Origin of the sequence: Sphingobacterium sp. UME9, from assembly GCF_014170215.1 — a bacterium.
GTDB lineage: Bacteria > Bacteroidota > Bacteroidia > Sphingobacteriales > Sphingobacteriaceae > Sphingobacterium > Sphingobacterium paramultivorum.
This window is the reverse complement of sequence record NZ_LZZP01000003.1, coordinates 865073-922743: the sequence shown is the minus strand read 5'-3', so window position 1 is coordinate 922743 and position 57671 is coordinate 865073. Positions and strand designations below refer to the sequence as shown.

Here is a 57671-nt window from a genome sequence, read left to right as displayed (position 1 = left end):
TGGAAACTTTTGATCAGGACAATATTCCTCAGGAGGCCTACCGCCCTCGATTGGTACTGCAATTTGTACAAGACTATTATATCAAACCTGATGTTGTCATTGATATAACAGATTATTATCACATTAAAGAAAAATCTGTACTAGCTTACAAAACTCAATTCTATACCGGAGAAAATGTAAATCCGGATGAACCACAGACGTATATTTCTAATCCGGATTTCATGGAATCGACTGCTGCTAGAGCGCGAGAATTTGGACGGTACATTCAAGCGAAATATGCCGAAGGATTTACTTCCAAGAAGATACTTGGCGTTGATGATTTATTTCATCTGAAGTAGGAAGTAGAATCTATCTGATATTATGGTAAAATAAAATGCGGGATTATTCATATTTTAACTAGAATGGTCCCGCATAATTCTTTAAACGAGGATTATAAACTGATTTTATGGAAACGATATCGGTGGCATGCAGATTTTACTGATGTTTATCCCAACAAAGCAATCGTCTTGACAATTATCGGGAACATAGCCCGCAGAAGAAATTAGACCATTGTTTTTGGCTTCAAAATAGATCTTTGAGTCTTTTCTTTTTATCAGCCAATCCTTCTTTGCTCTCTCATAAACTTGATCCAGCGTAGAAGCTTCATAGCCTTCGTCGTGCGTATTTAATTCAGTCTTGTTTTCTGTCCATTTAGCATAAGTCTGCACTTTGCCATCTTCGAGGTATGTTTTGGCTTCATATGATCTATGTTCTACCTGACCGTTAAAAACTGTTATTGTGGTCGTACTATTACTTCCTGTCCAGGAAGAGCTGGTAACAGTATATTGATAAGAATTAGCATTCTCCTTTTTATATTTTTGATAAGCTTCATAACTCTTATCAAATTCAGAAGAATAAGCGACATCTTTACTACAGGAAATAAAAAAACTTGACAGGACCAATGGTATGGCAATAAAACAGCTACTTTTCATAATTAAGTTATTTAAATCTTAATTAGAAGGATCCCGCCTGCACATTGGCTACACCTAGGAAATAAACCCTTTTACATATTGTTTTGTTATTTCATTTTGAGGATTTAACAGAACCTGCTCTGTTGGGCCAAACTCAAGGATCTCGCCCCCGTAAACAAAAAGGACATAATCAGACACGCGTCTTGCCTGTCGCAAGATGTGCGTCACCAATACAATGGTATAATCTTTCTTCAATTCAATTAATAATTCCTCAATTTTAGCAGTAGAAAGTGGATCTAATGCAGATGTCGATTCATCCCCAAGGATAATCTCAGGTTCTACAGCCAACCCTCTTGCAAGACAAAGCCTTTGTTGCTGACCAATGGACAATCCGCTAGCCGAATGTCCGAGGCGATCCTTGACTTCGTCCCATAGAGCCACATTTCGCAATTGTGTTTCCACAATTATGTCCAACTCCTTTTTGCTTCGAGTACCATGTATACGAGGACCATAAGCCACATTATCATAGATCGACATTGGTAGCGGATAAGGTTTTTGGGACAAAAGTCCCATTTTCTTACGAATATGCGTTACTTCAGCATTTCTACCATAAATATCCTCACCATTAACGAGAACCGAACCCGTTATTTCAACACCTTTAGTATCGTCTACCAATCTATTAAGCGTCTTCAAAAGCGTTGTTTTCCCACAACCTGAAGGACCAATAATAGATGTGACACTATTGTTTGGTAGCGCGAGGTTGATATTTTTGAGTATATGTCGCCCGTCAATATAAACGTTAAGATCCTTGATTTCAATATGTGGATTGATCAAGGGATTTGTTATCGACGATTTTTTTGTTTCGATTGAAGGATATGAGTGCATACTACAATAATTAAAATAATGATTGTTAAAACTAAAGCTGAAGCATAAGCGCGCCCCTGAACTTCAGGAATAGGACTACTTAACTGAAAAAATATGGCCAATGGCAACGTTGCTGCCGGTTCATCAATATATTTTGGAAGATTATCACTAAAACCTGTTGTCAATAAAACGCCTGCAACATCACCAATAGCACGCCCAAAAGCCAACAAAATTGCAGTAAGAAGCCCTGTTCGGACACTCCTTAGCATGACCTTAGCCAATTCCCAGCGTGTTGTCCCTAGGGAAAGAGTAACATTCTTTAGGTCTTCAGGAATGGTTTTGATCAATTCGTCCACAGTACGAACCACAATTGGAATGGTTAGCAGTGTTACTGTAATGATACCCCCCAATAGCGATGCTCGAATACCTAAATAAACCATAATTCCAAAACCAACAGCCCCATAAACAATAGAAGGAACACCATACAATACATCAAACAACAATTTAGAAAGTTGAGTCACTTTTGATTTCGCTCCCAAATAAACATTAAGGTACAACGAAATCGGAATTCCTATAATTGCAGACAGGGCTGTTGCCACACCTGCTAAATAAAGAGAACCCAAAATCGCATTCAAAATCCCACCTTCCTTTCCAATATAAAATCCACCTTTTGGCAACTGACTAACCATCGCCCAACTGAGATAAGGAAGCCCCTTATACAAGATAGTTCCTACGATAAAAAATAGGGAAGCAGTGACAGTTATCCCAGAGAGATGCATAAAACCTTTGGCTACCTTTTCACTCAATAGCCGTCTTTTCGTATTATCCATGCTGAGCTCCTTCCAGTCGTCTCAATATAAGACGAGATATTAAATTAAAAACAAATATGATCACGAACAGCAGCAACGCTGAGAACATTAATGCAGATTCATAAAGCGGAATTGACATCATTTCCCCAAAATTATTGGCTATTAATGCTGGAATTGGATATCCCGCATCAAATACCGAAGTCGGCACCTTTGCAACATTGCCACAGACCATCAATACCGCTATTGTTTCACCAAAGGCTCTAGATGTTGACAAAACAATGGCAGCAACAATACCCGGCCTAGCTTTTTTCAGAATAACATGTTTGATGGTATCCCATTTTGTCGCACCTAAAGATAGCGAGGCCGCCTTTAAGTCATAGGGAATGGTCTGAAGTACCTCAACCATGATGGAGATCATGATGGGAAAGATCATCACCGCTAATACAATACCGCCAGCAAGCACAGAATATCCAGAGGTTACAACACCAAAGATCGGCGCTATATACAACTGAATCAAGGGTACAATAAACAAGACACCCCAGACTCCATAAAGTACAGGTGGTATTGCAGCCAAGATATTGACCAAAGGAAGCATCATATTCTTTAAAGCATCCGAAGCATATTCAGTTAAGTAAACAGCAGTCAGTATACAAAGTGGAATCGCAATAGCAAGAGAAATCAAGGTAACGGCGAGCGTGCCTGCAATAAAAGGCAAAAAGCCAAACGACCCTTTCATTGGTGACCAAACCTTATCGGTTAACAGTTGAAAGATATTACTGTATTCAAATAACGGAATCGATTTTATGGTTAAACCAACCGCAATAATCACCACAACTGAAAGTGAAATCAGTAAGAGGAGCAAAGTGGATCGCTTGACCAGTATATCTTTAACGAGACGAGTATTTAGCATGCTATAACTTATTAAGTTCTTCTTTTATCAGTGTTTCATTTAGTGGGACATAACCATTTTCAAGGAGCTGCGATTGCGCCTGTTTCTGGAGCACAAAAGAAATAAACTCCTTCAACAGAAGGGATTCGGTCTTATTACGCGTTACAAAGGTTAACTCTCTTGAAGGTGGAGCAGGGTATTTCCCTGTAGCAACGGCCTCTGTCAAATTAGATAGTGTACCATAAAACTGCTCATTATCTTCAACATGTCCATTTTTATTCAGATCCAAAGGAACAACAGCAATACGGTCAAAGACCTTGTTAGTTTTTAGATTATAAACGTAGTTAATGTTATTGAATCCAATCCCATGAATATCATCCTTAATAGCCTGGGCAATCCCGGGATCACCAAAAATGCCAATACCTTGCAGATCTTCCTGCTTATGACCAAAAAATTTGGCCCATGTTTCAGCTGCTCCAGCAGCATCCGAACGCACATACACGTTGATAGGATCCGCCGTAAACTGAGAATCAATTTCTTTCCAGGTCTTAAACTTTCGATTCACAAAAATATTCAGCAATTCTTCGCGACTCAAACCACGCTTCAAAATAGCAGGATAATTAGGGTTGTCAGGATTGATCGTACAGATAACGGCGTCTTTTGCAACAATAATTGGAACAGCCCCTTTTTTTATTTCCTGCTCATGTAGATCTCTAGATACCATCCCAATATCAACCATCCCTGTAAGAACATCTGCAATTCCTTTTCCAGCACCTCCAGCTGAAATATTGAAGCGAACATTGGGGTGTATTTTTTTAAAATCTTCACTCCAAACTACTGCCAAAGGATAAAGGGCAAATGCACCGGACAAAGAAATATTACCTTCAAAACCATGTTCCTTGCTGTAACCATTTTTAACTTTCGGCGCACAGGAAGTCATTTTAAATACGATTACACAGCTTAAAATCAGAACTATAAAACACTTTCTTATCATTGCACCTAAAAGTCTACAGGTTTTGTATATTAAATTTTATAGGGCAAATATATATTAATTTGGTAGATATTATAGAATATTAAAAAAATATTTTTACATTTGACCCTGAGAAAAGAATACTAAATCAATAGATTTTATTTGTTATATGCAAAGCTTCCGCACAGAATTAGAAAACCCAATCGTGGAAAAGGAAATTATCGAACTTGAAAAAAAGATTCGATTGTTCCATGAGGGCAAAATTGCCGACGAGAAATTTAGATCGTTGCGTTTGGCTAGGGGGGTATATGGACAAAGACAACCTGGAGTTCAAATGGTTCGTATAAAACTTCCATTTGGAAAGGTTACGTTTAAGCAATTGAACAAAATTGCAGCGATATCAGACGAATACGCAAGCCGCAACCTGCACCTGACCACACGTCAAGATATACAGATTCATTACGTTAGCCTTGACCGTACACCGGAACTTTGGTCCAAATTGGCTGAAGACGATATTACATTACGTGAAGCTTGTGGGAATACAGTCCGTAATGTCACCGCTTCTCCAAGTTCAGGAATCGATCCAAAGGAACCTTTTGATGTTTCGCCATATGCTCAGGCTACCTTTGAATATTTTTTGCGTAATCCAGTATGTGCGGAAATGGGACGAAAATTCAAAATGTCATTTTCCGCCAGTGATGAAGACACTGCGTTTTCCTATATTCATGACCTTGGTTTTATTCCAAAAATAAAAGTTGTCAATGGTGTGGAAACTAGGGGTTTTAAAGTGCTATTGGGTGGGGGATTGGGATCTCAGCCTTTCTTAGCATCAGTAACAAGCGAGTTTCTACCAGAGGATGAACTGATCCCCTATATAGAAGCTACACTTCGTGTCTTTGATCGTTATGGCGAAAGAAATAACCGCAATAAAGCTCGATTCAAATACCTTATTCAGAAATTAGGGTTAGAAGAAGTGCTAAATTTAATTGAAGTCGAAAAAATTGCGACGAAGGTGAAAAGCTATCCGATCGACCGAACCAAAATCGAACAGCCATTACCACCAGACGACAGCCAGTTATCAGCTATTGATCTAGATAGCGATCTAAACTATCAGGTTTGGAAGGGCACCAATACATTCGGACAAAAACAAGACGGATATTATGGTGTCTATGTACGGGTATCCACGGGTGATATTGGTACAGATAAAGCACGTGCGTTGGTTGCTGGTCTGAATAATTTGGTCGCTGACGATATCCGTATCACGCAAAACCAAAGCTTACTGCTAAAATACGCAACAGAAAAGTCACTGCCACATATTTATCAATTACTTAAATCTTTGGATCTAGCTCAGGTCGGTTTTGATAGTACAGCAGATGTAACAACTTGCCCTGGTACGGACACCTGCAATCTAGGCATCTCAAACAGCACCGAAATGGCCCGGGTTATTGAATCTTATATCGCTGAATTTCATCAAGATTTTGTCTTTAATCGTGATTTAAAAATCAAAATTTCGGGCTGTATGAATTCTTGCGGCCAACATGGTCTGGCACATATTGGCTTTCATGGTAGTTCAGTCAAAGCGGAGGGCAAAGTGGTTCCTGCGGCACAAGTTATGCTTGGCGGTGGAACAATTGGCAATGGTGAAGGGCGTGTTGCAGAGCGTATTATCAAAGTACCAACAAAAAGAGTCTTACATGTTGTAGAATGGGTGCTAAATGATTATAAAAAAAATGCGGAAGCAATTGAAAATTTCCATGCTTACTACGACAGACAAAGTAAGAATTACTTTTATAATCTTTTAAAACCGCTATCGGATCTGACCAATCTTGCTGAAGACGAATTTGTCGACTGGGGGCATGAAGGAACTTTCCAAACGGCAATCGGGGTTGGCGAGTGTGCGGGTGTCGTTATTGACTTGGTTGCCACATTGATTTATGAGGCGGAAGAAAAGTTACAATGGGCAAATGAAACATTTCAAGAATCCAAATTCTCGGATGCAATTTATCATGCCTATAATGCCTTTGTACAAGCAGCAAAAGCCTTATTATTGGATAAAGGAGTTAGCGCAAGCACACAAAATATCGTAATAAACGAATTCCAAACACATTTCGTGGAAACAGGTGAATATAATTTTGACCAAACGTTTCCGGAATTAGTCTTACAGATTAGTAAAAATGAACCAACGGAGCATTTTGCAATTAACTACCTTCAGGAAGCGACGAAGTTTATCAATGAAGTCTATCAACGTAAAAATTTAAAACCAGTATTGGTATAGGAGGGAATAGGTATGTCAATAAAAGCAAAAGTAACATTAGTCGGAGCAGGTCCGGGTGACCCGGATCTGATCAGCCTAAAGGGCATCAAAGCAATAGAAAAAGCAGATGTGATTTTATACGATGCCTTGGTGAATGAAGAATTACTGGATTATGCACAGGCTGAATGCATCAAGATATATGTTGGAAAACGAGCAGAACAACTCTCTACTTCACAGGATGAAATTAATCGCCTTTTGGTGGATTATGCCTTAAACTATGGCCATGTTGTCCGTCTAAAAGGTGGTGATCCATTTGTTTTTGGCCGTGGTGGAGAAGAAATTGATTACGTACAACAATATGGTATTGAAACGGCAGTTGTGCCGGGTATTTCCTCCGCAATTGGGCTTACCGGACTACAACAACTTCCATTAACTTACCGGGGAATCAGTGAGAGCTTTTGGGTCATTACAGGTTCCAAATCGGACGGCTCACTGTCAACAGATCTTTATCTGGCGGCAGAATCCAAGGCCACTGTCGTTGTCTTGATGGGCTATGGAAAATTGGCAGAGATCGTGGAAATTTACCGTCAAAGAAATCTGCACAATTTACCAATAGCCTTAATTCAAAATGGTTCATTGCCTAATGAAAAGGTTGTACTGGGTACTATCGATAATATTCTTGATGAATCAACTGAGAAAAGGGTAGGTGTACCAGCGATTATTGTAATTGGCGAGGTTGTTGCCAAGCATCGTTCATTCCAACACATTAAAGAAAAAGCTTTAGCTTTATAGATATGAACCAGCTATTTCCAATATTCGTCAAACTAAATCAAATTGACACCTTACTTGTTGGAGGCGGGAAAGTTGCATTGGAAAAATTTCAGGCTTTAATATCCAATGATGAAAGCTTAAAACTGACCATTGTGACTAGGGAAATCATCCCAGAATTTGAGGAACTATTGCAAAATTACGCACAAATTCAGCTCAACATTCGTCCTTTTGCACCAGATGACCTTACCGACAAACAACTTGTCATTGCAGCAACCAATAACATTGAGCTTAACGAGCAGTTGCGTAATTTAACAAGGCAAAATAACATACTATTTAATGCCGCGGACAAACCCGAATTATGCGACTTCTATCTCGGATCCATTGTAAAAAAAGGCAACCTGAAAATAGCCATTTCCACCAATGGTAAATCACCAACGATTGCCAAAAGGGTGAAGGAACTATTAAATGACCTGCTACCGGAGGAAATTGACGAAACACTGTCGCTCATGAGTACTTATCGAGAGCAGCTTAGAGGAGATTTCGAATACAAAGTAAAGCAGTTGAACGAGCATACCAAAAATATATTACGTTATGAACGTTAAGGAAATTAAAGAAATTATTGGCAAAAAAAAAGGAGTGGAGCTCTTACAAACAATAGCCTCCTTATTTCCTAATGAGGTAGTTTTTTCGACCTCTTTCGGTATTGAAGATCAAGTAATCACGGAATGGGTCGGTAAAAATAATATCAATATCGAAATATTCACGCTGGATACTGGACGACTGTTCAAAGAAACCTATTCCCTGTGGAGCCGTACCTTGGAGCGCTATCATTTGCACATCAAAACCTATACTGCTAATACAACATTGTTGGAAGATTTTATCAGCAGAAAAGGCCCAAACTCCTTCTATGAGTCGGTTGAGAATCGTAAGGAATGTTGCAGGATAAGGAAAATTGAACCTTTACAACGTGCGATTAAAGGAAAGAAAATTTGGGTAACGGGCATCCGATCAGATCAATCCATCAATCGCCACGATATGGACTTTATCGAATACGATGAAGCAAACCAAATCATCAAAATCCATCCTTTATTTGACTGGACTTTTGAGGAAGTAAAAAAATATTGTAAAGAACAATATATCCCTTACAATGTACTGCACGACAAGGGTTTCCCAAGTATCGGTTGTCAACCTTGTACAAGAGCGGTACAAGAAGGAGAGGACTTCCGCGCTGGTAGATGGTGGTGGGAAGATCAAAGTAAAAAAGAATGTGGTTTGCACGGTGTTAAATCATAAAATAGCGAAGCAGAAACCCAAATTCATTAAATCAAATTTTATTATTTCAGAGAATGGACTATTTAGATCATTTAGAAGCGGAAGCAATATATATTTTAAGAGAGGTAGCCGGACAATTTGAAAAACCAGCCCTATTATTCTCTGGTGGTAAGGACTCGATTACACTTGTTCACTTGGCAAAAAAAGCATTTAGACCGGGTAAATTTCCTTTCCCATTAGTTCACATTGACACTGGTCACAATTTTCCCGAAACAATCACTTTCAGGGATTCTCTGATTGAAGATATAGGAGAAAAACTTATTGTTGGTTATGTTCAAGACAGCATTGATCAAGGGAAAGTTGTTGAACAAAAGGGAAAAAATGCAAGTCGAAATGCCTTGCAGACAGTTACCTTACTCGATACAATCTCAAAACATGGTTTTGACGCTTGTATCGGTGGCGCACGTAGGGACGAAGAAAAAGCCCGTGCCAAGGAAAGAATCTTCTCAGTGCGTGACGAATTTGGACAATGGGATCCCAAACGCCAAAGACCTGAGCTTTGGAGCATCTTTAATGGCAAAATAAATAAGGGTGAAAATGTGCGCGTGTTTCCCATTTCAAATTGGACCGAGCTCGATGTTTGGAATTATATTAAACGCGAACAGATCGCATTGCCATCTATCTATTTCAGCCATGAACGGGAGGTTATTACCCGCAATGGGCAATTGATGGCTGCCGCCTCATTCTTAAATATCGATGCAGAGGATAATATAGAACGTAAATCTGTACGTTTCAGAACTGTGGGTGACATGACTTGTACAGCAGCGGTAGATTCAACGGCAACTGAGCTAGATGATATTATCGCTGAAATCAAGGCCTCAACGGTAAGTGAACGTGGTGCCAGGATGGACGACAAAGTATCTGAAGCAGCTATGGAAGAACGTAAAAAACAAGGATACTTTTAATTCAAATCAAACACCTGATATTGACAACAATGAATATATTGAAATTTATAACGGCCGGTTCTGTAGATGATGGTAAAAGTACCTTGATTGGCCGATTACTATACGACACAAACTCCATTTTGGATGACCAATTGGAAGCTATACAACGTGCCAACCGGAAAAATGATGACGGGACAGTAGACTTGGCCATATTGACTGATGGACTTAAAGCTGAACGCGAACAAGGGATAACAATCGATGTAGCATATAAATATTTCCAGACTGAACACCGAAAATATATTATAGCCGATGCTCCAGGACATATCCAATACACCAGAAACATGGTAACTGGCGCTTCCAATTCCGATCTTATAATCATTTTGGTTGACGCTAGAAAAGGCGTAATAGAGCAAACAAAACGCCATTCTTTCATTGCTAAATTATTGGCCATGAAACAAGTTTTGGTCTGCATAAACAAGATGGATATGGTCGATTATAGCGCTTCTGTTTTCGAACAGATCAAAGCCGATTATTTAACTTTAGCAACTAATCTCGGACTTAAGGATATTGATTTCATACCTGTTTCAGCCTTAAAAGGAGACAATATTGTCCATAAGTCCGAAAGAATGAGCTGGTATGCAGGCGAATCTTTATTGGATTACCTGGAAAATGTAGAAATTCACGAACAGGAAGCAGCCAGTTGGCGGTTTCCCGTCCAATGGGTTGTAAGACCACAAACAGAAGATTTGCACGATTATAGAGGTTATGCAGGCCGCGTACTAGGAGAGGGCTTAACGGTTGGTGACCAGGTCATTGTTTATCCAGCAGAAACATATAGCACAATTCAAGCGATTGAATTAAACGGACAACAACTTCAACGGGCTGAAAACGGACAATCTGTCATTGTACACCTCAGTGATGATGTTGATATTAGTCGTGGCGATACCATTGCGAGTGTAGAACATCCACCGAAGTTTGAGCGTAATATTCAAGCAAATTTATGTTGGTTCGACAATAAACCTTTGGATACAGAGCAAGTTTATCTTGTCCAAAGCCACAGTAAATTAACCAAAGTTAAGATAGTAAATGTGTTGTATAAATTTGATATCAATACACAGGAAAAAATATATAGCGACCCGATCAAACTCAATGATATTGGTCGAATAGCCATTAAATCCGCTGAGAATCTAGTATTTGATTTGCAGCAGGAAAATGCTGCAAATTCTCAAGCCATTGTTATTGATCCACGGACAAATCTAACCGTTGGAGCTTTAATGATTCAAGCAGTCGATTAATTTTTTTTTTAACGTAAATATTCAACCTAAATATTTTTCAAGGAACTCAGACAATGTCTGAGTTCCTTTTTTTACGAAGTTTAACTAACAGGGCAGGTCCCGATTTACACTATTTAACATAATATAAATTATAAACAAATGATTTACAAAGAGGGTGTAGGCATCCGGATTAAAACTAAGCTGAATAGTTGCCAAATAATCAGTAAAAAGCATTAGATGTTAGATATTTTATAATTATAGGCCTCATTTTAAAGTATTTTATCAAAACAGAATTATTTTCGTTTTTCAATAATAAAAATCGAACAAAATACAGTTAACACATCAATACACACACATTTCACCAACGAATCATCGATTTTAAACGAAAAATATAAAATATGAAATTTCATTAAAACAGATTAATATTTGTAAATAATTAACAAATATTGGTTTTTCATTAAAAAATACATAAATTAGTGCCAGCCAAAGGGAAATTTTACTAATTAAAACATGTCAAAAAATTTTAACGAGTTCATCTCAATCGTTGAGAAACGCAATCCAAATGAACCAGAATTCTTACAAGCTGTAAAAGAAGTTACCGAGGATTTATTTCCTTATATTACCGAAAACCATCCTGAATTTTTCGACCAAAAGATTCTTGAAAGACTGACTGAACCAGAGCGGATTATATCCTTCCGTGTAACTTGGTTGGACGATAACCACCAGGTACAGGTAAACCGTGGTTATCGTGTTCAAATGAACAGTTCAATCGGTCCATATAAAGGCGGTCTCCGCTTCGCTCCTTCTGTTAACCAAAGTATTTTAAAATTCCTCGCTTTTGAGCAAGTATTTAAAAACAGCTTAACAGGACTGCCAATTGGTGGTGGTAAAGGGGGCTCTGATTTTGATCCTAAAGGTAAAACAGATAATGAAATTATGCGTTTTTGTCAAAGCTTTATGACTGAACTTTATCGTCATATTGGCGCAGATACAGATGTTCCTGCGGGAGATATTGGCGTTGGTGGACGTGAAATAGGCTTCTTATTCGGTCAATTTAAACGACTTCAAAACAATTTTACAGGGGTTCTAACGGGTAAAGGTGAATTATGGGGTGGATCATATATTCGTCCTGAAGCTACTGGTTATGGGCTTCTATATTTTGTTGACTGTATATTCAAATATCAAGGAAAATCTTTACAAGGTAAAGTAGCGACAGTATCTGGTGCTGGCAACGTAGCCTTTTACGCTGTTGAAAAAGCCGTTCAACTTGGCGCCAAAGTAATTACAGTTTCAAATAGTTTGGGTACACTTTATGATCCTGATGGTTTTGATGCTGAAAAAATGGCATTTGGGGCTACTTTGGGAAGAAACCTCGATCAATATCCCGCACGTTATCCGAATGCCCAGTTCTTACCTGGTCAAAAGCCTTGGCAATTTAAATGTGATATCGCATTACCATGTGCAACACAAAATGAATTAGAAGAATCGGATGCTAAAGCGCTTGTAGCAAATGGTTGTATCTGCGTAGCTGAAGGTGCTAATATGCCTTCTACTGCAGAAGCTATTAAAGTTTTTCTAGACGCAAAAATCAGTTTTGCTCCTGGTAAAGCTGCGAATGCTGGTGGTGTTGCTGTCAGTGGCCTGGAAATGTCTCAAAACTCAATCCGTACACAATGGTGTACAGAAGAAGTTGACAACCGCTTAAAAACTATTATGGAAAGCATTCACGAAACTTGTTTGAAATATGGCCAAGACAGTGGATTCGTTAATTATTTGAAAGGTGCCAATATTGGTGGTTTTATAAAAGTCGCTAACGCGATGAAAGCACAAGGTATCGTATAACACGCCTTTTTCTAATCATATCATAATCCTGAGCGCTCAAATGCATTGCATTTGGGCGTTTTTTTATATTTTTATGCTAATTTTAAAAAACACGAAATTTACATGAGATTAATAGCTGAACTCCCCCATCCCGATTGCAAGATTTCAATTTTTGGTATGAATCAAAAATTCATTATTAAATTCGAGCAAGGAAACTTAGAACAATCCTATAAAATTGCAGAAATGGATATAATTGGCGGTGTAAATGGGGTCTTTGATTTACTCGACGAAGAATTTCTAAAAAGTGTGATCGATCAATTCGCATCGATGCGCCAATCTTTTAACAGTGCTTACAGTAGATACGAATAAAAAATCCATGCTGAACTATATCTATTTTGTGGCATTTTGGGCCTGCCAAATAATTTCATCGATCCTGTTTAAACTTGGCGGGATACATCCAAAGTATAAATGGACAACTTTAATTATTGGAAACATTATTCTTTTATCGGCAAGTTGGTTTCTTGTACAGTTATTTAAAAATGTCTCTCAACCTATCGTAATTGCCTTATGTTCTGGCGGTACATTTTTGACCGTCCAGTTAGCGATGGCGCTATATTTTAAAAGTTCATTGAGCTGGCAGCAAGTATTGGGTATGTTTGTCATTATTTCAGGTATGGTTTTGATTACTTTTGGAGGTAAAGAAACGACCTAAGCTATACTGAGATTAGTTATAGATGTGTTTATTTGTTATAGTAAAACTCATCTATAACTAATGAACCTGCCAATTGTTGGTTAAAACGATCTAGATCGTTCATTTTGCCAGAAATATCATACATTACCTCCAACTTACCATTGATCTTTTCAATAACACGCCTGGTAGCTTTAATCTTAAAATCCAATGCCAACTGTTCAAACTCATGTAAGTGATAAAACTCATTGGAACTAAATTTCACGTGTAGAGAACGGATTAGGTAATAACGAGCCAGAAGAATTTCGATCCGCTGAAAAAGTGCGAGTATTACCACCATAAAGACAGCAAAGGAAATGGCATAAACCAGTTGCCCCAATTCGTCAAACATGCCAATACCAGCTGTCGCCCAAATAACGGCCGCCGTTGTGAGACCACTGACCGATAGCTTGCCTTTAAAGATCACACCAGCGCCAATAAAACCTATACCAGTCACAATATTTGCAGCGACGCGATCCGTACTATTTCCAATAAACAAACAGGAGACAATAGTAAACATTGCCGAACCGAAACAAATAAGCACTACCGTTCGAAATCCAGCAGATTTATTCCTATACTCACGTTCAAAACCAATTAAACTGCCACACAAAATTGAAGTGATAGCGTTTAACAAAGGCTCACTAGTCAAAAAGTTAATAATATTCTCCATACTAAACTTTGCAGAAAGATGAAACATGGAGCTCCGAATGTTCGGAGCTCCATGCAATTTAGGCTATAGATAAGCGTAAGTTATACCATCGCCCCCACGATCCTGATGCTCGTCCTCAAAACGGCTTACATGGCTATACTTACGAAGGTAGTCGCGAATAAATTTGCGCAAAATACCATCACCTTTACCATGAATAATTTTTAAAGATGGATAACCTATCATGACAGCCCGATCCAGAACACGTTCTAATTCATTCAGTGCGTCTTCTGTGCGCATGCCTCTTAAATCAAGTTCTGGTTTAAAATCAGCTACACTACCAGAAGACAGTGATTTTGATAGGCTTTTTGCAGACTTCTTCCCTTCCCGACCTTCGAGTTTAATCACATTCTTTCGCTTTTGAACAGTACGCAATTCACCCATGGCAAGAATAAGGTTGTTCTTTGCAATTTCGACAATCTGCGCTTCAGCACCATTATCTATAATCTGTACCCAATCCCCAATATTTAATACGGTGGATTCAGGCATTTTCTCTTTGACGATTTGCTTTGCTGGTTTTTGCTCTTTGGGGAGAACAGCTTGAAGTGCCTGATCCAAATTGCTGCGCAACTCACGTGTTTTCTCTTTGTCCGCTTTTGCAGATTTGATCTGTGCTACCGTATTTTCGATTAACTTATTCGAACTTTTAATAATCTGCTGTGCTTCCTCTTTCGCCTTCTTCAAAATCACGCGCTTATTTTCTTCCAAATAACTTTGCAATTCCAAATACTCCGATTTAATTGACTCCAGTTCCTTCTCGCGCTTATTAATAGCAACTTTTGTATCAAACACCTCTTTCTTTTCTCGTTCAAGATCGATCAATAGTGTATCTACCTTCTTCTGTTGAACACCAATTTTACTTTTAGCAGATTCCAAAATATCCTTACCTAATCCTATTTTCTGCGCGATTTCGAAAGCATAAGAGCTTCCTGGTTTGCCAATTTGAAGGATATACATCGGTTTCATTTCGCGATTGTCAAATAACATTGAAGCATTTTCCAAACCCGTCGTGTTACTAGCAAATACTTTAAGATTTGAATAGTGTGTTGTCACAACTCCCCTAATTTGTTTTTTGCTAAGTGATTCCAATACAGCCTCAGCAATAGGTCCGCCAAACAAAGGGTCAGTACCTGTTCCAAACTCATCGATCAGTACCAAAGTACGCCCGTTTGCAAATTCTGTAAAATATTTCATCTTGGACAGATGTGCACTGTAGGTACTTAAATCACTCTCAATGGATTGATCATCGCCTATATCTGCAAATATTTGCTTAAAAACACCGACTTTACTTGTCGGTTCCGCTGGTATTAATAAGCCCGATTGCACCATGATTTGCAACAGACCAACCGTTTTCATACATACAGATTTCCCTCCCGCATTTGGCCCTGAGACAACAATAATGCGTTGAATATTATCGATTTGAATATTCAACGGAACAACAGTATGATGCTGATTCAGCAATAGAAGCGGGTGTCGACCATTGACCAAATTAATCTCGGCCTCCTTCGATAACTCGGGCATCTCCGCCTCAATATCCAAGGCAAAAAGTGCTTTCGCGCGCACAAAATCTACTTTGGTCAATAGGCTATGATAGGAAAGCAATAGCGGAATATGTGGTCGGACCTTGTCCGTTAGCTCCACTAAAATACGGATGACCTCACGTCTACGTTCAAACTCTAAATCCCTAATCTTATTGTTTAACTGAAATACTTCTTCAGGTTCTATATAAGCTGTTTGTCCCGTAGCTGACTCATCATGAATCAAACCTTTGAGCTTTCTTTTATTTTCCGCAAGAATAGGAATACAGAGCCTTCCATCCCGTATCGTCAGATTCCCGTCCGCTGTCCAGCCACTGTCCTGTGCGCTCTTAAAGATACTATTGATACGTTTAAGTGCCTCATGTTCTGCTCGTTGAATCTGTTGGGTTATTTCCAATAGTAATCGGGAAGCATTATTTTTAAGCTTTCCACGTTCATCAATGACCATTTCGATATCGCGAATAATCCCCTTTTCGATCGGTAAATGTTCAAACAATATTTCTAGATTGGGATAGAGTCCTTCCCGTTCATTAAAATAACGAATAATCGCGTAAACAGTCTTGAGGGATAATAACACCCGAAAGAATTCATCCTCGAATAAAAATGCTCCCTCTACCCGAGCCTTCTCAATAATGGATCTAAGCGGAAAGAAATTTTCAACCGGAAATGCGCCATCATTCATTAGAAGATCCTTAAACTCGCTGGTCTGTCTTAGAAATCGGTCGATTTGGTCAAACCGGGTTTGAGGTTGAATTTTTTCAACTAGCTCACGCCCCGACTCGCTTAAGCATTTTTGTTTTATTTTATCTTTTATCTCGGAAAATCCGAGTTTATCAATTGCATTTATTGGATATACCATAGAAATTATATTCTTTGATGGTTAAAGTTTCGTCGGCGGCTTGATATGTTGCGGCGGCGTAAGAATTGGTCTTTTTTCCAATTCATTTGTTGGTAATTGTGGCTCCACACGCTTTTGTGTCACAACAGTATCCTTGACTGAAGTACCAGGTGTTTTCAGTTTGGAAGCTGTATCTTTCTGTGGAGAAGGTGATTCAATTGGTAAATTTGAATTACCAACCGACAATTGGTTCATTAGATAGCCGTTCAAGCTTATACCAGTCTTTGTCTGAAAGCTTGTATTAAACAAGGAAGAAGCTTCTCTAAAGTTGAATTTCGTCTTATTTGGCAGATAATGGATAAGGGCTGCAATTCGTTCCTGATAAGCCTGCTGTGCACGTATAACGCGATTGGTGCTATCTTGAATACGCATATTCTGTATTGAATCGCGCGTTCGAATTGAATCTTGTTTTTTACGTTCTATATCTGCGTAAATCTTATTCTCCTTCGTTAAATTATCCTCCACTTTTTTATAAATCGCAGACATCACTTCAGCATCCTTACCATAATAGTCTAAATTCTTTCGAAAAGAAATCGAATCCAATCCATATTTATCAAAGGTCACTTGATACAATGGCAACATCACTTTACGTGCACTATCAATGGGTAAAATATTAAGATAAGAGTCTGTCAGCTGAATTTCTGTCAATGCATCCACAAACTTACTTTGAGAGATAATATCTTTCCCCCCAGTTCCGACACAAGAACCAAATAAAAAAATCACTGCAAGTAGATTCAGTATTAATCGTAGCATTTCGTAGTTTTGTACAAATTTACAAAAAGCACCGACATTTGGCACTTTTTACATCATCAAAACTATATCGGAAATGAGTATTGCTAATAATTTAGAAACGTTAAGATTGGAAACCGAGGCTGTTGGGGTACAACTTGTAGCAGTTTCAAAAACAAAATCCAATTCGGACATCTTGGAAGCCTATGAGGCAGGACAACGTATCTTTGGTGAAAATCATGTTCAAGAATTAGTTGAAAAAGCAGAGCTTTTACCTAAAGATATTCAGTGGCATATGATTGGTCACCTTCAAACAAATAAGGTTAAATATATTACACCATTCATCAGCTTAATTGCGTCAGTTGATTCATTAAAATTATTAAAAGAGATTAACAAACATGCTCAGAAAGCGAAGCGTACAATCGACTGTTTGTTGCAGGTATATATTGCAGAAGAAGAAACAAAATTTGGTTTCGACCATGCTGAGCTAGTTGAGCTTCTTCGCGACGACGAGTTTCTAGAATTAAAAAATATTCGAATTTGTGGCTTAATGGGCATAGCATCCAATACGGATAAAGAAAAAGTCATTAAAGCTGAATTCTATGAGTTAAAAATGTTATTCGATGGGATTAAGGCAAGTTTTTATCGGAAGGAAGAGTATTTCAATATTCTCTCCATGGGGATGTCTTCAGACTATAAGCTGGCGATTGAAGAAGGTTCAACAATGGTACGTATCGGAAGCACAATATTTGGTAAAAGAGTAATCAAACACTTCAAAAACAATGATTAAAGCAACCATACGAGAGGCAATTGACAATGATTGCCCACAAATGCTCGAGCTGATTAAAGAATTGGCTATTTTTGAAAAAGCACCAGACGAAGTCACAGTATCACTTGAAGAATTTAAAGATGCAGGCTTTGGAAAGAATCCCGTTTGGGGCGCATTTGTTGCTGAAGTGGATAGCGAAATTGTCGGAATTTCATTATATTATGTCCGATATTCGACGTGGAAAGGCAGAAGACTCTATTTGGAGGATCTGATTGTCACCGAAAGAATGCGAGGTCTGGGGATAGGAAAACTGCTTTTTGATAAAACTTTAGCTTACGGTAAACAATGTGGATTCCATGGCATGGTATGGCAAGTCCTCGATTGGAATGAGCCCGCTATAAAGTTTTATGAAAAATATAAAGCAAACTTTGATGCCGAATGGATCAATGTGTCAATCACTTATTAAATAACAGAGATAATCTATTCAATGCGATTTTACTTTTCTTTAATAGTATTAGTTATCAGCTGTTTGCTGTCCGCTTGCAATGACCACAAAAAGGCCGCTATAGCGACACAGCCCACAGACACACTCTCCTATAGTCAAAAAAGCATAGATGAGCATAGCAATTATTTTCTAAAAGAAGATGATCGACTGGATACAACGTATTTTCGCGCAAAATACCCTGTTTTTCAAGAAGATAATATTAATGAACTTATCACCACTATTGTTCATCTCGAAGGCGACACAAGTATGCAGGAGGCCGCCCATCGTTTTATTAATTCTTATAATGAATATGTGGAGGATAATAACGGCAAATCCACTTCAACCTGGAACCGGGATCTAAAGGTCGATGTGATTGCCAATACTCCTGTTTTTCTGGGGCTAAGGACAAAGCAGGATGAATACACGGGCGGTGCGCATGGTGACCACTTTACCCTTTATTCAAACTTCGATAGACAGTCAAACAAACAGATTATGATTGATGACATTATTCAGAAAGAGAATAAAGATAAATTTGTCAAAATCGCTGAGCAATATTTCCGCAAACAAGAAGGGTTAAGCACGGACGATTCTTTAAGTGGAAAGTATTTTTTTGAAGATGGTAAGTTTTCGCTCGCAGATAATTTTACGTTTGAAAAGGACGATATTCTATTTTATTATAACGTATATGAGATCAAATCCTATGCGGAGGGAAATACAGAATTACGTATTCCCTACACGACATTCAAACATTTGATTTCGGACAAAGGATTACATTATATAAATAGTATCAATTAGCAATCAACTAAACTAATAAATAAATGCAGGTTTTTAAATTTGGGGGCGCATCAGTAAAGGATGCAGAAAGTGTCAGAAATTCAGCGCGGATTATTTCAAAATACAAGGGCGAAGCCTTGTTAGTTGTCATATCAGCGATGGGAAAGACAACTAACCTTCTAGAAAAATTGACCAAAGAATATTTTAACAATACTGGCAACCAATTTCAGACATTGGAAGAGGCCAAAGAATTTCACTTTCATATCCTTCGAGAATTATTTCCTGAGGCTGAACACCCTATATTTGATGAAATTTCTAACTGCTTTGTGGAGATCGAGTGGATTTTAGAGGAGGAACCTCAAGATTCATATGACTATCTTTTCGATCAAATTGTATCGATGGGTGAACTTATCTCGACAAAGATCGTGGCAGCTTATGTTGCTTTTATCGGTGAAAAGGTAAAATGGCTCGATGCACGTGATTATATATTCACAGACAATACGTATCGCGAAGCAGTTGTAGACTGGAATAAAACTGAAGAAAAAATTCGCACGGAGCTGCCTGCAATACTTGACGAATATATCGTGATTACGCAAGGTTTTTTGGGCTCTACCTCTGAAAATTTCACAACTACTTTGGGTCGTGAAGGCTCCGACTATTCGGCGGCGATCTTTGCTTCCTGCCTAAATGCCGAAAATGTAACGATTTGGAAAGACGTTCCGGGTGTACTTAATGCCGATCCAAAATGGTTTGAGAAAACCGAGCTAATTCCCGAGTTATCCTATACGGATGCCATCGAACTTACCTATTATGGTGCAACGGTCATTCACCCTAAAACCATCAAACCATTACAGAATAAGAAAATCGCATTGAACGTACGTTCCTTTGTCGACCCCGATTCTCCGGGTACTATGATAAAAAGTACGAATCAAACCTTACCTGTTCCTTCTTTCATATTCAAGGTAAATCAAATTTTTATTTCCATCTCTCCAAGGGACTTCTCTTTTATCGTGGAAGATAATTTAAGAGATATCTTCAATCTATTCTACGAGCATCGTATCAAAATCAATATGATGCACAACACAGCTATCAATTTCACCGTTGCAGTAGATGATACTGGAAAAAATCTGGTGGACTTAATCAATGAGCTGGAGCAAAGATTCAAAGTCAAATATGAATCCGGACTCGAGCTTATTACAATTCGTTATTACAATCAAGAAACAATTGATCGCGTTTTGGTTGATAAGCAAGTTATTAGTGAATTAAAGGATACATATACCTGTCAGCTTCTCGTAAAGAAAATATAAATGAATACATTGATCCTTCAAGAGGAGATTCAACAGTTTTTAGATAAAAACGCACTTGAGTCCCCTACTAAAATTGCATTAAAAAAATCTCCTTTTGAAGGAATATCGTCTTCCGAGCTTGCCGCACAACTCGACGGAAGACAACGGGCTAGCACAAAAATTCCCTTATGGGCGGAAACGCCAGGAATCTATTTTCCTGCCAAGCTTAACTTGGAGCAATGTTCTTCGGAAACAACGGCAGTATTCAAAAGTTCACTGATTAAAAAAGGTACAAGCTTAATTGATGCCACCAGTGGCTTTGGCGTAGATAGCTTTTATTTCTCAAAACAGGCTGCACAGGTTACGTCTTGCGAGCTAAATCCTGATTTGGCAGCGATCACAAAGCATAATGCCGCTGTATTAAAAGCGGATAACCTTCAGATCATTGCCGCTAACGGTGTCGATTATATTCTCAATGATCCAATCAAACAATTTGATTACATCTATTTAGATCCTTCGAGAAGAGTTCAAAACAAAAAGGTCTTTTTATTGGATGAATGTGAACCTAATTTAGTGCAATTGCAGGATGACTTTTTTCAGCGCAGCAACACCATCATCAGCAAACTTGCACCACTATTGGATATCTCTTCTGCCATACAACAGCTGAGACATGTGAAAGATGTTTATGTTGTATCCTCACAAAATGACTGCAAAGAGCTTATTTTCGTGCAAGAAAAAGATCATGAAGGTGCCGCCGTCGTTCATGCCGTCAGATTATATCACGGACAGCAACAAGTTATCTCCTTCACCTATGAAAGTGAGCGCGCTCTCGTAAATGAATATAGCGAACCACTATCCTATTTATATGAACCAGATGTTGCTCTCTCCAAAGCTGGGGCCTTTAAAACGGTTGGCCAATTATTTGACATTAAAAAACTTCATAAAAACACGCATCTCTACACTTCCGATCAAAAGATCGAAAACTTTCCTGGTAAAACATTTATCGTAAAACAGGTAGAATCCTTTTCTGATTTCAAGAAAAACAAGAAATCATTGCAATCAGGGATCATTGCCAAAAATTTCCCACTCAAAACAGAAGAGATTAAAAAGAAATTTAAAATCAAGGATGCTGGGGACTCCTTTTCTTTTTTTACGACAATCCTAAATGATCAATTTAGTGTCATACATACACAGCGAATGCTAGAATAGACATTTTCATTACAATTGTCGAAAATCTTCTCCGTAATTTTAATGTATGGATAAAATAGCATTATCAGCATTGGATTTAGCTCCGATCAAAAAAGGGGAGCATACAGCGAGCGCGTTGGCTCGCACCGTAAAAATTGCCCGACATGTAGAAAAATTAGATTTTAAAAGAATATGGGTGGCCGAACATCATAATATGGAATATATTGCCAGTTCAGCAACTTCACTCCTAATACAACATATCGCATCAAATACCAGTTCTATTCGCGTGGGTTCTGGTGGGATCATGTTGCCAAATCACGCTCCTTTAGTCATCGCAGAGCAATTTGGAACCTTAGAAACCTTATTTCCAGGGCGTATTGACCTAGGTTTAGGACGTGCACCAGGCACTGATCAATTGACCGCAATGGCTTTACGTAGAAACAACTTGAATACAGCCTTTCAATTTCCACAAGAGGTAAAAGACTTACAGCGCTACTTCAGTGCAGACAACTATGACGCAAAAGTACGTGCCTTTCCAGGAGAAGGACTGGATATTCCACTTTATATCCTCGGGTCAAGTACCGATAGTGCCTATTTAGCCGCTAGTCTAGGTCTTCCTTATGCTTTTGCAACGCATTTTGCTCCAGCTCAGTTTGCCTCAGCAAGCATGATCTATCATCAAAATTTTGTTCCTTCTAATGCATTGGAAAAGCCATATTTCATCTCTTGTGTCAATGTTATTGCTGCCGATAGTACCGAAGAAGCCAATTTTTTGGCAACCAGTTTCTATAATCTATTTGCTGGTATTGTGACAAATACCAGAAGGCCACTTTCAGAGCCTACTCAAGAAGTTATCTATAAAGGCATTCCAGCTATAGAGCAAGCCGTGCAAAGTATGGCTTCCTGTGCATTTATTGGCGATGGCACTAAAATTCTTCCAGAAATAGAAAAATTCGTAAACGATCACAAAGTGGACGAGATCATGGCCACTTCCTATATCTTTGATGATGAAAAGTGTCTCCACTCGTTGTCATTGTTGAAAGAAATACTCACTTAAGGATCCAAGCTACTTTATATACGGTGAATTTTATATATTTAAACAAAATTCACCGTATATGAATGTTTTTTTCCCCCTCAGCCTAATATTGGGTTTGCTCTCCCTGCAGGCATGCACCAACCATACAACAAAACAACAGCAAGATCGACCTGACTCAAAAAATGTATCAGACAGTCTAACGATATCGACTGTCGAAGACACAACATCTTCTATTTACCCAAAAGCAGATCCTTCAAAAGGTCAGATTTTCCTTGTTCGTAGTTACCGTATCTGGGAAAAGGAAGATCCAACGGCTGTCTTAAATAAAGATTGGTATGATATTTACGAAGAAAATGGCCAATACTATTTGGCAAAGGCGGATTATGTAATTAAAGATGGTTTTGATGATTGTGCTCAAGTGCCTTCTAAAAGTGTCGAATCACGAAGAAATTCTTTGTTATTCCTGAAATTTAGCGGCCTTAAGCCCGGTCTTATAGAACATGTTAAAATAAATCAGTCCGAGATTTGGCCAAAAGAATCCGTCCAGTATACTTTTAAGAACCAAAAAGTAAACCTCAAAGCACTAGGAGATATTAAATCCACTGAAGTGCAAACTGACGAAAATGGTCACGAGAAAGTATTTCATGAGGTTGCCAATTATAGACTCAACTATAGTGCAACTAATGGAAATAAAGAAAAGACACTTTTCCAGGTAGATCAATATGACCATGTGTTTATGAAGACATTATTTGTTGGAGATATTGACCGGGATGGCGCTCTCGATTTTATTTTTTCCAATCCAAAAAATTATGAGGAAGAGGCGCTATTGCTGTTGCTTTCAAATCATGGCAACCCACTGATTTTTGATGCAGAAGAACAGTTTGATTGTTAATAGAACGTGAAATGGGAAAAATAAACTATTACCTACATCGAATGCAATCCATTCATAGAGCACTGATTTCGGTCTGTATTTTTTTATTGATCTACTTCATCTCTCCCATTAAAACCATCCCCTTGCTCAATTTAATGTTATGCTGGTTTGGTTTTTGTCTTTCCTACGTTTTTATATCTTGGTATATATTCTACACCACACCTATTTCTACAATTGCTCGAAAAGCACAGCAAGAAGATGGTAGTCGTCTCTTCGTATCCCTTTTTATTATTTTAGTGACCATAGGCTGTTTTATTTCAGTATTAATGATTATTATATCAAGTAAGGATAAACAGCTGAATGATGCTTACATTATCATTATTTGTATGCTAGCCATGTTGGCCTCATGGATATTGGTTCATACCATATATACCTTTCATTACGCACGCCTATACTACGAACATAATGCAGGTGGAACTGGACTGGAGTTTCCAGGAGATGATCAGCCAGATTATTTGGATTTTGCTTATTTTTCATTTGTAATGGGCTGTACCTTTCAAGTATCTGATGTGGGAGTCTCTTCAAAAAAAATAAGAAGAGTAGCATTATTTCACGGCCTCCTCTCCTTTGCTTTAAATACGTTTGTCGTTGCATTGACTATTAACATCATTTCTGGATTAATCAATTGAGTTTTCGATCAAAAAGTCTTATTTTAGAGCAAAAATTACACACATGAAATTGTTCATCCCCTTAGCTGCGCTCAGTTTATCTATTATTCTAATCACCTCATGTGCAAAAAAAGATAACACAGGGGACGGATCTGCAGGGGCTTCCGGCAGTTTTATAGGCCGTGTTCAATATCAGGATAATTCATTGGATGTGGATCGGGATAATCGTTTGATACGTGTTTTACAAGTGAGCGGAAACACCTATAAAATTGAATTTTATACAGGCATTCCTAATATTACAGACTTTGTATTAAATAAAACAAATGATAGTACCTGGGTCTCTTCCGACACCACCGGCTTAAAAAACGTGACGATTGAGGGGAAAATGCTGACAATTAACTATCAGTCCAATAGTCAAAGCTGGAACGTTACGGATGCAGTACGTAAATAATAATCAATCTAAATTGTCATATTAACTTCATTTTCTGTTTGAAAATTATCGCTTTCTCCCTATATTTAGGTAAGCATAAAGGAAAAGAGAAATGAAAAAAATAAATAAATTAGGTGCAATTGCATCGGTGTTTGCTATCGCCCTTGCTTTGAGTGCATTTAGCTTCCAACAGGAAAAACCTAAAGAAGAACCAAAACCGACCAATCTAAAAGTTCTTCCCAAGAATATCTCCCACGATGAATTGATTTCCACCATGAAGGAATTTAATGTCGCTTTGGGCGTAAAATGTGGTTTCTGTCACGCCCCATCGAAAGAGGATCCTAAAAAAATGGATTTTGCAAGTGACGATAACCACAAAAAAGAAATTGGACGAGCGATGATTAAGATGACCCAAAAGATAAACAAAAAGTATTTTAATCGTAGCTGGGATAGCTCGCCTGCCAAAGCTATTTCCTGTAAAACCTGTCATGGCGGAAAAGAAGAACCAGAAATGGTCTTGGCAAAAAACTAATCAAACCACATATTCTTGTAACACCATAATACGCTGTATTATGGTGTTTTTTATTTCTAATACATTTTAATGGAGAAAGCTGAAAAGCAGAAGAATGAGGCCGTTAGTTTTGGAAATGAATAAGAAACCACGCAAAACTACCTTAAGCTAAGCATAAAAAGCAGTGAGTAAGTAAGTAAATAAAAAAAGCTTCTCTATTGAGAAGCTTTAGTACCCGGAGCCGGAGTCGAACCGGCACGGTTTCCCACTGGTGTTTGAGACCAGCGCGTCTACCAATTCCGCCATCCGGGCATATCCGTTTGGGATGATGCAAAAGTAAGCAAAGTTTTTATTATTCCAAATCACCATAACGCGCATTTTTAAAACTCACTGAAAATGAATGAGAAAATTTTAAAAAAACTTTTCACTGCCCTATCAATTGATTGAAAATGGCCTTTTTTACGTAATTTTAATCAGGAAACAATCAAATGATCATGGAAAAAGTAAAACTCGGAAACAGTGAAATTGAATTCAAACCTCTTGTCTTTGGTGGAAATGTATTTGGCTGGACCGTCGATGAGAAACAGTCTTTCGCCCTGTTAGATGCTTTTATCGATATGGGATTCAGTCTTATTGATACATCCAACAACTATTCACATTGGGTCCCGGGGCACAGTGGGTCCGAATCAGAAACAATTATTGGCAAATGGATCAGCAAAAGAGATATTCGCGATAAAATTCAGATTGCAACAAAAGTCGGCGGACGTCGAATAGACAATAGTAAACCTAATCTTAAAAAAGAGTATATTATTAAATCTGTGGAAGATTCACTCCTTCGGTTGAACGTAGACACAATCGATCTTTATCAATCTCATCACGATGATCTGACAACTGGAATCGATGAAACACTGGAGGCTTATCATCACCTGATCCAGACTGGAAAAATAAAATGGATCGGTGCTTCAAACCTAAGTCCAGAACGTATTTCAGAATCCCTCCAAATAGCCGAAGACCACAATTTACCATATTATATCGCTATCCAGCCTGAATATAACCTTTACGACCGTATGAAATACGAAGAGCAGTATGAACAATTGGCCGTTGATAATCATCTGGGCGTAATCAGTTACTATTCACTTGCCAGTGGCTTCCTGTCGGGCAAATACCGCTCTATTGATGACATCAAAGAGACTAAGCGTCACGATGCATTAAAAGACAGGTTTAACGCGCGCGGCCTGCGCATTTTAGATGTGTTGGCTGAGATAGCACACACACAACAAGCTAGTATGTCAGCTATTGCCTTAGCCTGGAATTTACACAGGCCCTCAGTTACGGCGCCTATTGTAAGTGCAACCAGTATCCAACAGCTCGAGGAGCTCAGCAGAGCTGTAGAAATTAAGCTGACACCGGAAGAGTGTTTTCTCTTGGACAAAGCAAGCTCTTACTAGACTAAAAACAAGGGAAAAACAATTTAACACACTGAAAATAATAGTATTAAAAACACTTCAATTGCATTACCAAATAATATTTGGCCACACAGCATACAAGAAAGTGAAATGACCTTAATTTAAGAAAACATATTAGTTAGATAACGAATATAAGTTCTTGTTTTTCAAATATAAAAAATGGCTAACAAAATAATATTCTGTTAGCCATTTTTGTTAATACCTCGTTGACTTTACTCAGGTGACTTATCTTATCTTTTCATTCAACAAAGATAGAATGGAAACAGGCACCATTGCACTGATATCTCCTCCATTAAACCATACGTCTCTAACAATGGATGAAGAAATATGAGCCTTTCCAGATCTACTCATTAAAAAATAGCTTTCAACATCATTATTGAGCAATAAATTATTTTGAGCAACAGCGTTTTCAAATTCAAAATCATTAGTATTTCGGAGCCCACGCAATATAAAACGCGCTTTAACTTGCTTACAGAAATCTACTGTAAGACCTTTATATTTATGCACCTCAAGCCTACTTACGTCCTTAAAAACACGGCTAATTGAATCTACCCGCTCGTCGTGATCTAACATTCCTTTTTTATTGGCGTTATAGCCCACGGCAATAATAATTTTATCAAATAGCGGCATTGCTCTCTCAACAAGATCTTGATGAGCTAAAGTAAAGGGATCAAAAGAGCCCGGAAAAACAGCAATTTTCATATTAGATAGTCTTAGCGTAAAAGGAAAATGATGAATACCCGTATTTTCTAGTTTCTATAAAATTTGGATGATCTTCCATCTGTCTTGTTGACGGATGCTCAACAACAAGAAGCCCATGTTCATGTAACAATTCTTGTTCAAAAATTAATTTTGGCAATTGTGGCAATTTGGGAATATCATAAGGTGGGTCTGCAAAAATAAAATCATAAGTATTCTTACAGCTGGCAATAAACTTAAATACATCGGCTTTCCTTGCTTTAATTTGCTCCAGTTTCATCTTCCCGGCCGTATCATTAATATATTGCACGCATTTGAAATGAAGATCTATTGCATCTACTGATTCCACATCCCGTGATGCGAGCTCAAAACTAATATTCCCTGTTCCTGCAAAAAGATCCAGACACTTTAAACGATCAAAATCCAGTCGATTCTGTAAAATATTAAACAGCGCTTCCTTAGCGATATCCGTGGTTGGCCTCACAGGTAAATTGGTCGGTGGGTTCAGCCTTAAACCACCTAAACGACCTCCGATTATTCGCATAGTATAGAATCAAACAATACATTATATGGAGCCAAATTTGACTCGATCTCGCTATCCGCCAATACGACTTTTGTCTTCAAATCCAATATTTCGATATCACCCGCATAAGTAGAGATACGTTTATAATAGGATTCATTTGGAATTTCTCCTGAAAGGAGCACTTTATTGATGGAGTCCCCTAGATTGAATTGTGTTAAAATATTAAGCACATAGTAGCTGATATCATCTAGATTATGAATTTCAAAACTATTATAAAGCTGGAAAACACCATTTTTAAACAGATAAAAATCAACTGTATTGTCAGCTACAAAATGAAACCCCAACACACTCCCCCTAATGGATACACGCTCCTGTGCACGGTCAAGTACAACCGCAAATTCTGGAAGTATAACAGCATCAGGAAACAACCGCTTCCATCTATTCAATAAAAGTCCATCAAACTGATATACAGCAACTAAATTAAGATTATCTAAAGAATAGCTAAATGTATTTTCAAGATCAGTTGTACCTAAAAACTGTAGGTAATCGCTGATGTTTTCGCTCAGAAAAAATTCTTTTGGAATAAACGTAAAAGTTTGATGTGGTATCACAACGCGGACAAACCGAAACGGAAGGCTCATAATTCGTGTGGCATCCAAAATTGGCTCCTCAGACGGATACTCGATCAAAATCGGTACGATCGACTTTTTATCAACCACCGCCAAGACATCCTTCTGAAAGCCAGCCTTGACCAAAAGATTGTATTCCGGTAAATAATGAATATTAAATTGTTTTGAAATATAATTCATTCGCTGAATTGTAAAAATTAAAACTTCTTAGAGCAAAAATAGCTTTTTCTAGAGGATAAGACAAACCTTTTAAATAACTTTGAGGGTGTTCATCAAAAATCTGTTAATACAGCAATTCCCTTGGCAAGCCACCGAACAGCAGTTGGAGGCTTTCGAATTATTGCAAGAATTTCTACTCGCTTTTGACAAGCAATCCTGCTTTGTACTTAAAGGATACGCGGGTACGGGAAAAACAACGTTAATTTCTGCGCTAGTTAAAGTGCTACCTGCATTGCGAAAAAAAGCTGTTCTGCTCGCGCCAACAGGAAGGGCTGCAAAAGTGATCACCTATTATTCGGGACGCAAGGCACTGACGATCCACAAGAAAATATACCGTAAAAAATCTGCTGTTTCATTCCAACTGGATTTCACCTTGGCGGAGAACCTGCATGAAGACACTTTATTTATCATCGATGAAGCCTCAATGATCTCCAATGCGTCTGTGAATGCATTTTCGGCAAGCCTTTTGGACGACTTGATCCGTTATGTGCAATCAGGGAAGAACTGTACCCTATTATTTGTTGGAGATACGGCTCAATTACCTCCAGTGGGACTCTTGGATAGTCCTGCCTTAAACCCAAGCTATCTCGAAAGTGAATTCCATCTTTGCGTTTATCCTTTTGAGCTAACCACGGTTGTCCGCCAATCCAAAGACTCCGGTATATTGTATAATGCAACCAAAATACGCGAAGAAATAACCTCGGCAGAGGAAGATCAAAATGACTTCCTCTTTCCAAAATTCATAACAAATGGATTTAAAGACCTTTACAGGATGACAGGTGAACGGTTAATCGAGGGAATAAACTATGCATATGACAAATATGGGCTCGAAAATACAATGATTATCTGCCGTTCTAATCGATCAGCAAATTTATACAATCAGAATATAAGGAACAGGATTTTGTTCCGGGACGAGGAGCTCACTGGCGGAGATTATATTATGGTTGTAAAAAACAACTACTTCTGGCTGCAGGAAAACAACATGGGCGATGGATTTATTGCAAATGGCGATATGGCGAAAGTCCGAAAAGTAAGTAATATTCACGATCAGCATGGATTTCGATTTGCAGATGTCACACTTGAATTTGTAGACATTGACGAAATAGAACCCATCACCTGCCGCGTTATCCTAGACAGCCTTTATACAGACAGTCCCAATCTGCCCTATGAAACCCAAAAAGCACTCTACGAAGAGATTGCCTTGGATTATGCCGACATCATGGATAAGAAGGACAGGCTCGAAGCAATTAAAAAAGATCCTTATTATAATGCGCTTCAGATTAAATTTGCATTTGCAATTACCTGCCATAAAGCACAAGGCGGCCAGTGGCCAATCGTATTTGTCGACCAGGGTTATATAAACGATGACATGTTGGATCTTGAATTTTTAAGATGGCTATACACTGGGGTCACCCGGGCAACAAAGGAACTTTTTCTGGTCAATTTCAATGAAAACTTCTATCCATCATAGGATTATTACACGAATCATTCGCAAAAGAACCTAATAATAGATATTTTTACTTTCGGAACCATTATTATACAATTATCTATATTATTAATGCATAAGTACTACTTAATCTTAGCGGCGAGCTTATTGCCCTATGTTAGCACTGCACAACAGGCGAAGGAAGCGCCTATAAAGCCCAATTATCAGTTGGCTGCAAAATTCTCCCCTGAAAAATTAAAGAAAATGATTTTTTCGACTAGCATTAAACCAAATTGGATCAATTTTTCCGATCGCTTTTGGTATGATTACGCAAGTCCACAGGGAAGAAACTGGTACATTGTAAACCCTGCGCTGAAAAAGAAAGAACTTCTTTTCAATAATGAAAACATCGCCGCTCAGATTACTAAAATCGTTAAAAATCCTGTAGATGCCCAGCATCTGGAATTACAGGGGCTTCGATTTACCAAAGATGAGAAAAAATTAAGGTTTCAGGTTCAGAGTACCAAAGATACGGTGAAATCCAAAGATGAAATACAAAAGCTCAAGAATAAGTCCGATACGACCAAAAAGAAACTATTTTATCTGGAATATGACTTAGCAGCACAATCTGTCGTTGAAATCAGTGACTCAACAAAAGTAAAATCACCATTGGGCTGGGCGACATTCTCCCCTGACACCAATACGGTCTATTTTGCGAAAGATTACAATTTGTATTGGATGGATAAATCCAACTATCTTAAAGCGGTAAAGAATGAAAAAGACAGCACCATTGTAGAGCACCAGATAACAAAAGACGGTGTACAGTATTATGCTTGGGGCGGTGATGAATACAGCACAACTACAGGTGAGGAAAAAGACAAAGACAATGACCCAAAACGTAAACGAGTATGGATCAACTGGTCGCCGGATGGACGTTACTTTACCTTGACCAGAAAGGACAACCGTTCTCTAAAACCCTTATGGGTAATCAATAATGTTGGCTCAGCCAGGCCGACACTTGAAACCTATAAATACCAAATGCCGGGCGAAGTCGATTCGACGGAAACTGAACTTTATATCTTCGATGCAGCAGCAAAATCTCCACGCCGCATCAATATATCCGCGTTTAAAAATCAGACCATCTCTACCTGGACAAAAACTCCGGATAAAAATTCTTATAAGGAGGATTATTTTATCAACTACTGGTTAGGCAATAACGAAGAGTTTTACATTTCACGCGCTAGCCGTGACCTCAAACGGATTGATCTCCTAAAAGTCAATATAAATGGTACGGTAAACAATATTATCCAGGAGCGTTCCAATGTATATTTGGATGTTCAAAAACCATTCCTTATCGAAAACAAAAAGCAATTAGTCCATTGGTCAGAAAGAGATGGCTGGGGCCACTACTACCTTTACGACACGAATGGAAAATTGATTAATCAAATTACAAAAGGTGCCTTTCATACAGAGGAAATTACCGGTTTAGATCCTGCTTCAGGAACACTATACTTTACAGCATCGGGTCGTGAGAAAAACGAAGACCCCTATTATCTACATCAGTACAGTGTAAATACAAATGGCTCCGGAATTAAATTATTAAACTCAGGAAACTTTGATCACCAAGTGGAAATGAGCGAATCTTCCCGATACTTTGTCAATAATTCCTCTAGAGTAAACACGACTCCTGAATCTGTCTTATACAATAGCAATGGACAGAAAGTAATGACACTGGAAAAGACAGATCTATCCTTACTATTTGCTGCGGGGTACAAATTCCCGGAACCTTTTAAAGTAAAAGCTGGAGATGGCACCACGGATCTTTATGGGGTCATGTATAAACCATTTGACTTTGACAGTACCAGAACTTACCCCATTGTGGAATATGTATATCCCGGACCCCAAACCGAGGCTGTAAATAAATCCTTTGGAAGAAGCATGGACAGAATCGACAGGCTAGCTCAGTTTGGCTTTATCGTCATCACAGTCGGCAACCGTGGCGGACATCCTTCACGTTCACAATGGTATCATACCTATGGCTATGGCAATCTGCGTGACTATGGTTTGGAAGATAAAAAAGTCGCTGCAGAACAGCTTGCAGATCGTTATAAATACATCGACATTAACCGCGTTGGTATAACTGGCCACTCTGGAGGTGGATTTATGTCTACAGCCGCAATGCTTGTTTACCCTGATTTCTTTAAAGTTGCGGTATCTGGTGCTGGAAACCATGAAAATCAGATTTACAACCGTTGGTGGAGTGAGCGCCATCATGGGGTAACAGAAAAAGTATCCGCTAAAGGCGATACAACATTCTCCTACCAAATCAATAAAAATACGGAGCTCGCAAAAAACCTAAAAGGTAGACTACTTATCGCTACCGGCGATATTGACAATAATGTACACCCGGCAAATTCCATTCGAATGGTAGACGCATTGATAAAGGCTAACAAAAGATTTGATTTCCTGCTATTACCTGGACAAAGACATGGCTTTGGCGATATGACTGAGTATTTCTTTTGGAAAATGGGCGATTACTTTAGCCAATATCTGTTGGGTGATTCCAAGATGAACGAAGTTGACATGACTGAAATGAATCGAGAAAAACCACAAAAATAACGGTTACATGACCTACGATGAAAAATTAGCATTTTTATCCGTTACCTTGAGATCTTTCGAGGTAACGGATTTTTCTTTGGATATTCTTCAAGGAATAACCCTGGCCGATCTGCTGAACATCTCCTTAGAGAAGGACAAAAAGATTGCCTTTCGCGCCGCCTGGGTATTTGAAACCATCGTTTTAAGGAATACAACGTTGCTAAAATCTGTTCTCCCACAGTTCTTGGACAAGTTAAAAAAACAAAAGAACTGGAGCTGCCTTAGAAGCTACACTAAAATTCTGCTATTTTTGACGTCGAAAAAAAACAAAGAATATACGCTTCAAAATGAGATAGAAGAAGAAATTATCGAGCATTCCTTCCAATGGATGATTGAACCTACATGTCCTGTCGCTGTACTGGTCAACTGCCTGGACATATTAAATAACTTGCGAAAGAAGCACCCTTGGGTATATGAGGAATTGCAGGCCCAGATAAGCTATTTTCAACGGACAAAACCTAGTCCAGCTTTATTGAGCCGGACTAATAAAATTATTCAGCAGAAAAATTAAAATATACTTTTCACTCGCGCTTAAAACAGTGTATTTCCTTTCGAGAGGTTGACACGGCCCAAATGCTTATAAGCAGCCTCGGTACATTCGCGTCCCCTTGACGTCCGCATAATATATCCTTCTTGAATCAGAAAGGGTTCATAGACTTCCTCAATCGTACCTTCATCCTCCCCAACTGCTGTGGCTATGGTTTTTAATCCTACAGGACCACCTTTGAATTTGTCGATAATGGTCGTTAAGATTTTATTGTCCATCTCGTCTAAACCATTTTCATCCACATTAAGCGCATGCAAAGCATACTTCGCTATTTCTTTATCGATGCTCCCATTGCCCTTTATCTGTGCAAAATCCCGTGTACGACGCAGTAAAGCATTGGCTATCCGGGGCGTCCCTCTGCTCCTTCGTGCAATCTCATAGGCGCCTTCATCAGAAATCGGTGTGTTTAAGATATGAGCCGAGCGCAGCACAATAGTTGTCAGCAGTTTTGCATCATAATATTGTAAGCGTGAATTAATTCCAAAACGTGCACGCAAGGGGGCTGTCAAAAGACCTGAGCGGGTTGTTGCCCCTATCAAGGTAAACGGATTCAGGGAAATCTGAACAGACCGTGCGTTTGGTCCCGTTTCCAGCATAATGTCAATTTTGAAATCTTCCATTGCCGAATAGAGATATTCCTCTACTAAAGGGCTTAAACGGTGGATCTCATCGATAAACAAGACATCTCCTTCTTCGAGATTTGTCAATAATCCTGCTAAATCACCTGGTTTATCCAATACAGGTCCCGAAGTAATTTTGATACCAACCCCCATCTCATTAGCAATAATATGGGATAAGGTCGTCTTTCCTAAGCCTGGGGGGCCATGCAGCAAAACGTGATCCAGCGCCTCTCCTCTCAGTCTAGCTGCCTTCACAAAAATATTGAGGTTTTCTAATATTTTAGCCTGTCCCGTAAAATCTTCAAAAGCCTGAGGCCGTAAGGCCCGTTCAATATCACGATCTGTATTGCTCAGACGTTCTGGATTTGGATCTAAATTCTCGTTCATTGTGGCAATATTTAATTTCTCTTGTAGCGCTTTCCGATACTTCCTAATTTCAATTGGATAACTCCAAAAAAAGCTTCCTTAAAGATACTTGTGCTCATCTTTGATGTACCTTCGGTCCGGTCTGTGAATATAATGGGTACTTCAACCACATTAAAGCCATATTTTATGGCAGTGAATTTCATCTCAATCTGAAAAGCATAGCCTACAAACTTAATCTTTTCGAGTGGGATTGTCTTGAGGACTTCCCTGGAGAAACAAACAAATCCCGCAGTAGCATCCTGGATATTTATTCCAGTTATAAAACGAACATATACCGAAGCGAAATAGGACATCAGCACACGGCTCATCGGCCAATTGACAACATTCACGCCCTTGATATAACGCGAACCTATGCTCATGTCTGCGCCGTCCACACAAGCCTGCCGTAAGCGAAGCAGATCCTCTGGATTGTGGCTGAAATCAGCATCCATTTCGAAAATATATTGGTAATGTTCGCGGGATAGTGCCCATTTAAATCCATGGATATATGCCGTTCCTAAACCCAGCTTCCCGGTTCGCTCTTCGATAAACAAACGGCCTGTAAATTCATTAACCTGTAAATTCTTGATGATTGTAGCCGTCCCATCGGGAGAACCATCATCTACAATTAAAATATCAAATGCGTGTGATAAGGAAAAAACTTTGCGAATGATTTTTTCAATATTTTCCTTTTCATTATATGTTGGAATGATAACTAAACTATCCGTCACTTTTTTATATTTAAGACCAGTAAAGGTAATCATTTACGTTAAATTCTAATACAGGAATTCGATGAAATCTACAGGATAATCCACAATACTCGGGAGAAAAGACAGTAAACCCTTCAAGCTCAAACCAACACACCGGCATCATAAATAAGCGGCATCAATAAGTTACTCCCTATAAAAAAGAGAAGCCCGCTACTTTGGGAGTAACGAGCTTTCATTAACCAATTATAAACTTAAATTATGAGACTGCAAATATGGTGAAAATTGCTTTCATTTACAAATTTATTTGCGTTTTCATGCAACATTTTCAATACAATCTCTATTTTATTTTGCTAAATCGTTTATAAAACATGCATACTACCGCAATCTAACGATCCACCTCCCCCAAAACGATATCAATCGACCCAAGGATCGCTATCAAATCAGCGATCAGCACCCCTTTTCCGAGTTCTGAAATCACCGAAAGGTTATTAAAACTTGGCCCCCTTGATTTTACACGTAATGGAATATCTGATTTATCTTTTGTGACAAAGTAGAACCCTAATTCTCCTTTCGGATTTTCAGCACGGACGTAGTAGTCCTGCGCTTTCAAATTCACTTTCTTCGGAACCAAAGCTCGCGGATCAAATTCGGCTGTGCGTATAAAGTCTTTCTGTAATCGCTCAAGGCATTGCTCAACAATGCGAACAGATTCCTTGACCTCATCTACTCTAACTTTATAACGATCCCAGCAATCACCAAGTGTCCCCATTTCACCTTTTCCCACAGGTATCTCAAAATCAATTTCTGGGTAAACAGAATAGCCATCTATTCTTCTCAAATCCCATTTTATCCCCGAAGCACGCAGCATAGGCCCCGATACACCATAATTTATGGCAACATCAGCAGGAAGTACACCTATTTTAGCTGTACGGGAAATAAATATTTGATTCTGTGTCAATATCTCATCAAGTTCGACCAATTTAGGCTTGAAATAGGCAATAAATTCCGTACAACGCTCTTCAAAGCCAACGGGTAAATCATAAAATAAACCTCCTACCCAGATATAGTTGTACAACATCCGGGAACCTGAGGCCCATTCCAACATATTCATGATATGTTCACGATCCCTAAAACACCACAGAAATGGCGTTGTTGCGCCGATATCAATACCATATGTACCAATAGCTATAAGATGGGATGCTATCCGGTTGAGCTCACAGACCAAAACCCGAATGTACTCTATTCTCTTAGGTATTTTACTGTCGAGTCCAAGCATACGTTCAACCCCCATTACGAAAGCATGGCTATTGTTCATCGAGGCCAGATAGTCCAGGCGATCAGTAAATGGAATTGTTTTTGCATAATTCAACGATTCAGCATGCTTATCAAAACAACGATGCAGATAACCCAAGTGTGGAACAACCTCTTTCACGATCTCTCCGTCTGTAATCAGTTGTAACCGAAGTACACCATGCGTCGAAGGATGCTGAGGTCCCATATTCAACACCATTTCCTGGCTTGAGATCTCTGTGAGGTGTTTTTCATAGCGCATTAATGCCTCTTTATATTTTGGATTCGCCATTTTTATCAATTAATATGAATGCCATGATATTTTTCTGCTTCCTCATAATCCTTCCGTAAAGGATAGCCTTCCCAATCGTCAGGCAGCAAAATCCTTCTCAGGTCCGGATGTCCCTCAAAATATATCCCCATAAGGTCAAATGCTTCGCGCTCATGCCAGTCTGCAGTGCGCCACACCGAAGTAAGCGAAGGAATCTCAGGTAGTTCATTCAGCGAACGATTACCAGCCAACTCAACTTTTAAGACCAAACCGTGTTGATAAGGCAAGGAATTTAGATGGTAAACAATGGCAAAATGCGTTTGATAATCCACTGCAGTTAGGTTGCTTAAAAAATCAAAGTACAAGCCTTCTGTATCCCTCAGAAATAAACAAACGGCGACAAGATCTGCTTTATCAATAAAAAGTGCTGGCTGCAGCCCATTCCGATCTTCTTTAAGAATAATTTGAGTTCCAAATTTGGAAGCAAGCATCGATTTAATTTCGTCAAATGTCATATTTATGGAGCTATGCGTGTAATCTTCCAGGAATCTGACACTTTTTTATAGACCATACGATCATGTAGCCGACTTGCACGCCCTTGCCAAAACTCGAAATAAATCGGTTTCAATAGATAGCCACCCCAATGTGGTGGTCTCGGTACAGAATCGTTTCCAATATATTGGTTCTCGAGTTCCTCTACCCTGTTTTCCAAAAAACTGCGGTTAGGGATTTCGTGACTCTGCGGGGATGCTAACGCACCGATACGGCTTGCTTTTGGCCGCGATTGAAAATATTCATCCGAATCGGTCTCACTCACAAAATCAATAACACCTTCGATCCGGACCTGTCTTTGTAATTCAGGCCAAAAAAACAACAAGGCAACATGCGGATTAGCTTTCATGTCTTCCCCTTTACGGCTTTCATAGTTTGTAAAAAAGACCAGTCCTTCTGCTATGATGTCCTTCAATAAAACAACTCGCGAGGACGGCAATTGATGGGAAGACACCGTTGAAAGTACCATGGCATTGGGCTCGATTACCTCGCTGTGAATAGCCTCGTCAAACCATTTTTTAAACTGGTGGACTGGATCATGATCCACATCCGATTCAGATAGGCTACCTAATACGTAATCCTGTCTGATTGCTGCAATATCTTTATGTTGAATGGACATAGAAACCTGTTTTTATATCCTACAAACTTACTAAAATCATTGCTTTTTCTCTATAAAGTTAGTAGAAATTGACAAAACCCTAATTTTGGCACAAATCTCGCATAGATTAAATAAAAAAGATTAAATTCAATAAATAATTAAAATTCGCGCTATATGTTTACCGAACTAGACCCACAAAAAGGAAGTTTATTGATTTCCGAGCCTTTTATGCTAGACCCCAGATTCCTCAGATCTGTGATATTGTTATGTGAGTACAATACGGAAGGTTCACTCGGATTTGTTCTAAATAATCAAACCAATGTTCGCATAGGCCAATTATTGGAATCTATACCGGATTGCAATTTCCCGATCTACGTCGGCGGCCCTGTTGCTCAGGAAAGCCTTTTTTTTGTCCATAGCCGTTTTGATTTACTGTTGAGCGGCGAAGAAGTGGCTCCTGGAATCTATTTTGGAGGCGATGAAGAGAAGCTTATCGAAGCCATACAAACGGATAGCATAAAACCTGACGAATTAAAATTCTTTATCGGATATTCTGGATGGTCTGCCGGTCAATTAGACGGCGAAATAAAAGAAAATAGCTGGGCTGTACAAAACAAATACCACCATCAGCTCATTTTTGAAGGTAACGGTGAATTGTTGTGGAAGGATGCCATTATTGGACTTGGCCCCAAATATGCACATGTAGCCAATTTCCCACAGAGCCCAGGCCTAAATTAATATTAGGGACTTGCGCTCGCTGGCAGTTTACTTGAAGAGCCCGTAAATTCAACGAATGTGCCTATGACAAAATAGGCTGTTTACTGCCATCATGTCCTATAAAGCCGATTTGGAACACTGATTGTATGTTTTAAACAAATCATAAAATTAAAAATAGCGACATACAAATTATGAATCCAGAAAAAGGTAGTATTTCAATTCACACGGAGAACATATTTCCCGTAATCAAAAAGTTCTTATATTCTGATAATGAAATTTTCTTGCGTGAACTGGTATCTAATGCAGTTGATGCTTCTCAAAAAATCAAACGCCTGGCATCTTTGGGTCAATACCAAGGTGAAACAGGTGAATTGATTGTAGACGTAAAATTTGATGAAGCTGCCAAGACCATCACTATTTCTGACAATGGTATTGGTATGACTGCAGATGAGATAAAAAAATACATCAACCAGATCGCTTTCTCAGGAGCAACAGAGTTCATGGAAAAATTCAAAGAAGCAAATGATGCAAATGAAATCATTGGCCGCTTTGGTTTAGGCTTCTATTCTGCATTTATGGTAGCCGATATGGTAGAAATCCAATCCTTATCTTATCAGGATGGAGCAGAACCTGCTCATTGGACTTGCGATGGTAGTACATCTTACGAAATTTCTACAGGTATAAGAACCACCCGTGGAACAGATGTCATCTTGCATATTAACGAAGAATCAACTGAATTTTTAAGCCAGGCACGCTTACAGGATATTTTAGATAAGTATGCTAAATTTCTTCCTGTTTCAATTCGTTTTGGTACCAAAACGAATTCTGAACCAGATGGTGAAGACGAAGAAGGAAAACCAAAATACAAATCTGTAGAGGTAGATAATATCATCAACAATACCAATCCGGCCTGGACTAAATCGCCGTCTGAATTAAAAGACGAAGATTATCTAGCCTTCTACCGCGAACTCTATCCCTACTCTATGGATGAACCGTTGTTTTGGATTCACCTCAATGTAGATTACCCATTCAACCTAACAGGTATCCTCTACTTCCCTAAAGTTAAAAATGAACTGGAGATCCAACGCAATAAAATCAAGCTCTATTCTAGACAAGTGTTCATCACCGACGAGGTGAAAGATATTGTTCCGGAATTCTTGATGTTACTTCATGGGGTAATTGATTCGCCGGATATTCCATTAAACGTATCCCGTTCGTTTTTGCAGGCAGACAGTAACGTTAAAAAAATCAACAGTTATATCACCAAAAAGGTGGCCGACAAATTGAACGAAATATTTAAGACTGATCGTAAGGGATTTGAAGAGAAATGGACAGATATCGGTTTATTTATCAAATACGGTATGCTAAGCGATGAGAAATTTGCTGAAAAAGCAAATGACTTCTGTTTAGTAAAAAACACAGGCAACCAAAGTTTCACCATTAAGGAGTATTACGAAAAGGTCAAAGATATTCAGGTAGATAAAGATGGAAACATTGTTTACTTATACACACATGATGCTGCTCAACAAGATGGCTTTATCCAAACTGCATTAAATAAGGGGTATGATGTTTTGATGCTCGATGGACCACTGGATACGCACTTTGCAGCTTATTTGGAGCAAAAAGGCGGTGAAAAGGTACAGCTGAAGCGTGTAGATGCTGACGTTATCGATAAATTGATCCAAAAAGACGAAAAGGTCGAACTTGCCCTTTCGGAAGAAGAATCTAAAAAAGCGTTAGCGGTCTTTGAAAAAGCAATCTCCCGTCAAGATATGAAAGTTGAAGTTGATGCGTTAAATGAAGGCGATTTGCCTGTGTCGGTAACAATTGATGAATTTATGCGCCGAATGAAAGATATGGCCAAGACAGGCGGTGGTATGAATTTTTATGGTTCATTGCCCGATAATTATAAGGTTACTGTCAACGGGAACCATCCGCTGATCAAAAGAATCTTATCGTCATCGGACGAAGAAGGTTCAAAGCTAGCAAAACAAGCTTTTGATTTAGCGCTCTTATCCAGAGGTTTATTATCAGGAGCAGATCTAACATCTTTCGTGAAGAGAAGTGTAGAAATGATCTAATCATATTTCTTTTAACAAAAAATGCGGTTTCTATGGCAGGAACCGCATTTTTTGTTAAAGATCGGAAGCAAATGACAAATTTAGACAAGCGAAATGCATATCAACATCGAAACGTAACCGTATCGATGTTTTTTATTAAAATTTAATAAACTAATCTTCACCTAGTTGGCATTAAACGCTGTTTTTTTTCAATCAAATATTTGGAGGGAATAGGGTTTAATCGTACTTTTGTATCATCAAAATCACGGTAGGTATAGCTCAGTTGGTTAGAGCACTAGATTGTGGTTCTAGGGGTCGTCGGTTCGAACCCGATTACTTACCCAAAAGGCAGATCAAATGATCTGCCTTTTTTAATTTTGCGTATTTAACCAATACAGTCTCCCTTCAAAACTGCTCTATCAATCTTTAATTAATATAAAATTCAAACTCAATACTGTTTTCATGCTATACAAACAGATTTGCACCGATTAGGGTAAGGGATCCATGACGGCAGGATTTCCTGGGTCATAAATGCCCACAGCAACTCTGGAGTCAGCACAGCCATAATATAAAAACCATTTTTGTTTAAAAAAGACCAATCCTTCAATAAAAACCGTACCATCGATATATTGCCCACTTTTTTCGAATGATTCCATGGGACGCAAAAACGGAACATCCATTCGAGCCAATACGCTTGTCGGATCTCGTGAATCAAATAAAACCTGCCCAGCGGAATAAGTATTTTTATTAAAACGCTTATCTCCTTTTTCAGCATGATTCTTACCATTGTACAGCAATACAATTCCTTTATCAGTCAAAACTGCCGGGGGACCGCACTCAGTCAATGAACTATCAAAATAGCCATCCCTTGGCGAAATAAAGGCGATCAATGCCCCCTTTTTATCTGTTACGGGCTCCCAGTCAATCAAATTATCAGATGTGGCGCCATACACACCATGTTCCCCCCAGTACAACCAATATTTCCCATTGATTTTAGCTATGACTTGTCTGTTACCTTTCATTACTGTCACAATAGAAGCTGATTTATGCGGTTCATCAACAAGAGTGGGCCTGTTTTTCGACTTTCTAAAAATGGGACCATACTTAGTCCAGTGTTGCAGATCAGTGGATATTGCTAAACCTAAGCGTGGCACCTTTCGATTCCATTGGGTATAAAATAGTACAAAACGCCCGTCCTCCGTCTGTGCTAAGCGGGGATCTTCCGTTCCACCCGGCCACTCGTTATCCTGCTGCTCATCGGGAGCTGGATAGAATACCGGTGTTTTCAGTCGTTCAAAATGAATACCATCAGCACTAGCTGCTAATCCCAGTCGGGAGGTCCGGTGGCCAATAGCCTTCCCTGTCCGATCTTCTGCACGATAAATGACATAAACACTATCTCCCCTTACCACTGCAGCAGGATTAAAAGTGTCGTTGTCCTCCCATCGAATCTCCTTCTTCAGAATTGGATCATAAAATACCGAACTCGTATCAGGCTCAATAATTGGATTGATACCTTTGGGCCGCTCAAAGCCTCCTAATACCCATTGTTCTTTCTTAAGCTTTCCGCCAGGCTGTACGTTACAGCCACATAAAAAGACGAACACAATAGAACCTGCAATTTTAACGATAACTTTCATGTTTTATTTGATCTCCCATGCTTAAGATGCAAACCTGTAAAGGCGAAAATTAGAATTGGTTACAACAGAAAGGTGAGCGAATATCCCCCCCGATCATTCACAAATATAACGTTATTTGAAAGAGATAAATGCCACAAAAACAAGTTTATCAAAAATTGAATTGGAAGCCATCCAAAAAAACTAATAAACAATTTATCGATAAACAACTCATTATATTGCAATATATTGCAATATAACAACAAATACAAGGCTAAATATTGCAACATATAGCACAAAACCATTATATTTATAGCATGATATCCAAAGAAGAACGCCACGATTTCATATTAGTTAAAATCAAAAAGGAAAGAAAATTAGCGATGACAGACTTAGCGGCCGAACTTGGTGTCTCTGAACATACCGTCCGACGTGATCTTAAAGAGTTATCCGACGCAGGCTTGCTTCGTGCTATTCGGGGTGGCGCCACGCTACGGTCAAACATGCCATTCGACATATACGACCGAAACAACCTTGATGTTATGGAGAAACAATCCATAGCAGAAAAATCGATCACACTATTGAAAAATCATCAAGTCGTCTTTTTGGATGGTGGCACAACAACACAGACAATTGCTGGAAATATTCCCGATAGCCTAACCCTTACTGTTGTCACACATAGCCTCCCAATAGCCAATATACTTGCCAACTTCCCAAACATCACCTTGATTTTTGCTGGTGGCACTTTCTGCAAATCATCACTTACTATGCAAGGACAGCAAACCATCGCTACATTTGAAAAAATATACGCGGATATCAGCTTCATAGGTGTATGTAGCCTGGATCTCTACCGCGGACTTACATCAAGAACACACGAAGAAGCAGATGTCAAAAGAGTACTATGTAAAAATTCAATGAACATTGTTGCTGCCACAACAAGCAATAAGCTGGATACCTTGGCTTCTTTCCTAACATGCCCCGTCTCTGATATCAGTTATTTAATTACAGAAAAGGATCCTTTTGACCGCATTTTACAGCCTTATACCGCACAAGGTATTACAATCTTATAAGTTTACCGTTTATGAACAATCTCAAACAGGAAGCTGCCAAAGCTGCTCTTCAACTATTAGAACCCGATCAGCTCATTGGATTAGGTGTTGGATCAACAATAGCTTATTTCATCGAATTAATCGCCAGTAGTATCAGCTTTAGATCCCGCTTAAAATTTACATCGCCTTCTTTGGAAACCAAAATGCTGCTCCAAGAGCATGGACTTATTTGTGTTGATAACAGTATCCTAACAACCCTGGACTATTATTTTGACAGCTGTGATCAGGTGGACATTCATTTAAATGCATTCAAAAGTGGCGGCGGCGTACACACCGGTGAGAAGATTATGGCGAATATGGCACAGCAGTTTATTCTCTTGGTCGATGGCTCAAAGATGGTCGAAAAACTTAGCACAAAGTACCCACTATGTGTTGAAATTATACCCGAAGCTTGGCTATCGGTACTTAAAAAACTAAAATCAAGTTATTCTACAACGATATCCGACATTGTATTACGAAAATCTGGACAAAAATCGGGTCCTCTCCTTTCTGAGAGAGGTAATTTCCTGGCAGACATTTATTTTTCTAAACTGCCCGATATTTTTGATTTGAATAAACAAATCAAACTCATTACAGGGGTTGTAGAACATTCACTTTTTTATCAGCTGTGTTCGGTATGTCTTTTGGCAACAGAAGATGGCGTAACACATTTATATGCAAACCGCATTGGAGAATCAAACACGGAATAAGAATATCACGCAGTAGCATTAAAGTTTATATTGAAGTCTAACAACTAACAAGACAACGCTAAAGTAATTTAAATCAACATGAAACACACTCAAATTAACACAGGAATACTGAGTTTTGGCATGTCAGGACGTGTTTTTCACGCACCATTTATACATACCAATCCACATTTCAATCTCAGCGCTGTTGTAGAACGGTCGAAAAAAGCAGCACATGAATTTTATCCGGCAATAAAAAGCTATAATAGCATCGCTGAATTACTAGCGGATGAAAGCATCGAACTGGTCATTGTGAATACACCAAACTATACACATTTCCAATATGCCAAAGAGGCTCTAGAAGCAGGAAAACATGTATTGATAGAAAAACCCGCCGTTGATGACGCTACACAATTCGATACTCTTCTTGCCATCAGCAAAAAACAAGGTAAACAATTATTTTTCTATCAAAACAGACGGTATGATGGTCACTTTTTAGACATTAAAAAGGTAATCGACAGCGGAGAATTAGGAAAGCTGATTGAAGTGCATTTCAGATTTGATCGCTATAAAATGGAATTGGGGCAAAAATACTTTAAGGAAGATACGCAATATATTTCCAATGGCATTACTTATGACCTAGGCCCTCACCTTATTGATCAGGCAATCTCACTTTTTGGAAAGCCGGTTAAATCTACCAAAACAACATCCATTAACAGGCCGGATTCTAAAGTTGCAGATTATTTTCACTATCATCTTTATTATCCAGCTGGACTGAACGTATATTTAACAGGCAGTCTACTTGTCGCTTCTCCGCAGCCCGCCTTTGTTTTGCATGGTACAAAAGGGAGTTTTATCAAGAATATGACGGATGTGCAAGAACAGCAATTGCTAGATGGTATGTTACCTGACAATCCATCTTATGGCCTTGAGCCAGCCGGCCTCGAGGGGAAACTTGTTACGATAGACGCATCAAATCAAAAACATGAGTCTTTAGTAACGCCACATAAAGGAGATTACAATCAGCTGTTTGAAGCCATTTATGAAAGCTTAAGAAATAATGTCGATTACCCTATTAAAGCGGATCAGATTAAATGGCAGATCGAATTGCTTGAAGCTGAAAACACCTAAGGTTCTAAAAAATCAAATGGTGGCACGGTTCAAAGTAACATGTGCTGCCATTTCAATTTGCTTCCCAAAGACATTCGTTCGGTTCAATATGGATCATCACATGACCGAGATCAGGAATATGCGCAACCAAATGGTCTTTGAGTTTATGCGCCAGCTCATGCCCTTCCCTTACGGTAATTTCACTATCAACAATAGCGTGCAGATCGACATGATATTTAGCCCCCGATTTGCGGACAAAACATTTTTCTGTGGCTTTTATCCCATCTACCTTTAATGCTTCTTCCCGGATATTATCAATGACCTCATCGTATACATTTTCATCCATTATCTCGCCAAGCGCCGGTCTGAAAATATGATAACAGTTATACAGTATAAATCCAGCAGCAAATAATGCCGCATAGTCATCCGCATTTTCATATCCTTTTCCGAGCAACAATGCAATAGATATCCCAATGAATGCTGCAACTGACGTTATCGCATCGCTTCGATGGTGCCAAGCGTCTGCACGAAGTGAAGAACTATTTGTTTCTTTACTTTTCTTCATAACGATCCTATAAGAAATTTCTTTCCATACAATGATCCCGCCAAGAACAAATAGGGTCCAAGGCTTTGGCAGGTCATGTGGCGTTCCTATATTCTCAATACTTTCATAAGCAATTATGGTTGCAGAAACGATGAGAAAACCAACGACAATAAATGTAATGAGGGGTTCTACCCGACCATGACCATACGGGTGATTGTCGTCGGCAGGTCGTTGCGCATATTTTAAACCTAGAAGCACTAAAAATGAAGAGAATATGTCCGCTGTTGACTCAATTGCATCCGCAATCAAGGCATAGGAGTTTCCAAAGAAACCAGCTAGCCATTTTAACAATGCTAGTAATGCATTGCCTACAATACTAAAATAAGTCGTTCTGACTGCAGTCTGCTCTTGAAGTTCGGACATAGCTGTAAATTAACTTGACACCGCGAAAATACTGTTTTTTCTCTTCAAATTCTATTCTCCATCCATAGAAAATAACGATTACAACGATGGATCTTTAACTGCCGCTCGCGATATCCTGCAATGCTTTTTTTATTTCAGGAGTTCCATAGTCACGGCTTCCTTCCAAACGCTCGACGATCTTTCCAGTTTTATCCAAGATCACCGTTGTCGGGATGGACTGCCCTAAGAATTCTGCAGGAATGTCACCCTCTGCTATATAAAGGGGCAGATCATACTTGTTTTCCGCCATGAATGCTGAAGACTTCTCCATGTCGCCATCAACATCCACCATGAGGAAAACGATATCCTTATTATCTTTAAGCGATTGCCTAAGCTGGTCAATAGAAGGTAGTTCATGAATACAAGGAGGACACCAGGTCGCCCAGAAATTGATAAATACGACCTTACCTTTTAAAGCACTTAGTTGGAGAACCTTCCCCTCTTTATCCTTAAAAGATAGCTCCTGCGTTGTGGGGGCAGTAGCTGCAGCAGGTTCCTCCACCTTTTCGACCTTGGTCTCACTTTTAGTTCCTGTGTTTCCACAGCTAAAAAACAAACTGGTCGATAAAGCCGTAAGACCAAAAAAAATAACCCGGCTATTAAACCTAATATTCATCGTCTTTTGTTTCATTAAATTATTCTATTAAAAATAAATCCCTGTTCACTAATCGTTCTCTTAAAGTAAGGGCTAAAAAATTAAATCCGAATTCGGAGATCTCGTCAATCCAATCCTTCTGGGAGAAATTTCTCAAAACATTAGCTAATTTAACCTTAATTATCCAACACCACAAGTATGGCACACAACTCCACAACATAAACCATTGATCAATAATAAAATAAGCAATAATAAAATTAAAAAAATAACAAGAACTTTTACTACATTTAAAAGAGTGAACATATCGTTGATCAAAAGACAATTTATTGACTACATCATGAATCTCCCAGCAAATCATTTCAAAAAATACTTGTTAACATATTTCCTGTTATTCATCACCCCCCAGCTTAATTTCGGGCAAGCCACCTCAACTAAATTCAACAAGCTATATCAGCTAATAGCATCAAAAGATTTCTTCACCGCCCGCAACCTATTTAAGGTAAATAAAACTTTCTTAAACGCCCATGAGCAACTTTTTATTTTGGCAATACTCGATAATGCCTTTAACAGCCCTATCACTTCAAACAAAAAAATCGCATTGCTGAACACAGCAACAGAAGAATTGCCTGACACACTGCGACTAAAAATACGACGTATTCAGGAAGATAATTTTGTCAAACTGAAAGATTACGATGGGGCAAAACAGACAACGCAAAAAATCCTACTCGAATTCGATCCCATGCTGTCAACAGATACAAGAGCGGATCTCCGAAACAATCTAAAAATCTGGTCAGCACTTGATCATGTAAAGCCGCAGCTTATACAAATTAACGACGATACCCGTCTTAAAATGACGAAAGATAAAGCCGGATTGAAGAATCTAAAAGTAGAGGTTAACGGCGATACAGCAAGTTTCATATTTGACACCGGAGCAAATCTATCGACAGTTTCGGAGTCCGTGGCCAAACGACTTCATATGGATATTATCCGTGCAGATATTGATGTAGACGCAATTACAGGTATTGCTATCAAAGCCGATTTAGCAGTCTGTAAACAATTAAAACTTGGTAACATCAATATATCGAATGCTATATTTCTAGTTTTCCCAGACAGTGCACTTTATATCCCACAAATTGGCTATCAGATCAATGGCATAATAGGCTTCCCAGTCATAGAAGCATTGCAAGAAGTACAGCTTACACAAGATGATTGTTTTATTGTACCTAAGAGACCTACAGTTGCAAAGAAGGCTTCAAATCTTGCAATAGATGGGTTATCACCCCTTATTGCCATTGATGGAAAGCACTATACCTTTGATACAGGAGCGGAAAAAACAATCCTTTATGCGCCATTTTACGAAACCTACAAACAGCATATCGAAAAATATGGTATACCGACCAAAGTCGCCATGGGCGGCGCAGGTGGTAACGTCGAATATGATGGCTTTGTCATACAACATACATTCCATATCGGCGATAAACCGATCGCTCTTAAAAAGATAAACCTATTAAAATCGAAGATCAAGAATGAAACCGTGTATGGAAATATAGGACAAGATATTATCCGCCAATTTTCTAAAATGACACTTAATTTTAAAGACATGTTTATCCATTTTAATTAACAGGAATCTAAAACTAAAATGGATAAAAGGTAAACCCCAAATTTAACACTAATAAAACTGAGCTCAGTTTCGTCTCATAATTATACTTCATAAAAACACCCTAAAAGTTTTGTCCAACTTTTAGGGTGTGAGGCTTCTATAGATTTGTTGAACAATTATGCGGAGTAGGTCACTGCATTAAAACCCTTCTTTTTGATAATTTCAATTATTTCTTCCTCCGAAACACCTTCAGATTTTACAGTCAGAATTTTGTCTGCATGTGTGGTGTCAACATTCCATTCACAGATACCGTTCACACTATCCAAATCTGCACTTACTTTGGATACACATCCCCCGCAAGTAAGGTTTGTTTTGAATTGAAGTTCTTTGCTTTCCATGTTATTTAATTTTAATGTTATTAATCTATTTAATTATCTATACAAATATCCCTTTAATTCAATTGGCTATACTTATAGTTTTTCTATTTTGTTTTACAATATTTATCGTTTAAAACACGGTCTACAGCTTAACCATCGTTAGCTATTTTTTCCAACGAAGCCGCAAGCTATTACTGACGACACTTACACTGCTCAATGCCATTGCAGCTCCAGCTATCATCGGGTTTAAAAGGAAACCATTGAATGGATACAGAATGCCTGCAGCGAGGGGAATTCCAATTAAATTATAAATAAATGCCCAAAACAAGTTTTGCTTAATCGTTGCGACCGTTTGTTTCGAAAGTCGAATTGCCTGGGGTATCTTCGTCAAATCAGAAGAAATAATTGTCATTTTCGCTACATCCATTGCAATATCACTTCCTTTTCCCATTGCAATACTGACATCCGCTGTTGCTAAGGCTGTACTATCATTAATACCGTCCCCAACCATAGCGACCACCTGCCCCTTTTGCTGTAATTCCTTAACAAAATCGGCTTTGTGCTCTGGCAATACCTCGGCTTTGTAATGCTGAAGACCTGTTTCCGCAGCGATGGCCCTGGCTGTAGCCTCGTTGTCACCAGTCAGCATATATAGTTCAATTCCCATTGCTTGCATCTCCTTGATAGCGCGTACAGAAGTTTCCTTAATCCGGTCCGCAATGGCAATTACAGCTAATGCAGTATGACTATTGGCAAACCAGATCACTGTTTTCGATTGATTTCCCCATAGAGTAGCATGTTCCATCAATTCTGTCGAAATTGTAATTCTATTTTCATCCAACAACCTCCGATTCCCTACGTAGTAAGTTTCGATTCCTTCACTGCCCTTTACACCCTTCCCCGTAATACTTTCGATAAAGGATATTGGAGTAACTTTCACATCATTAAAATACCCTACAACAGCTTCTGCCAATGGATGTTCTGACTGTTTCTCCAAGCTCAACAGGATACCTTTCAAATTATCTTCATTATTTTTCCAATACACGTCAGTGACAACAGGTTTTCCTTCCGTAATAGTACCGGTTTTATCCAAAACAACTGCACTTACCTTTTTGGCCAGCTCCAGACTTTCCGCATCCTTAATTAAAATGCCCTGTTCAGCTCCCTTACCTACTCCAACCATGATCGCTGTAGGAGTTGCTAAACCTAGTGCACAAGGACAAGCAATAACTAAAACCGTTACTGCCGCCAATAAACCCTGTACCAGATGGTTTTCTCCACCTAAAGTAAACCACAGTAGAAAAGTTAAAATAGCAATACCAATGACAACAGGAACGAATACGCCAGCAATTCGATCGACCAGTTTTTGAATAGGAGCCTTACTTCCCTGTGCATCCTGTACCATTTTAATGATCTGTGCAAGCATTGTTTCCCGGCCAACTTTTGTAGCTTTGAATTGAAAACTGCCCTTCTGATTGATCGTCCCTGCAAATACCTGCTCATTTCCCGTTTTTAAAACCGGGACCGGCTCCCCGCTTAACATACTTTCGTCAACATAGGAATTTCCACTGATAACAACACCATCGACAGCGATCTTCTCCCCTGGTTTTACCAGAATGATATCGCCGGTATTAACGGCTTCTATAGGGACCTGACGCTCTACCCCATCCGATTGAATGACCATAACCGTCTTGGGTTGCAACCCCATTAGCTTTTTAATGGCAGATGAGGTGTTACCTTTAGCCTTTTCCTCCAGCAATTTACCCAATAAAATAAAAGCAATGACAACAGAGGCGGCCTCAAAATACACATGTGCATGCAAGCCACGTTGATGCCAAAATTCAGCAAAGAGCATATTAAATACACTAAATATGTAGGCTATTCCAGTGCTTAATGCAACGAGTGTATCCATATTGGCCGAACGGTGTTTCGCTTGTTTCCACGCATTGACAAAAAAGTCCTTGCCTAGCCAAAGAACTACAGGTGTAGAAAACAGCCACATAATAGGATTTGCGTACGGCATATCCATAAAGAACATACCAATCACGACTACGGGAAGCGATAGCAATACTGCCCATCGTGTTTTGATTTTAAGCTTGTGAAATTTAGCTGCGTGAATAGCCTCCAAAGTTTCCTGCTGTGTAGATTCATCTTCGATTAATAAATCATAGCCACCAGCCTGGACTGCTTTCTGGATTTTTAAATGATCCGTAATATTAGGCAAATACTCAACCGTAAGGTTTCCGGTTGCAAAATTTACAGACGCATTAACAACCCCTTGTTCATATTTCGCCATACTTTCGGCGCTACTGGCACATGAGGCACAAGTCATCCCAAGAACTGGAAATGTCTTGGTCAATGTAGAAACACCATAACCAAGATCTTTGATCGTCTTTACACTGCTAACGACCGCTTCGCTATCTTTAGGTACGATAACAGCTCTATGATTATTCAATTCCACCCGATAGCTCGCCAAGCCTTTGACCTGAGCTAGTCCTTTTTCGACAATTGAAGCACAATGTTCACTTTCAACATCTTCTAAAGGTAGATAAACCGTATCTTTATAAATATCTGTCGCCATAACTGATTGTTTTATTTTACACAACAAATTTGGCCACAAATAACATCGAAATCATTACACAATTAGGGAATTGATTTGTAATATTTATTCGATAATACGATACGACAGGTTGAACTCAATTCTTCTTTAGCTTTCAACTTCTTCAACAAAACCATAGATAATATAATCACCGCGTTCTTCGAGTTTAATCGTTTCCATTCCACTCCAGCCGGATGCATTGGTGTTTTCATCGATAAAATTTTGAATTCTGTCAAATGCGACACCAATCTTTGTTTTCCCATCTGCATAGATCTGATATTTCGCAGAGGTCTGCCAGCTTACTTTTTTTCTAAATAACCGTAAACCTTCTCTTTTCAAAAAACTGTGCATTTCATTAGATAAATTCATATTCTCAATTGTTTTACGCGCCCACACTACTCACCTATTTATTTGGCAGATGCTTTTTTGGAAGGACTTACCTCAAGCCCTCTCATTAGTTTATCTATTTACGCTATATGGCTTTAATGGCTAAAAAAATGGTTTTTCGCTGCTAAAATAGATAGGTCTAAAATAATGAACCAGATGGAATCCTACAATGAGGTAGCTGCTATTTCATCGTACTCAAATGCTGTTTCGTCGAATTTTCCAACAGCATACGATGGACCTTCTTTCAATGCTAATTATAATCTGGCAGACTATTCGAACAGCGTCTAATACACTGCGAACAGAAATAGGAACAGGCGCTATTTTTTCGTCGAATAGATTCTTTAGTTCGTCCGATTCATTTTCAATTCTGTCGATATTTTTCGTTGTTCTTTTCCGTAGAAAGCACATTTGCTTACAATTTAAACGTAAACTATGGAAAACATTGAAAATTTTTTAGCGGAGGATTTTGTATTGGATGTACAAACTGTCTGCGTGGTCGAACCGATCTCATTTTTTGATTTTGATGACATGGAACTGGTAACTATTAAGACAGTTACATCTTCAAAAGTAATATAAAAGAGGATAATGCTGTGAAGGCGTTCTGGTAGGCGCCTTTACAGCAATCGTCTTTATTGCCTACTAAATAAAAAAAGAACAGAGTATATGACTTCACCCAAGCTTAAATGTATTCTCATTGAGGATGAACCCCTGGCGACAAAAAAAATAGTTGAATACATTCATATGTTTCCAGATCTTCAATTGATAAAGATGGTTGAAGACATTGAAAATCCAGCATTATTTAGTCATGATTTAAAATCTGCAGACATCTTATTCCTCGATCTCATTGTTAGCGGCGGCAATATTAATACACTTGCTGAATTGATCGCCGATATTCCTATCCTGATCATTACGTCCGCTGTGTCGCGCTGGCATTATCCGGAATTTATCAAAAACAGAAAGCATTTTGCGCTGCAAAAACCAATTTCGCCCGAAATGTTTCAGTCTTGTATAAAACAAGTCATGCAATACTAGTCCTACTAATTCATGTCATTATTCCACTTATCCGATTATTTTCTTCTGCGCACGCCGCTACTTCCAGCTGCATTTGCCGTTGATCTTTTAACGATAAAAGAGATAAATGAAATGGAAGAGAAACTTCGTCATTTGTTTCAAGATGAGCAATTAAAAGAAGCCTTATTTTTGGCGAGCCCTGCCTTCTCTGTAGAGGTTCAAAAATGGCTTGAATATAAGAAAGAGAGCAGCTCAAAAATGATCGCTTCACTACTCAAATATGCGATTAGGATGAGCACCAGAAGTACGCCTTTCGGGTTATTCGCAGGGGTATCTTTTGGGAACCTTACCGTCTCCGAAAAAAAGGTATCGTTAATTAGGGCTAATGCGAATAAAGCTGTATTAAAACTGGATGCCACCATTTTGACAGGAATTATTGAACAGCTTTCAAAAGACAAAAGAATTTACAGTCAACTCTATTATCGTATCAATCCGACCTTATACTTAGATGGTAAATATTACAAATATTATCAAAAAGTGGCAAATGGGAAGAAAGGACAGCATATCCTGAAACGCATAAGGCTTACTCCAGTTTTGGATCGAGTCATCCAATACTTTGAACGCAATAAGAGAACCAGCCACTATCAATCATTAATCGATCTGCTGCAAGGTCTTGGAGCATCAACAACGCATGCGAGCCTATTCGTCAATAACCTCATCAGCCTTGGAATCATATCTTCTGAATTACAGCCCAATGTAATTGGCCGAGGTTATCTGGACAGCCTGATAACCACGCTTGAAAGAGTGGATAAGGTGGAAAATTATTTAAATCCTTTATTAACAGTAAAAAAATGGCTTCATAGTTCTCAATCTGTCATTGAGATCCGAAACGCCATCCTTAAATTATTGCAGCCTTTAGCTCCAGACCTCGATATGACCAATTCGTTACAGGGGGACCTCCTCATGGGGATGGACGAAAATAACTTATCAGATACCGCATTAAATCACATAAGAGATCAATTTCAGGATTTACTACCACTTTGCAGCCAGGCTAAGTTAACAGATTTTGACCAGTTTAGAGCTGCGTTCTCTGTTAAATATGAAGATAGAATGGTCCCGCTAACGACAGCTCTAGACCCCGATATTGGGATTGGTTACGGACGTCAAGAAGGTGTTTACAATATAACGGATGAAATACTCGGGGAAGTTAAAAACATCCCTCCGACGGGCGAAAAAAAATATGGGGACCACCATTATCAAGATCTGGTCATTGAAAAATTTGTAGAAAGTGTAAAAAATCAATTCACCGAAATTCGGCTGACCGGCAAAGATCTAGATCATATCGCTAAACAGCGTAAACAAACAATCCATACTATCCCTTCTTCATTCTATGCCATCGGCAATCTCCTTAGAAGTTCATGTCAGGAAAATTTATTCTTCAATCTAGGTACTATTGGTGGTTCGTCATCAGGAAACTTAATTTCCAGATTTGCACATTTGGATGAAGAATTGCATAACAAATTAAAAGAATCGGCCAACAAAGAGCAGCAGCAGTTTCCCAATGCAATACTTGCCGAGATTTGTCATTTCCCAGACAATAATGCTGGTAATATAATTTATAGACCTGCGCTGCGAAAGGCATCAATTTGCCTAAGCCCAACAATCGACGAAGAACAAGAGCAAATTGATGTTAATGACTTATACCTGTTCCTTAAAGAACAGCGTCTAATCTTGTGGTCCAAGAAATTCAATAAAATGGTTATCCCCCGTTTGACGACGGCCCACAATTTTGAACAGGGTATGAATATTTACAAGTTTCTCGCAGATTTTCAGTTCCAAAATAATAGGTTGGATCTTTCCTGGAATTGGGGGATTATGAAAGAGCAGCCGAGGCTCCCAAGAATAAGCTACAAAAATATTATCTTGTCTAGAGCCCAGTGGCGAATTCAAAAAATAGCGAAATACCCCAGTAACCCTCAGGCTTTCATAAAAAATATACAAGCGGAGTTAGCAATCCCTACAATGGTCATCATCAGCAGCGGCGATAATGAACTGTTGATAAATTTAGACAATCCTTTTTGCATAGAAATCGTATTGAATCATATGTGCAAAAGAGAGACCATATTAACCGAATATATCCTGAATGACTATTCATCAGTAGCCAGGGATAAAGATGGACATATTTTTGCCAACGAAATCATTATTCCAATAGAATCACAACAGGAGACTTTCACAAATGAATCAGCTCCGCAAGACAATAACCTAAAAAGATGCTTCCCTTTGGGCAGTGAATGGCTTTACGCCAAGATCTATTGTGGTTTACATTTTGCAGACACCTTGTTAAAGGAAGTTTTCCCCATAATCGTAGCGACAATTAGTCAGCAAAATGTCCTAAAAAAATGGTTTTTTATACGGTACAACGATCCATCGCCCCACATTAGGTTTAGAGTTGAGCTTTCAGATCCAAGCCAGTATTATTCCGTTATATCCACGCTGAATACCCTATTAGAACAGTTTATTAAAGATGGTCAGATATCAACGCTATCCTTTGACACTTATACACGGGAGATTGAACGCTATACCCCATTTTGTATGGAACTTAGTGAGGAGCTATTCTATCAACAGAGCGAAACGGTACTGAAGGTTATTCAACAAAGTACTTCAAACAATGATCGATGGCGCCTGGCTTTCGAAAATATTGAGTCGCTATTAGAAGCTGCAAAATTTACGCTGATCGAAAAAAGAGATTTCTGCCTACAGATGAACACCCTTTATCAGCAAGAATTTGATAATAATAAAAACCTTTGGATTCATCTCAACAAGAAGTTCAAAGAGAAAAAAGATTGGTTCGACAAACCTTTAGACAACCCAGAAGAATCGAAAAAGAAACTAAATGCACTTCAATACAGCATATTTAACACCTTACGGAGCCATACCGATCTAGACGAATTCAAGTCGGCCCGAACATCGTTACTATCAAGCTACATTCATATGTTTATTAACCGATTGTTCATGTCCGATCAACGCCTACATGAACTTGCTGTTTACCACTTTATGCTTGGCTATTATAAAATGCAAATTGGAAAACAGAAAGAACGTATGAATCCGATAAATTATATAAGTCCCATCTTCGCGAAAAGTTGATTACGATATTGTAAACCGATACCGAGTTCTGTCCCATTTTTCAGAATGACTTTACTTGCCTCAACACCCTTGATCTGTTTGATATTGACAATATAGGACCGATGCATACGAGCAAACATATCCCAAGGTAGTTCTGCTTCCATATCTTTCATGGTAGACAGCAACGTTTGCATACCTTCTAACGTATAAATTTGAATGTAATCGCCCCAGGCTTTTAGATAGAAAATATCCGCCGGATCTATAAAAATAGTTTTGTTCCGATCCTTTATCTTAATCGCCTTTCTTTCACCTTGTGGGCCCCTTCTAGAAAACAAAATTGCCTTTTGAACTTTTTCAATTGCCTTGATCAAGCGCTCTTCCGTCAGGAGTGGCTTTAAGATATAATCGATCACATCCAGCTCAAATCCATCGACCGCATACTCATAATGCCCAGTTATAAAAACAACAAATGGTGGATGAGCAAGTCCTTTGAGAAAGGTAATTCCATCCATTTCAGGCATATCTATATCCGATAAAATGAGATCTACCTCGTGCTGTCTTAAAACGTCAATTGCTTGCAATGGGTTTTCGAATACACCCAATATTTCGATCAGGCCTAACTTGGAAACTAATTTCTCGAGGCGACCTCTCGCAATAGGCTCATCTTCAATAAGGATAGTTTTAATTCTATTCATAAGTACTTCGCAACCCGCTGCTTTGGTGCTACGGCTCTGTTTCCGAATGTAAAGTTACAACAAGATTAACACTAAATACACCCTCATGCGACTTTATTTCCAAATTGTGATTATGAGGATAATGAAGTTCCAGTCTTTTTTTTACATTTTCTATCCCTAATCCACCGATATAATTTTCTGGTTTTGAAAGTTCTCTATACGCATTAGCCACGTGCATATACACCTTATCATCCCTCACTTTAATGTCTATGGATATCCATCCCGCCGAAGAACTTAGCCGAGGGCCGTGTTTAAATGCATTTTCTACAAACGGAAAAAAGATCAAAGGAACCATCATGCTGTTTTCGTCTTCAGCCGCCAGATTTAATTTGATCTGCACGGTCTCGCTATAGCGTAACTTTTCCAATTCAACATAATCCTTTAGCAATTGAAATTCGCGGCTAATTTCTATCCTGGGTTGATTACTTTCATGCAGTAAATACACCATAATACTGCTTAAACGCATCATACTTTCGCCGCCTCTTTCATCATGATCGGATACCAGCACATAGATGCTATAAAGTGTGTTAAGTAAAAAATGTGGGTTAATCTGGTATTTTAGAAAGGCAAGTTCCAATTGGACATTGTTCAATTCCAGTGCTGAATTTTTCAATTCAAGTTTCATTTTTGAATTTCTGACAGACATAAATGCGTGTACAATTTTTACGGTCAATGGCAGCGCCACCAAAAAAATAAAATCCAACAAATAATCGCTAATGGAAGAAAGGCGAAAAGCACCAAAGATTCCTTGACTTAATATTATTTCAAGATAGCTTGACAGGCGAATATCTGGTGTTAGATATTTCAACGTTAATAGTGCAGCAAAGTAACTTAGAAACGACCACCAGGCGTAAATAAACAACAACCATAATATACATAACACAAACTTCCCTGGAATAAACCATCGCGGAATGAT

The 57671-nt window shown here is 38.7% G+C and carries 58 protein-coding genes and 2 tRNA genes (2 of these 60 running past the window's edge); 35 read left to right on the top strand and 25 right to left on the bottom strand.

The genetic code is table 11. The features are described 5' to 3' along the window. Nucleotides 1-338: the 3' end of a bacillithiol biosynthesis deacetylase BshB1 gene (bshB1, locus tag A9970_RS05415; protein ID WP_153848814.1), read on the top strand. The gene continues 394 nt to the left of window position 1, outside the view; the window shows 338 of its 732 coding nt (coding positions 395-732); its start codon lies beyond the left edge, outside the window; its stop codon occupies nucleotides 336-338. Between the two features lie 105 nt (nucleotides 339-443). Here the strand turns inward: bshB1 and A9970_RS05410 are convergent, their stop codons facing one another. Genes A9970_RS05410 through A9970_RS05390 form a run of 5 tightly spaced genes read right to left on the bottom strand, consistent with a single transcriptional unit; the run spans nucleotide 444 to nucleotide 4452 of the window. After that, nucleotides 444-971, bottom strand: a complete 528-nt coding sequence (locus tag A9970_RS05410) for a hypothetical protein (protein ID WP_182981586.1) — start codon at nucleotides 969-971, stop codon at nucleotides 444-446. 54 nt (nucleotides 972-1025) lie between these two features. After that, the gene (locus A9970_RS05405; protein ID WP_153848816.1) at nucleotides 1026-1835 is read right to left on the bottom strand and encodes a phosphate ABC transporter ATP-binding protein; all 810 of its coding nucleotides are present in this window, start codon (nucleotides 1833-1835) and stop codon (nucleotides 1026-1028) included. Continuing rightward, nucleotides 1793-2644 carry a PstA family ABC transporter permease gene (locus A9970_RS05400; protein WP_159726724.1) on the bottom strand — a complete coding sequence of 284 codons (852 nt, stop codon included), beginning with the start codon at nucleotides 2642-2644 and terminating at the stop codon, nucleotides 1793-1795. The genes A9970_RS05405 and A9970_RS05400 overlap by 43 nt, the downstream gene beginning before the upstream one ends. After that, a complete protein-coding gene (pstC, locus tag A9970_RS05395) occupies nucleotides 2637-3533 on the bottom strand; it encodes a phosphate ABC transporter permease subunit PstC (protein ID WP_182981585.1) in 897 nt (298 codons plus the stop codon). Before pstC ends, A9970_RS05400 begins: the two co-directional genes overlap by 8 nt. A 1-nt stretch (nucleotide 3534) precedes the next feature. Further along, nucleotides 3535-4452 carry a PstS family phosphate ABC transporter substrate-binding protein gene (locus tag A9970_RS05390; protein ID WP_259655333.1) on the bottom strand — a complete coding sequence of 306 codons (918 nt, stop codon included), beginning with the start codon at nucleotides 4450-4452 and terminating at the stop codon, nucleotides 3535-3537. Between the two features lie 199 nt (nucleotides 4453-4651). On the opposite strand from A9970_RS05390, the gene A9970_RS05385 reads away from it, so the two are divergent. The 9 genes from A9970_RS05385 (at nucleotide 4652) to A9970_RS05345 (ending at nucleotide 13530) form a co-directional block, all read left to right on the top strand. Then, complete coding sequence (locus A9970_RS05385; RefSeq protein ID WP_182981583.1) at nucleotides 4652-6757, top strand: HEPN domain-containing protein; 2106 nt, start codon at nucleotides 4652-4654, stop codon at nucleotides 6755-6757. Nucleotides 6758-6769: 12 nt separating this feature from the next. Next, nucleotides 6770-7528: a uroporphyrinogen-III C-methyltransferase gene (gene cobA, locus A9970_RS05380; protein WP_120336169.1), complete on the top strand. Its 759-nt coding sequence runs from the start codon at nucleotides 6770-6772 to the stop codon at nucleotides 7526-7528. 2 nt (nucleotides 7529-7530) lie between these two features. Next, nucleotides 7531-8109 (top strand): bifunctional precorrin-2 dehydrogenase/sirohydrochlorin ferrochelatase, encoded by a 579-nt coding sequence (locus tag A9970_RS05375; RefSeq protein WP_153848822.1) that lies wholly within the window; start codon nucleotides 7531-7533, stop codon nucleotides 8107-8109. Then, a complete protein-coding gene (locus A9970_RS05370; RefSeq protein WP_182981582.1) occupies nucleotides 8099-8800 on the top strand; it encodes a phosphoadenylyl-sulfate reductase in 702 nt (233 codons plus the stop codon). The genes A9970_RS05375 and A9970_RS05370 overlap by 11 nt, the downstream gene beginning before the upstream one ends. A 53-nt stretch (nucleotides 8801-8853) precedes the next feature. Next, a complete protein-coding gene (cysD, locus tag A9970_RS05365; RefSeq protein ID WP_088161554.1) occupies nucleotides 8854-9744 on the top strand; it encodes a sulfate adenylyltransferase subunit CysD in 891 nt (296 codons plus the stop codon). 29 nt (nucleotides 9745-9773) lie between these two features. Next, nucleotides 9774-11018 carry a sulfate adenylyltransferase subunit 1 gene (locus A9970_RS05360; protein ID WP_182981581.1) on the top strand — a complete coding sequence of 415 codons (1245 nt, stop codon included), beginning with the start codon at nucleotides 9774-9776 and terminating at the stop codon, nucleotides 11016-11018. A gap of 489 nt (nucleotides 11019-11507) precedes the next feature. Further along, complete coding sequence (gene gdhA, locus A9970_RS05355) at nucleotides 11508-12839, top strand: NADP-specific glutamate dehydrogenase (RefSeq protein WP_153848491.1); 1332 nt, start codon at nucleotides 11508-11510, stop codon at nucleotides 12837-12839. 102 nt (nucleotides 12840-12941) lie between these two features. Continuing rightward, nucleotides 12942-13187 carry a hypothetical protein gene (locus tag A9970_RS05350; protein WP_153848492.1) on the top strand — a complete coding sequence of 82 codons (246 nt, stop codon included), beginning with the start codon at nucleotides 12942-12944 and terminating at the stop codon, nucleotides 13185-13187. Between the two features lie 7 nt (nucleotides 13188-13194). Then, nucleotides 13195-13530 carry a hypothetical protein gene (locus A9970_RS05345; protein ID WP_231585243.1) on the top strand — a complete coding sequence of 112 codons (336 nt, stop codon included), beginning with the start codon at nucleotides 13195-13197 and terminating at the stop codon, nucleotides 13528-13530. 28 nt (nucleotides 13531-13558) lie between these two features. Here A9970_RS05345 and A9970_RS05340 read toward each other — a convergent pair whose 3' ends face one another. From A9970_RS05340 to A9970_RS05330, 3 genes are all read right to left on the bottom strand, one after another. Continuing rightward, nucleotides 13559-14215 (bottom strand): MgtC/SapB family protein, encoded by a 657-nt coding sequence (locus A9970_RS05340; RefSeq protein WP_182981580.1) that lies wholly within the window; start codon nucleotides 14213-14215, stop codon nucleotides 13559-13561. A gap of 63 nt (nucleotides 14216-14278) precedes the next feature. Further along, on the bottom strand, nucleotides 14279-16648 hold the full coding sequence (locus A9970_RS05335; RefSeq protein WP_182981579.1) for an endonuclease MutS2: 2370 nt from the start codon (nucleotides 16646-16648) through the stop codon (nucleotides 14279-14281). 21 nt (nucleotides 16649-16669) lie between these two features. Continuing rightward, nucleotides 16670-17440 carry a DUF4296 domain-containing protein gene (locus A9970_RS05330; protein ID WP_182981578.1) on the bottom strand — a complete coding sequence of 257 codons (771 nt, stop codon included), beginning with the start codon at nucleotides 17438-17440 and terminating at the stop codon, nucleotides 16670-16672. Between the two features lie 73 nt (nucleotides 17441-17513). Here A9970_RS05330 and A9970_RS05325 point away from each other — a divergent pair, with 73 nt between their 5' ends. The 10 genes from A9970_RS05325 to A9970_RS05280 all read left to right on the top strand — a co-directional run bounded on the left by A9970_RS05325 (nucleotide 17514) and on the right by A9970_RS05280 (nucleotide 25454). Continuing rightward, nucleotides 17514-18206, top strand: coding sequence for a YggS family pyridoxal phosphate-dependent enzyme (locus A9970_RS05325; RefSeq protein WP_182981577.1), 693 nt, complete (start codon nucleotides 17514-17516; stop codon nucleotides 18204-18206). Then, nucleotides 18199-18651 carry a GNAT family N-acetyltransferase gene (locus A9970_RS05320; RefSeq protein ID WP_153848497.1) on the top strand — a complete coding sequence of 151 codons (453 nt, stop codon included), beginning with the start codon at nucleotides 18199-18201 and terminating at the stop codon, nucleotides 18649-18651. Before A9970_RS05325 ends, A9970_RS05320 begins: the two co-directional genes overlap by 8 nt. Nucleotides 18652-18672: 21 nt before the next feature. Continuing rightward, on the top strand, nucleotides 18673-19464 hold the full coding sequence (locus tag A9970_RS05315; RefSeq protein WP_220801519.1) for a DUF3298 and DUF4163 domain-containing protein: 792 nt from the start codon (nucleotides 18673-18675) through the stop codon (nucleotides 19462-19464). A 23-nt stretch (nucleotides 19465-19487) separates the two neighbouring features. After that, nucleotides 19488-20750, top strand: a complete 1263-nt coding sequence (locus A9970_RS05310; protein ID WP_153848499.1) for an aspartate kinase — start codon at nucleotides 19488-19490, stop codon at nucleotides 20748-20750. Further along, entirely contained in the window at nucleotides 20751-21938 is a 1188-nt protein-coding gene (locus tag A9970_RS05305; protein WP_182981575.1) for a THUMP-like domain-containing protein, read from the top strand. It abuts the gene before it with no gap. 46 nt (nucleotides 21939-21984) lie between these two features. Further along, a complete protein-coding gene (locus A9970_RS05300; RefSeq protein WP_182981574.1) occupies nucleotides 21985-22974 on the top strand; it encodes an LLM class flavin-dependent oxidoreductase in 990 nt (329 codons plus the stop codon). Between the two features lie 58 nt (nucleotides 22975-23032). Next, nucleotides 23033-23845: a hypothetical protein gene (locus A9970_RS05295; RefSeq protein WP_182981573.1), complete on the top strand. Its 813-nt coding sequence runs from the start codon at nucleotides 23033-23035 to the stop codon at nucleotides 23843-23845. An 11-nt stretch (nucleotides 23846-23856) separates the two neighbouring features. Continuing rightward, entirely contained in the window at nucleotides 23857-24513 is a 657-nt protein-coding gene (locus A9970_RS05290; protein ID WP_153848503.1) for a DUF1345 domain-containing protein, read from the top strand. A gap of 43 nt (nucleotides 24514-24556) precedes the next feature. Beyond that, nucleotides 24557-24943 carry a hypothetical protein gene (locus tag A9970_RS05285; protein WP_088161542.1) on the top strand — a complete coding sequence of 129 codons (387 nt, stop codon included), beginning with the start codon at nucleotides 24557-24559 and terminating at the stop codon, nucleotides 24941-24943. 91 nt (nucleotides 24944-25034) lie between these two features. Beyond that, nucleotides 25035-25454, top strand: coding sequence for a c-type cytochrome (locus A9970_RS05280; RefSeq protein ID WP_075992600.1), 420 nt, complete (start codon nucleotides 25035-25037; stop codon nucleotides 25452-25454). A 211-nt stretch (nucleotides 25455-25665) separates the two neighbouring features. Here the strand turns inward: A9970_RS05280 and A9970_RS05275 are convergent. Next, a tRNA-Leu gene (locus A9970_RS05275) sits at nucleotides 25666-25745 on the bottom strand. A 182-nt stretch (nucleotides 25746-25927) separates the two neighbouring features. Here A9970_RS05275 and A9970_RS05270 point away from each other — a divergent pair. Then, a complete protein-coding gene (locus A9970_RS05270; protein ID WP_182981572.1) occupies nucleotides 25928-26881 on the top strand; it encodes an aldo/keto reductase in 954 nt (317 codons plus the stop codon). A 243-nt stretch (nucleotides 26882-27124) separates the two neighbouring features. Here the strand turns inward: A9970_RS05270 and coaD are convergent, their stop codons facing one another. Genes coaD through A9970_RS05255 form a run of 3 tightly spaced genes read right to left on the bottom strand, consistent with a single transcriptional unit; the run spans nucleotide 27125 to nucleotide 28930 of the window. Next, nucleotides 27125-27601: a pantetheine-phosphate adenylyltransferase gene (gene coaD, locus A9970_RS05265; protein WP_182981571.1), complete on the bottom strand. Its 477-nt coding sequence runs from the start codon at nucleotides 27599-27601 to the stop codon at nucleotides 27125-27127. Nucleotide 27602: 1 nt separating this feature from the next. After that, entirely contained in the window at nucleotides 27603-28142 is a 540-nt protein-coding gene (rsmD, locus tag A9970_RS05260) for a 16S rRNA (guanine(966)-N(2))-methyltransferase RsmD (protein WP_153848506.1), read from the bottom strand. After that, entirely contained in the window at nucleotides 28133-28930 is a 798-nt protein-coding gene (locus A9970_RS05255; protein WP_182981570.1) for a DUF3822 family protein, read from the bottom strand. The genes rsmD and A9970_RS05255 overlap by 10 nt, the downstream gene beginning before the upstream one ends. A gap of 85 nt (nucleotides 28931-29015) precedes the next feature. Here A9970_RS05255 and A9970_RS05250 point away from each other — a divergent pair, with 85 nt between their 5' ends. From A9970_RS05250 to A9970_RS05240, 3 genes are all read left to right on the top strand, one after another. After that, the gene (locus tag A9970_RS05250; RefSeq protein ID WP_182981569.1) at nucleotides 29016-30440 is read left to right on the top strand and encodes an ATP-dependent RecD-like DNA helicase; all 1425 of its coding nucleotides are present in this window, start codon (nucleotides 29016-29018) and stop codon (nucleotides 30438-30440) included. 87 nt (nucleotides 30441-30527) lie between these two features. Beyond that, nucleotides 30528-33014 (top strand): DPP IV N-terminal domain-containing protein, encoded by a 2487-nt coding sequence (locus A9970_RS05245; protein WP_182981568.1) that lies wholly within the window; start codon nucleotides 30528-30530, stop codon nucleotides 33012-33014. Nucleotides 33015-33021: 7 nt separating this feature from the next. After that, nucleotides 33022-33564: a hypothetical protein gene (locus tag A9970_RS05240; RefSeq protein ID WP_182981567.1), complete on the top strand. Its 543-nt coding sequence runs from the start codon at nucleotides 33022-33024 to the stop codon at nucleotides 33562-33564. A 20-nt stretch (nucleotides 33565-33584) separates the two neighbouring features. Here the strand turns inward: A9970_RS05240 and ruvB are convergent, their stop codons facing one another. The 5 genes from ruvB to pdxH all read right to left on the bottom strand — a co-directional run bounded on the left by ruvB (nucleotide 33585) and on the right by pdxH (nucleotide 38067). Continuing rightward, nucleotides 33585-34607, bottom strand: coding sequence for a Holliday junction branch migration DNA helicase RuvB (ruvB, locus tag A9970_RS05235; RefSeq protein WP_153848511.1), 1023 nt, complete (start codon nucleotides 34605-34607; stop codon nucleotides 33585-33587). An 11-nt stretch (nucleotides 34608-34618) separates the two neighbouring features. Further along, nucleotides 34619-35356, bottom strand: coding sequence for a polyprenol monophosphomannose synthase (locus A9970_RS05230; RefSeq protein ID WP_153848523.1), 738 nt, complete (start codon nucleotides 35354-35356; stop codon nucleotides 34619-34621). A 364-nt stretch (nucleotides 35357-35720) separates the two neighbouring features. Continuing rightward, entirely contained in the window at nucleotides 35721-36887 is a 1167-nt protein-coding gene (locus A9970_RS05225) for an NADH-quinone oxidoreductase subunit D (protein ID WP_153848524.1), read from the bottom strand. A 35-nt stretch (nucleotides 36888-36922) separates the two neighbouring features. Then, the gene (locus tag A9970_RS05220) at nucleotides 36923-37411 is read right to left on the bottom strand and encodes an NADH-quinone oxidoreductase subunit C (RefSeq protein WP_182981566.1); all 489 of its coding nucleotides are present in this window, start codon (nucleotides 37409-37411) and stop codon (nucleotides 36923-36925) included. A gap of 2 nt (nucleotides 37412-37413) precedes the next feature. Next, nucleotides 37414-38067 (bottom strand): pyridoxamine 5'-phosphate oxidase, encoded by a 654-nt coding sequence (gene pdxH / locus A9970_RS05215; RefSeq protein ID WP_153848513.1) that lies wholly within the window; start codon nucleotides 38065-38067, stop codon nucleotides 37414-37416. A gap of 153 nt (nucleotides 38068-38220) precedes the next feature. On the opposite strand from pdxH, the gene A9970_RS05210 reads away from it, so the two are divergent. The 3 genes from A9970_RS05210 (at nucleotide 38221) to A9970_RS05200 (ending at nucleotide 41165) form a co-directional block, all read left to right on the top strand. Beyond that, nucleotides 38221-38784 carry a YqgE/AlgH family protein gene (locus A9970_RS05210; RefSeq protein WP_075992590.1) on the top strand — a complete coding sequence of 188 codons (564 nt, stop codon included), beginning with the start codon at nucleotides 38221-38223 and terminating at the stop codon, nucleotides 38782-38784. Nucleotides 38785-38954: 170 nt separating this feature from the next. After that, the gene (gene htpG, locus A9970_RS05205) at nucleotides 38955-40844 is read left to right on the top strand and encodes a molecular chaperone HtpG (RefSeq protein ID WP_182981565.1); all 1890 of its coding nucleotides are present in this window, start codon (nucleotides 38955-38957) and stop codon (nucleotides 40842-40844) included. Between the two features lie 247 nt (nucleotides 40845-41091). After that, a tRNA-His gene (locus A9970_RS05200) sits at nucleotides 41092-41165 on the top strand. A gap of 146 nt (nucleotides 41166-41311) precedes the next feature. On the opposite strand, the gene A9970_RS05195 is transcribed toward A9970_RS05200, so the two are convergent. Next, nucleotides 41312-42463 carry a glycoside hydrolase family 130 protein gene (locus A9970_RS05195; RefSeq protein WP_182981564.1) on the bottom strand — a complete coding sequence of 384 codons (1152 nt, stop codon included), beginning with the start codon at nucleotides 42461-42463 and terminating at the stop codon, nucleotides 41312-41314. A 293-nt stretch (nucleotides 42464-42756) separates the two neighbouring features. On the opposite strand from A9970_RS05195, the gene A9970_RS05190 reads away from it, so the two are divergent. From A9970_RS05190 to A9970_RS05180, 3 genes are all read left to right on the top strand, one after another. After that, on the top strand, nucleotides 42757-43509 hold the full coding sequence (locus A9970_RS05190) for a DeoR/GlpR family DNA-binding transcription regulator (protein ID WP_182981563.1): 753 nt from the start codon (nucleotides 42757-42759) through the stop codon (nucleotides 43507-43509). 11 nt (nucleotides 43510-43520) lie between these two features. Continuing rightward, complete coding sequence (gene rpiA, locus A9970_RS05185) at nucleotides 43521-44237, top strand: ribose 5-phosphate isomerase A (RefSeq protein ID WP_182981562.1); 717 nt, start codon at nucleotides 43521-43523, stop codon at nucleotides 44235-44237. A 78-nt stretch (nucleotides 44238-44315) separates the two neighbouring features. Next, nucleotides 44316-45344 carry a Gfo/Idh/MocA family oxidoreductase gene (locus tag A9970_RS05180; protein ID WP_182981561.1) on the top strand — a complete coding sequence of 343 codons (1029 nt, stop codon included), beginning with the start codon at nucleotides 44316-44318 and terminating at the stop codon, nucleotides 45342-45344. Nucleotides 45345-45396: 52 nt separating this feature from the next. Here the strand turns inward: A9970_RS05180 and A9970_RS05175 are convergent, their stop codons facing one another. Together A9970_RS05175 and A9970_RS05170 are read right to left on the bottom strand one after the other, a co-directional pair. Then, nucleotides 45397-46290: a cation diffusion facilitator family transporter gene (locus A9970_RS05175; protein ID WP_153848520.1), complete on the bottom strand. Its 894-nt coding sequence runs from the start codon at nucleotides 46288-46290 to the stop codon at nucleotides 45397-45399. Between the two features lie 94 nt (nucleotides 46291-46384). Continuing rightward, nucleotides 46385-46945 carry a TlpA disulfide reductase family protein gene (locus tag A9970_RS05170; RefSeq protein ID WP_259655332.1) on the bottom strand — a complete coding sequence of 187 codons (561 nt, stop codon included), beginning with the start codon at nucleotides 46943-46945 and terminating at the stop codon, nucleotides 46385-46387. A gap of 274 nt (nucleotides 46946-47219) precedes the next feature. On the opposite strand from A9970_RS05170, the gene A9970_RS28885 reads away from it, so the two are divergent. After that, nucleotides 47220-48545, top strand: a complete 1326-nt coding sequence (locus A9970_RS28885; RefSeq protein WP_182981559.1) for a retropepsin-like aspartic protease — start codon at nucleotides 47220-47222, stop codon at nucleotides 48543-48545. Between the two features lie 155 nt (nucleotides 48546-48700). On the opposite strand, the gene A9970_RS05160 is transcribed toward A9970_RS28885, so the two are convergent. The 3 genes from A9970_RS05160 to A9970_RS05150 all read right to left on the bottom strand — a co-directional run bounded on the left by A9970_RS05160 (nucleotide 48701) and on the right by A9970_RS05150 (nucleotide 51869). Continuing rightward, nucleotides 48701-48922 (bottom strand): cation transporter, encoded by a 222-nt coding sequence (locus tag A9970_RS05160; RefSeq protein ID WP_182981558.1) that lies wholly within the window; start codon nucleotides 48920-48922, stop codon nucleotides 48701-48703. A gap of 142 nt (nucleotides 48923-49064) precedes the next feature. Continuing rightward, the gene (locus A9970_RS05155) at nucleotides 49065-51482 is read right to left on the bottom strand and encodes a heavy metal translocating P-type ATPase (RefSeq protein ID WP_182981557.1); all 2418 of its coding nucleotides are present in this window, start codon (nucleotides 51480-51482) and stop codon (nucleotides 49065-49067) included. Nucleotides 51483-51608: 126 nt separating this feature from the next. Beyond that, the gene (locus A9970_RS05150) at nucleotides 51609-51869 is read right to left on the bottom strand and encodes a hypothetical protein (RefSeq protein WP_145330518.1); all 261 of its coding nucleotides are present in this window, start codon (nucleotides 51867-51869) and stop codon (nucleotides 51609-51611) included. A gap of 174 nt (nucleotides 51870-52043) precedes the next feature. Here A9970_RS05150 and A9970_RS28635 point away from each other — a divergent pair, with 174 nt between their 5' ends. From A9970_RS28635 to A9970_RS05135, 4 genes are all read left to right on the top strand, one after another. Next, nucleotides 52044-52175, top strand: a complete 132-nt coding sequence (locus A9970_RS28635; protein WP_259254939.1) for a hypothetical protein — start codon at nucleotides 52044-52046, stop codon at nucleotides 52173-52175. A 144-nt stretch (nucleotides 52176-52319) separates the two neighbouring features. Then, nucleotides 52320-52463, top strand: coding sequence for a hypothetical protein (locus A9970_RS05145; RefSeq protein ID WP_153848663.1), 144 nt, complete (start codon nucleotides 52320-52322; stop codon nucleotides 52461-52463). A gap of 87 nt (nucleotides 52464-52550) precedes the next feature. Beyond that, the gene (locus A9970_RS05140) at nucleotides 52551-52919 is read left to right on the top strand and encodes a hypothetical protein (protein ID WP_075992579.1); all 369 of its coding nucleotides are present in this window, start codon (nucleotides 52551-52553) and stop codon (nucleotides 52917-52919) included. Nucleotides 52920-52931: 12 nt separating this feature from the next. Beyond that, nucleotides 52932-56042: a lantibiotic dehydratase gene (locus A9970_RS05135; RefSeq protein WP_182981556.1), complete on the top strand. Its 3111-nt coding sequence runs from the start codon at nucleotides 52932-52934 to the stop codon at nucleotides 56040-56042. Here the strand turns inward: A9970_RS05135 and A9970_RS05130 are convergent. Next, a complete protein-coding gene (locus A9970_RS05130; RefSeq protein ID WP_153848666.1) occupies nucleotides 56012-56716 on the bottom strand; it encodes a LytTR family DNA-binding domain-containing protein in 705 nt (234 codons plus the stop codon). The two genes, A9970_RS05135 and A9970_RS05130, sit on opposite strands and share 31 nt — an antisense overlap. 28 nt (nucleotides 56717-56744) lie before the next feature. Beyond that, nucleotides 56745-57671: the 3' portion of a sensor histidine kinase gene (locus A9970_RS05125; RefSeq protein ID WP_182981555.1), read on the bottom strand. It continues 183 nt past the right edge of the window; the window shows 927 of its 1110 coding nt (coding positions 184-1110); the start codon falls outside the window, past its right edge; the stop codon is at nucleotides 56745-56747.

Bases quoted from the DNA above. Each gene is read 5' to 3' on its own strand.
- A9970_RS05410 (WP_182981586.1), bottom strand. From the start codon at position 971: ATGAAAAGTAGCTGTTTTATTGCCATACCATTGGTCCTGTCAAGTTTT.
- A9970_RS05405 (WP_153848816.1), bottom strand. From the start codon at position 1,835: ATGCACTCATATCCTTCAATCGAAACAAAAAAATCGTCGATAACAAAT.
- A9970_RS05400 (WP_159726724.1), bottom strand. From the start codon at position 2,644: ATGGATAATACGAAAAGACGGCTATTGAGTGAAAAGGTAGCCAAAGGT.
- pstC (WP_182981585.1), bottom strand. From the start codon at position 3,533: ATGCTAAATACTCGTCTCGTTAAAGATATACTGGTCAAGCGATCCACT.
- A9970_RS05390 (WP_259655333.1), bottom strand. From the start codon at position 4,452: ATGACTTCCTGTGCGCCGAAAGTTAAAAATGGTTACAGCAAGGAACAT.
- A9970_RS05385 (WP_182981583.1), top strand. From the start codon at position 4,652: ATGCAAAGCTTCCGCACAGAATTAGAAAACCCAATCGTGGAAAAGGAA.
- cobA (WP_120336169.1), top strand. From the start codon at position 6,770: ATGTCAATAAAAGCAAAAGTAACATTAGTCGGAGCAGGTCCGGGTGAC.
- A9970_RS05375 (WP_153848822.1), top strand. From the start codon at position 7,531: ATGAACCAGCTATTTCCAATATTCGTCAAACTAAATCAAATTGACACC.
- A9970_RS05370 (WP_182981582.1), top strand. From the start codon at position 8,099: ATGAACGTTAAGGAAATTAAAGAAATTATTGGCAAAAAAAAAGGAGTG.
- cysD (WP_088161554.1), top strand. From the start codon at position 8,854: ATGGACTATTTAGATCATTTAGAAGCGGAAGCAATATATATTTTAAGA.
- A9970_RS05360 (WP_182981581.1), top strand. From the start codon at position 9,774: ATGAATATATTGAAATTTATAACGGCCGGTTCTGTAGATGATGGTAAA.
- gdhA (WP_153848491.1), top strand. From the start codon at position 11,508: ATGTCAAAAAATTTTAACGAGTTCATCTCAATCGTTGAGAAACGCAAT.
- A9970_RS05350 (WP_153848492.1), top strand. From the start codon at position 12,942: ATGAGATTAATAGCTGAACTCCCCCATCCCGATTGCAAGATTTCAATT.
- A9970_RS05345 (WP_231585243.1), top strand. From the start codon at position 13,195: ATGCTGAACTATATCTATTTTGTGGCATTTTGGGCCTGCCAAATAATT.
- A9970_RS05340 (WP_182981580.1), bottom strand. From the start codon at position 14,215: ATGGAGAATATTATTAACTTTTTGACTAGTGAGCCTTTGTTAAACGCT.
- A9970_RS05335 (WP_182981579.1), bottom strand. From the start codon at position 16,648: ATGGTATATCCAATAAATGCAATTGATAAACTCGGATTTTCCGAGATA.
- A9970_RS05330 (WP_182981578.1), bottom strand. From the start codon at position 17,440: ATGCTACGATTAATACTGAATCTACTTGCAGTGATTTTTTTATTTGGT.
- A9970_RS05325 (WP_182981577.1), top strand. From the start codon at position 17,514: ATGAGTATTGCTAATAATTTAGAAACGTTAAGATTGGAAACCGAGGCT.
- A9970_RS05320 (WP_153848497.1), top strand. From the start codon at position 18,199: ATGATTAAAGCAACCATACGAGAGGCAATTGACAATGATTGCCCACAA.
- A9970_RS05315 (WP_220801519.1), top strand. From the start codon at position 18,673: ATGCGATTTTACTTTTCTTTAATAGTATTAGTTATCAGCTGTTTGCTG.
- A9970_RS05310 (WP_153848499.1), top strand. From the start codon at position 19,488: ATGCAGGTTTTTAAATTTGGGGGCGCATCAGTAAAGGATGCAGAAAGT.
- A9970_RS05305 (WP_182981575.1), top strand. From the start codon at position 20,751: ATGAATACATTGATCCTTCAAGAGGAGATTCAACAGTTTTTAGATAAA.
- A9970_RS05300 (WP_182981574.1), top strand. From the start codon at position 21,985: ATGGATAAAATAGCATTATCAGCATTGGATTTAGCTCCGATCAAAAAA.
- A9970_RS05295 (WP_182981573.1), top strand. From the start codon at position 23,033: ATGAATGTTTTTTTCCCCCTCAGCCTAATATTGGGTTTGCTCTCCCTG.
- A9970_RS05290 (WP_153848503.1), top strand. From the start codon at position 23,857: ATGGGAAAAATAAACTATTACCTACATCGAATGCAATCCATTCATAGA.
- A9970_RS05285 (WP_088161542.1), top strand. From the start codon at position 24,557: ATGAAATTGTTCATCCCCTTAGCTGCGCTCAGTTTATCTATTATTCTA.
- A9970_RS05280 (WP_075992600.1), top strand. From the start codon at position 25,035: ATGAAAAAAATAAATAAATTAGGTGCAATTGCATCGGTGTTTGCTATC.
- A9970_RS05270 (WP_182981572.1), top strand. From the start codon at position 25,928: ATGGAAAAAGTAAAACTCGGAAACAGTGAAATTGAATTCAAACCTCTT.
- coaD (WP_182981571.1), bottom strand. From the start codon at position 27,601: ATGAAAATTGCTGTTTTTCCGGGCTCTTTTGATCCCTTTACTTTAGCT.
- rsmD (WP_153848506.1), bottom strand. From the start codon at position 28,142: ATGCGAATAATCGGAGGTCGTTTAGGTGGTTTAAGGCTGAACCCACCG.
- A9970_RS05255 (WP_182981570.1), bottom strand. From the start codon at position 28,930: ATGAATTATATTTCAAAACAATTTAATATTCATTATTTACCGGAATAC.
- A9970_RS05245 (WP_182981568.1), top strand. From the start codon at position 30,528: ATGCATAAGTACTACTTAATCTTAGCGGCGAGCTTATTGCCCTATGTT.
- A9970_RS05240 (WP_182981567.1), top strand. From the start codon at position 33,022: ATGACCTACGATGAAAAATTAGCATTTTTATCCGTTACCTTGAGATCT.
- ruvB (WP_153848511.1), bottom strand. From the start codon at position 34,607: ATGAACGAGAATTTAGATCCAAATCCAGAACGTCTGAGCAATACAGAT.
- A9970_RS05225 (WP_153848524.1), bottom strand. From the start codon at position 36,887: ATGCGCTATGAAAAACACCTCACAGAGATCTCAAGCCAGGAAATGGTG.
- A9970_RS05220 (WP_182981566.1), bottom strand. From the start codon at position 37,411: ATGACATTTGACGAAATTAAATCGATGCTTGCTTCCAAATTTGGAACT.
- pdxH (WP_153848513.1), bottom strand. From the start codon at position 38,067: ATGTCCATTCAACATAAAGATATTGCAGCAATCAGACAGGATTACGTA.
- A9970_RS05210 (WP_075992590.1), top strand. From the start codon at position 38,221: ATGTTTACCGAACTAGACCCACAAAAAGGAAGTTTATTGATTTCCGAG.
- htpG (WP_182981565.1), top strand. From the start codon at position 38,955: ATGAATCCAGAAAAAGGTAGTATTTCAATTCACACGGAGAACATATTT.
- A9970_RS05195 (WP_182981564.1), bottom strand. From the start codon at position 42,463: ATGAAAGTTATCGTTAAAATTGCAGGTTCTATTGTGTTCGTCTTTTTA.
- A9970_RS05190 (WP_182981563.1), top strand. From the start codon at position 42,757: ATGATATCCAAAGAAGAACGCCACGATTTCATATTAGTTAAAATCAAA.
- rpiA (WP_182981562.1), top strand. From the start codon at position 43,521: ATGAACAATCTCAAACAGGAAGCTGCCAAAGCTGCTCTTCAACTATTA.
- A9970_RS05180 (WP_182981561.1), top strand. From the start codon at position 44,316: ATGAAACACACTCAAATTAACACAGGAATACTGAGTTTTGGCATGTCA.
- A9970_RS05175 (WP_153848520.1), bottom strand. From the start codon at position 46,290: ATGTCCGAACTTCAAGAGCAGACTGCAGTCAGAACGACTTATTTTAGT.
- A9970_RS05170 (WP_259655332.1), bottom strand. From the start codon at position 46,945: ATGAATATTAGGTTTAATAGCCGGGTTATTTTTTTTGGTCTTACGGCT.
- A9970_RS05160 (WP_182981558.1), bottom strand. From the start codon at position 48,922: ATGGAAAGCAAAGAACTTCAATTCAAAACAAACCTTACTTGCGGGGGA.
- A9970_RS05155 (WP_182981557.1), bottom strand. From the start codon at position 51,482: ATGGCGACAGATATTTATAAAGATACGGTTTATCTACCTTTAGAAGAT.
- A9970_RS05150 (WP_145330518.1), bottom strand. From the start codon at position 51,869: ATGAATTTATCTAATGAAATGCACAGTTTTTTGAAAAGAGAAGGTTTA.
- A9970_RS28635 (WP_259254939.1), top strand. From the start codon at position 52,044: ATGGAATCCTACAATGAGGTAGCTGCTATTTCATCGTACTCAAATGCT.
- A9970_RS05145 (WP_153848663.1), top strand. From the start codon at position 52,320: ATGGAAAACATTGAAAATTTTTTAGCGGAGGATTTTGTATTGGATGTA.
- A9970_RS05140 (WP_075992579.1), top strand. From the start codon at position 52,551: ATGACTTCACCCAAGCTTAAATGTATTCTCATTGAGGATGAACCCCTG.
- A9970_RS05135 (WP_182981556.1), top strand. From the start codon at position 52,932: ATGTCATTATTCCACTTATCCGATTATTTTCTTCTGCGCACGCCGCTA.
- A9970_RS05130 (WP_153848666.1), bottom strand. From the start codon at position 56,716: ATGAATAGAATTAAAACTATCCTTATTGAAGATGAGCCTATTGCGAGA.